Source organism: Mycolicibacterium vulneris (assembly GCF_002104765.1).
Lineage (GTDB): Bacteria > Actinomycetota > Actinomycetes > Mycobacteriales > Mycobacteriaceae > Mycobacterium > Mycobacterium vulneris.
The window spans coordinates 1-42,682 of sequence record NZ_NCXM01000041.1 but is presented as its reverse complement, the minus strand read 5'-3'; the positions used below and the strand labels follow the sequence as shown (position 1 = coordinate 42,682).

39 protein-coding genes and 3 pseudogenes are annotated in these 42,682 nt (G+C 69.1%); 31 read left to right on the top strand and 11 right to left on the bottom strand.

The window, feature by feature from the left end; all coding sequences use genetic code 11:
• The 3 genes and pseudogenes from infB to B8W69_RS26880 form a co-directional block, all read left to right on the top strand.
• On the top strand, positions 1 to 2,482 hold a 2,482-nt coding region (infB, locus tag B8W69_RS26890), incomplete at its 5' end, for a translation initiation factor IF-2 (RefSeq protein ID WP_085292736.1).
• 102 nt (positions 2,483 to 2,584) lie between these two features.
• Positions 2,585 to 3,086, top strand: a pseudogene (gene rbfA, locus B8W69_RS26885) (30S ribosome-binding factor RbfA); the annotation flags it as partial.
• Positions 3,075 to 4,055, top strand: a complete 981-nt coding sequence (locus B8W69_RS26880; RefSeq protein ID WP_439330646.1) for a DHH family phosphoesterase — start codon at positions 3,075 to 3,077, stop codon at positions 4,053 to 4,055. The pseudogene rbfA and the gene B8W69_RS26880, both read left to right, overlap by 12 nt.
• 9 nt (positions 4,056 to 4,064) lie before the next feature.
• Here B8W69_RS26880 and B8W69_RS26875 read toward each other — a convergent pair whose 3' ends face one another.
• Positions 4,065 to 4,646, bottom strand: coding sequence for a hypothetical protein (locus tag B8W69_RS26875; protein WP_085292729.1), 582 nt, complete (start codon positions 4,644 to 4,646; stop codon positions 4,065 to 4,067).
• A 58-nt stretch (positions 4,647 to 4,704) separates the two neighbouring features.
• A complete protein-coding gene (locus B8W69_RS26870) occupies positions 4,705 to 5,454 on the bottom strand; it encodes an enoyl-CoA hydratase (protein WP_085292728.1) in 750 nt (249 codons plus the stop codon).
• Between the two features lie 101 nt (positions 5,455 to 5,555).
• Here B8W69_RS26870 and B8W69_RS26865 point away from each other — a divergent pair, with 101 nt between their 5' ends.
• Both B8W69_RS26865 and B8W69_RS26860 read left to right on the top strand, forming a co-directional pair.
• Positions 5,556 to 5,825 carry a DUF2277 domain-containing protein gene (locus B8W69_RS26865; protein ID WP_085292727.1) on the top strand — a complete coding sequence of 90 codons (270 nt, stop codon included), beginning with the start codon at positions 5,556 to 5,558 and terminating at the stop codon, positions 5,823 to 5,825.
• Complete coding sequence (locus tag B8W69_RS26860; protein WP_085292726.1) at positions 5,822 to 6,382, top strand: DUF1802 family protein; 561 nt, start codon at positions 5,822 to 5,824, stop codon at positions 6,380 to 6,382. The genes B8W69_RS26865 and B8W69_RS26860 overlap by 4 nt, the downstream gene beginning before the upstream one ends.
• Here the strand turns inward: B8W69_RS26860 and B8W69_RS26855 are convergent.
• The gene (locus B8W69_RS26855) at positions 6,341 to 8,071 is read right to left on the bottom strand and encodes a CocE/NonD family hydrolase (protein WP_085292725.1); all 1,731 of its coding nucleotides are present in this window, start codon (positions 8,069 to 8,071) and stop codon (positions 6,341 to 6,343) included. The two genes, B8W69_RS26860 and B8W69_RS26855, sit on opposite strands and share 42 nt — an antisense overlap.
• 53 nt (positions 8,072 to 8,124) lie before the next feature.
• Positions 8,125 to 8,712, bottom strand: coding sequence for a DUF3558 domain-containing protein (locus B8W69_RS26850; protein WP_085292724.1), 588 nt, complete (start codon positions 8,710 to 8,712; stop codon positions 8,125 to 8,127).
• Positions 8,713 to 8,872: 160 nt separating this feature from the next.
• On the opposite strand from B8W69_RS26850, the gene pptH reads away from it, so the two are divergent.
• The 6 genes and pseudogenes from pptH to B8W69_RS32365 all read left to right on the top strand — a co-directional run.
• Positions 8,873 to 9,850, top strand: coding sequence for an ACP phosphodiesterase PptH (gene pptH, locus B8W69_RS26845; protein WP_085292723.1), 978 nt, complete (start codon positions 8,873 to 8,875; stop codon positions 9,848 to 9,850).
• On the top strand, positions 9,847 to 10,527 hold the full coding sequence (pptT, locus tag B8W69_RS26840) for a 4'-phosphopantetheinyl transferase PptT (protein WP_085292722.1): 681 nt from the start codon (positions 9,847 to 9,849) through the stop codon (positions 10,525 to 10,527). The genes pptH and pptT overlap by 4 nt, the downstream gene beginning before the upstream one ends.
• Positions 10,524 to 11,426 (top strand): tRNA pseudouridine(55) synthase TruB, encoded by a 903-nt coding sequence (gene truB / locus B8W69_RS26835; RefSeq protein ID WP_085292721.1) that lies wholly within the window; start codon positions 10,524 to 10,526, stop codon positions 11,424 to 11,426. Before pptT ends, truB begins: the two co-directional genes overlap by 4 nt.
• 77 nt (positions 11,427 to 11,503) lie before the next feature.
• A complete protein-coding gene (locus B8W69_RS26830; RefSeq protein WP_085292720.1) occupies positions 11,504 to 12,694 on the top strand; it encodes a lipid-transfer protein in 1,191 nt (396 codons plus the stop codon).
• A 7-nt stretch (positions 12,695 to 12,701) separates the two neighbouring features.
• Positions 12,702 to 13,973, top strand: coding sequence for an acyl-CoA dehydrogenase family protein (locus B8W69_RS26825; protein WP_085292719.1), 1,272 nt, complete (start codon positions 12,702 to 12,704; stop codon positions 13,971 to 13,973).
• 40 nt (positions 13,974 to 14,013) lie between these two features.
• Positions 14,014 to 14,223 (top strand): annotated as a pseudogene (locus B8W69_RS32365) (gamma-glutamyl-gamma-aminobutyrate hydrolase family protein); the annotation flags it as partial.
• On the opposite strand, the gene mntR reads toward B8W69_RS32365, so the two are convergent.
• Positions 14,188 to 14,892 carry a manganese-binding transcriptional regulator MntR gene (gene mntR / locus B8W69_RS26820; RefSeq protein ID WP_085292718.1) on the bottom strand — a complete coding sequence of 235 codons (705 nt, stop codon included), beginning with the start codon at positions 14,890 to 14,892 and terminating at the stop codon, positions 14,188 to 14,190. The pseudogene B8W69_RS32365 and the gene mntR overlap by 36 nt on opposite strands.
• Before the next feature lie 112 nt (positions 14,893 to 15,004).
• Here mntR and B8W69_RS26815 point away from each other — a divergent pair, with 112 nt between their 5' ends.
• The 5 genes from B8W69_RS26815 to B8W69_RS26795 all read left to right on the top strand — a co-directional run bounded on the left by B8W69_RS26815 (position 15,005) and on the right by B8W69_RS26795 (position 21,413).
• Entirely contained in the window at positions 15,005 to 15,976 is a 972-nt protein-coding gene (locus B8W69_RS26815; protein ID WP_085292717.1) for a bifunctional riboflavin kinase/FAD synthetase, read from the top strand.
• Between the two features lie 144 nt (positions 15,977 to 16,120).
• Positions 16,121 to 16,390 (top strand): 30S ribosomal protein S15, encoded by a 270-nt coding sequence (gene rpsO / locus B8W69_RS26810; protein WP_007775081.1) that lies wholly within the window; start codon positions 16,121 to 16,123, stop codon positions 16,388 to 16,390.
• Positions 16,391 to 16,755: 365 nt separating this feature from the next.
• A complete protein-coding gene (locus tag B8W69_RS26805) occupies positions 16,756 to 19,023 on the top strand; it encodes a polyribonucleotide nucleotidyltransferase (protein ID WP_165762705.1) in 2,268 nt (755 codons plus the stop codon).
• Entirely contained in the window at positions 19,001 to 20,383 is a 1,383-nt protein-coding gene (locus B8W69_RS26800; RefSeq protein WP_085292735.1) for a M16 family metallopeptidase, read from the top strand. Before B8W69_RS26805 ends, B8W69_RS26800 begins: the two co-directional genes overlap by 23 nt.
• Before the next feature lie 4 nt (positions 20,384 to 20,387).
• On the top strand, positions 20,388 to 21,413 hold the full coding sequence (locus B8W69_RS26795) for a nitronate monooxygenase (protein ID WP_085292715.1): 1,026 nt from the start codon (positions 20,388 to 20,390) through the stop codon (positions 21,411 to 21,413).
• 8 nt (positions 21,414 to 21,421) lie between these two features.
• Here the strand turns inward: B8W69_RS26795 and ald are convergent, their stop codons facing one another.
• Positions 21,422 to 22,537 carry an alanine dehydrogenase gene (ald, locus tag B8W69_RS26790; protein ID WP_085292714.1) on the bottom strand — a complete coding sequence of 372 codons (1,116 nt, stop codon included), beginning with the start codon at positions 22,535 to 22,537 and terminating at the stop codon, positions 21,422 to 21,424.
• Positions 22,538 to 22,627: 90 nt separating this feature from the next.
• Between ald and B8W69_RS26785 the strand changes: the two genes are divergently transcribed.
• From B8W69_RS26785 to B8W69_RS26775, 3 genes and pseudogenes are all read left to right on the top strand, one after another.
• On the top strand, positions 22,628 to 23,089 hold the full coding sequence (locus tag B8W69_RS26785) for an SRPBCC family protein (protein WP_085292713.1): 462 nt from the start codon (positions 22,628 to 22,630) through the stop codon (positions 23,087 to 23,089).
• A gap of 21 nt (positions 23,090 to 23,110) precedes the next feature.
• Positions 23,111 to 24,574 (top strand): flavin-containing monooxygenase, encoded by a 1,464-nt coding sequence (locus B8W69_RS26780; RefSeq protein ID WP_085292712.1) that lies wholly within the window; start codon positions 23,111 to 23,113, stop codon positions 24,572 to 24,574.
• A 119-nt stretch (positions 24,575 to 24,693) separates the two neighbouring features.
• Positions 24,694 to 25,242: pseudogene (locus B8W69_RS26775) on the top strand (iron-sulfur cluster-binding domain-containing protein); the annotation flags it as partial.
• On the opposite strand, the gene B8W69_RS26770 reads toward B8W69_RS26775, so the two are convergent.
• Positions 25,229 to 25,735 carry a GNAT family N-acetyltransferase gene (locus B8W69_RS26770; RefSeq protein WP_085292710.1) on the bottom strand — a complete coding sequence of 169 codons (507 nt, stop codon included), beginning with the start codon at positions 25,733 to 25,735 and terminating at the stop codon, positions 25,229 to 25,231. The pseudogene B8W69_RS26775 and the gene B8W69_RS26770 overlap by 14 nt on opposite strands.
• Positions 25,735 to 26,385 carry a TetR/AcrR family transcriptional regulator gene (locus B8W69_RS26765; protein ID WP_085292709.1) on the bottom strand — a complete coding sequence of 217 codons (651 nt, stop codon included), beginning with the start codon at positions 26,383 to 26,385 and terminating at the stop codon, positions 25,735 to 25,737. The genes B8W69_RS26770 and B8W69_RS26765 overlap by 1 nt, the downstream gene beginning before the upstream one ends.
• Positions 26,386 to 26,506: 121 nt before the next feature.
• Between B8W69_RS26765 and B8W69_RS26760 the strand changes: the two genes are divergently transcribed.
• The 6 genes from B8W69_RS26760 to B8W69_RS26735 all read left to right on the top strand — a co-directional run bounded on the left by B8W69_RS26760 (position 26,507) and on the right by B8W69_RS26735 (position 30,952).
• Positions 26,507 to 27,526 carry an aromatic ring-hydroxylating dioxygenase subunit alpha gene (locus tag B8W69_RS26760; protein WP_085292708.1) on the top strand — a complete coding sequence of 340 codons (1,020 nt, stop codon included), beginning with the start codon at positions 26,507 to 26,509 and terminating at the stop codon, positions 27,524 to 27,526.
• On the top strand, positions 27,523 to 28,605 hold the full coding sequence (locus B8W69_RS26755; protein ID WP_085292707.1) for an NAD(P)H-dependent amine dehydrogenase family protein: 1,083 nt from the start codon (positions 27,523 to 27,525) through the stop codon (positions 28,603 to 28,605). Before B8W69_RS26760 ends, B8W69_RS26755 begins: the two co-directional genes overlap by 4 nt.
• Before the next feature lie 68 nt (positions 28,606 to 28,673).
• A complete protein-coding gene (locus B8W69_RS26750) occupies positions 28,674 to 29,213 on the top strand; it encodes a hypothetical protein (protein WP_085292734.1) in 540 nt (179 codons plus the stop codon).
• An 88-nt stretch (positions 29,214 to 29,301) separates the two neighbouring features.
• Entirely contained in the window at positions 29,302 to 30,039 is a 738-nt protein-coding gene (gene dapB / locus B8W69_RS26745; RefSeq protein ID WP_085292733.1) for a 4-hydroxy-tetrahydrodipicolinate reductase, read from the top strand.
• Positions 30,036 to 30,500 (top strand): hypothetical protein, encoded by a 465-nt coding sequence (locus B8W69_RS26740; protein ID WP_085292706.1) that lies wholly within the window; start codon positions 30,036 to 30,038, stop codon positions 30,498 to 30,500. The genes dapB and B8W69_RS26740 overlap by 4 nt, the downstream gene beginning before the upstream one ends.
• Positions 30,497 to 30,952 (top strand): flavodoxin family protein, encoded by a 456-nt coding sequence (locus B8W69_RS26735; protein ID WP_085292705.1) that lies wholly within the window; start codon positions 30,497 to 30,499, stop codon positions 30,950 to 30,952. The genes B8W69_RS26740 and B8W69_RS26735 overlap by 4 nt, the downstream gene beginning before the upstream one ends.
• A 283-nt stretch (positions 30,953 to 31,235) precedes the next feature.
• Here B8W69_RS26735 and B8W69_RS26730 read toward each other — a convergent pair whose 3' ends face one another.
• Positions 31,236 to 32,063 (bottom strand): thioesterase family protein, encoded by an 828-nt coding sequence (locus B8W69_RS26730; RefSeq protein WP_181447494.1) that lies wholly within the window; start codon positions 32,061 to 32,063, stop codon positions 31,236 to 31,238.
• Between the two features lie 36 nt (positions 32,064 to 32,099).
• Here B8W69_RS26730 and B8W69_RS26725 point away from each other — a divergent pair, with 36 nt between their 5' ends.
• Together B8W69_RS26725 and B8W69_RS26720 are read left to right on the top strand one after the other, a co-directional pair.
• Positions 32,100 to 33,632 carry a class I adenylate-forming enzyme family protein gene (locus B8W69_RS26725; RefSeq protein WP_181447493.1) on the top strand — a complete coding sequence of 511 codons (1,533 nt, stop codon included), beginning with the start codon at positions 32,100 to 32,102 and terminating at the stop codon, positions 33,630 to 33,632.
• On the top strand, positions 33,629 to 36,865 hold the full coding sequence (locus B8W69_RS26720) for a carboxyl transferase domain-containing protein (RefSeq protein WP_085292703.1): 3,237 nt from the start codon (positions 33,629 to 33,631) through the stop codon (positions 36,863 to 36,865). Before B8W69_RS26725 ends, B8W69_RS26720 begins: the two co-directional genes overlap by 4 nt.
• A gap of 13 nt (positions 36,866 to 36,878) precedes the next feature.
• Here the strand turns inward: B8W69_RS26720 and B8W69_RS26715 are convergent, their stop codons facing one another.
• Positions 36,879 to 37,208, bottom strand: a complete 330-nt coding sequence (locus B8W69_RS26715) for a PE-PGRS family protein (RefSeq protein WP_085292702.1) — start codon at positions 37,206 to 37,208, stop codon at positions 36,879 to 36,881.
• Between the two features lie 134 nt (positions 37,209 to 37,342).
• Between B8W69_RS26715 and B8W69_RS26710 the strand changes: the two genes are divergently transcribed.
• From B8W69_RS26710 to B8W69_RS26695, 4 genes are all read left to right on the top strand, one after another.
• Positions 37,343 to 38,125, top strand: coding sequence for an SDR family oxidoreductase (locus tag B8W69_RS26710; RefSeq protein WP_085292701.1), 783 nt, complete (start codon positions 37,343 to 37,345; stop codon positions 38,123 to 38,125).
• The gene (locus tag B8W69_RS26705) at positions 38,122 to 39,312 is read left to right on the top strand and encodes an acyl-CoA dehydrogenase family protein (RefSeq protein WP_085292700.1); all 1,191 of its coding nucleotides are present in this window, start codon (positions 38,122 to 38,124) and stop codon (positions 39,310 to 39,312) included. The genes B8W69_RS26710 and B8W69_RS26705 overlap by 4 nt, the downstream gene beginning before the upstream one ends.
• Positions 39,309 to 40,406, top strand: coding sequence for an acyl-CoA dehydrogenase family protein (locus tag B8W69_RS26700; RefSeq protein WP_085292699.1), 1,098 nt, complete (start codon positions 39,309 to 39,311; stop codon positions 40,404 to 40,406). Before B8W69_RS26705 ends, B8W69_RS26700 begins: the two co-directional genes overlap by 4 nt.
• Positions 40,407 to 40,558: 152 nt before the next feature.
• Entirely contained in the window at positions 40,559 to 41,773 is a 1,215-nt protein-coding gene (locus B8W69_RS26695) for a glycosyltransferase (protein ID WP_085292698.1), read from the top strand.
• Here B8W69_RS26695 and B8W69_RS26690 read toward each other — a convergent pair.
• On the bottom strand, positions 41,762 to 42,511 hold the full coding sequence (locus tag B8W69_RS26690) for a dienelactone hydrolase family protein (RefSeq protein WP_085292697.1): 750 nt from the start codon (positions 42,509 to 42,511) through the stop codon (positions 41,762 to 41,764). The two genes, B8W69_RS26695 and B8W69_RS26690, sit on opposite strands and share 12 nt — an antisense overlap.
• Positions 42,512 to 42,682: the final 171 nt, after the last annotated feature.

Below are 42,682 nucleotides of genomic sequence, written 5' to 3'. Positions count from 1 at the left end.
GTCGTCTCGGTCGGACCGTAGACGTTCACCATCCCCCGCCGGGGCGCCCACCGCGGCCCCGGCACGACCCGGCCCGGCGCCCGACCGGCCGTCCGCGCCGTCCCCCGGCGAGCCGAAACCGCCCGCAACCGGGCAGCCGCCCGGCCAGGCGCCGCGCCCCGGTATGACACCGGGCCCGCGTCCAGGCCCGATGCCCAAGCCGCGCGCGCCGCGCGTCGGCAACAACCCGTTCTCGTCGGCGCAGCCCGTCGACCGGCCGATCCCGCGTCCGCAGGCGCCGCGTCCCGGAGCGCCCCGCCCGGGCGCCCCGCGTCCCGGCGGCGCCTCGCCGGGCAACATGCCGCCCCGGCCCGCCGGTGCCGGTGGGCCCGGTCGCCCGGCCCGGCCCGGCGCCCCGCGTCCCGGCGGCGGCCGTCCCGGCGGTCCCGGCGGCCGTGACGGAGGCGGCGGCAACTACCGCGGCGGCGGTGGCGGTGGAGTTGGCGCCCCGCCCGGAGGTGGCGGCGGCGGTTTCCGTGGCCGTCCCGGTGGCGGTGGCGGTGGCCGTCCCGGCCAGCGCGGCGGTGCGGCCGGCGCGTTCGGCCGTCCCGGCGGTGCGCCGCGACGCGGCCGCAAGTCGAAGCGGGCGAAGCGCGCCGAATACGAGAACATGCAGGCGCCCGTCGTCGGCGGCGTGCGGTTGCCGCACGGCAACGGCGAGACGATCCGGCTGGCCCGCGGCGCGTCGCTGAGCGACTTCGCCGACAAGATCAACGCCAACCCGGCCTCGCTGGTGCAGGCGCTGTTCAACCTCGGCGAGATGGTCACCGCCACCCAGTCGGTCGGCGACGAGACGCTCGAGCTGCTGGGCAGCGAGATGAACTACGTCGTCCAGGTCGTCAGCCCAGAGGACGAGGACCGCGAGCTGCTGGAGTCCTTCGACCTGAGCTACGGCGAGGACGAGGGCGGCGAGGAAGACCTGCAGACCCGGCCGCCGGTGGTGACCGTGATGGGTCACGTCGACCACGGTAAGACCCGACTGCTGGACACCATCCGGAACGCCAGCGTCCGCGAGGCCGAGGCGGGCGGCATCACCCAGCACATCGGTGCCTACCAGGTGACCGTCGAACACGACGGACAAGAACGGCCGATCACCTTCATCGACACCCCGGGTCACGAGGCGTTCACCGCCATGCGTGCCCGCGGTGCGAAGGCCACCGACATCGCGATCCTGGTGGTCGCCGCCGACGACGGTGTCATGCCGCAGACGGTGGAGGCCATCAACCACGCGCAGGCGGCCGACGTGCCGATTGTGGTGGCAGTCAACAAGATTGACGTCGAGGGTGCCGACCCGGCCAAGATCCGCGGCCAGCTCACCGAATACGGTTTGGTGGCAGAGGATTTCGGTGGCGACACCATGTTCGTCGACATCTCCGCCAAGCAGGGCACCAACATCGAGCAGCTGCTCGAGGCGGTGCTGCTGACCGCCGACGCGGCCCTGGACCTGCGGGCCAACCCCGACATGGAGGCCCAGGGTGTGGCGATCGAGGCGCACCTGGACCGCGGTCGCGGGCCGGTCGCAACGGTCCTGGTGCAGCGCGGCACGCTGCGCGTCGGCGACTCGGTAGTGGCCGGCGACGCCTATGGCCGCGTCCGCCGCATGGTCGACGAGCACGGCGAGGACGTCGAAGAGGCGCTGCCGTCGCGGCCGGTGCAGGTCATCGGTTTCACCTCGGTGCCCGGTGCCGGCGACAACCTGCTGGTCGTCGACGAGGACCGCATCGCCCGCCAGATCGCCGACAAGCGCAGCGCGCGCAAGCGCAACGCGCTGGCGGCGCGTTCCCGCAAGCGGATCAGCCTGGAGGACCTGGACTCGGCGCTGAAGGAAACCAGCCAGCTGAACCTGATCCTCAAGGGCGACAACGCCGGTACGGTCGAGGCGCTCGAAGAGGCCCTGATGGGCATCCAGATCGACGACGAGGTCGCGCTGCGCGTCATCGACCGCGGTGTGGGTGGCATCACCGAGACCAACGTCAACCTGGCATCGGCCTCGGATGCGGTGATCATCGGCTTCAACGTGCGCGCCGAGGGCAAGGCCACCGAGCTGGCCAACCGCGAGGGTGTGGAGATCCGCTACTACTCGGTGATCTACCAGGCGATCGACGAGATCGAGAAGGCCCTGCGCGGCATGCTCAAGCCGATCTACGAGGAGAACCAGCTGGGTCGCGCCGAGATCCGGGCGATCTTCCGGTCCTCCAAGGTCGGCATCATCGCCGGCTGCATGATCAGCAGCGGCACTGTGCGCCGCAACGCCAAGGCGCGGTTGCTGCGGGACAACATCGTGGTCACCGACAACCTCGCGATCACCTCGCTGCGACGCGAGAAGGACGACGTGACCGAGGTCCGCGAGGGCTTCGAGTGCGGCATGACGCTGGGGTACTCCGACCTCAAAGAAGGCGACATCATCGAGTCCTACGAGTTGGTGCAGAAGGAACGGACCTGACCACCGCCGACGATGCAAAACGAAGTGATGAGGAGAAGGCGGTGAATCCGACCACCGCCGACGATGCAGAACGAAGTGATGAGGAGGAGGCGGTGAATCGAAATGCCTGACCCGGCCCGGGCGCGCCGTTTGGCCAAGCGGATCAACACCATCGTCGCCTCGGCGATCGAGTTCGAGATCAAGGATCCCGGGCTGGAGGGGGTTACCATCGTCGACGCGAAGGTGACCGCCGACCTGCACGATGCGACGGTGTTCTACACGGTGATGGGACGCACGCTGGACGACGAGCCGGATTACGGGGCCGCCGCGGCCGCCCTGGAACGGGCCAAGGGCGCGCTGCGCACCATGGTCGGGGCCGGCACCGGCGTGCGTTTCACGCCCACGCTGACGTTCACCCGCGACACCACGTTGGACAACGTGCAGCGGATGGACGAGTTGCTGGCGCGGGCGCGCGCCGCGGACGCTGATCTGGCGCGGGTTCGTTCGGGCGCCAAGCCGGCTGGGGAGGCCGATCCATACCGGGATAGCGGATCGGGCGCGGAGCCCGGCCTCGACGGGAGCGTCGGTGACGACGACCAACACGAATACTGACCTGGACAGCCCCAGGGTGGGGGCACGCGTCGACGCCGTGGGTGCGGTCGATTTGCTGTCGGACGCCGACACCGTTGCGGTGATCGCGCACGTGCACCCCGACGCCGACACCATCGGCGCCGGGCTGGCGCTGGGGCTGGTGCTGGACAAGTGCGGCAAGCGGGTCGAGGTCAGTTTCGCCGAGCCGGCGCGGCTGCCCGAGTCGCTGGCGTCGCTGCCCGGCTGTCGGCTGCTGGTCAGCCCGGATGCGATGCGCCGCGACGTCGATTTGGTTGTCACCGTTGACGTTCCGAGCGTCAAGCGGCTTGGCGCGTTGAGCGATCTGGCCGTTGCGGCCGACGAGGTGCTTGTCATCGACCACCACGCCTCCAACGACGTATTCGGCACCGCCAATTTCGTTGACGTGCAGGCCGATTCGACCACGATGATGATCGCCGACATCCTCGACGCGTGGGACAAGCCCATCGAGTCCGACGTCGCGCACTGCATCTACGCGGGCCTGACGACCGACACGGGGTCGTTCCGCTGGGCCAGCGCGCGGGCCCTGCGACTGGCGGCCCGGCTGGTCGACGGCGGCGTGGACAACGCCGCGATCAGCCGGACCCTGCTGGACAGCCACCCGTTCGGATGGCTGCCGCTGCTGTCGCGGGTGTTGGCCTCGGCCCGGCTGCTGCCGGACGCCGCTGGCGGTCGGGGACTGGTGTATGCCGTTGTCGACAACCTGGATTGGACCAGTTCACGGCCGGAGGAAGTCGAGAGCATCGTCGACATCGTGCGCACCACGCAGCAGGCCGAGGTGGCCGCGGTGTTCAAGGAGATCGCGCCGCAGCAGTGGTCCGTGTCGATGCGGGCCAAGGCCGCGGTGGATCTGGCGTCAGTCGCGTCCGGGTTTGGCGGCGGTGGCCACCGGCTGGCGGCCGGCTACTCGACCACCGGAACGATCGACGACGTCGTGGCGTCGCTGCGCACCGCCCTGGACTAGAACACCCGGCTAGAACGCCCAGCTTCCCGAGCGCTGCAACACGAATCCGTGTTCGCCGCTGGTGGTGTCCAGGCAGGCGACCAGGTTGTCGGCTCCCACCGCGCAGGTGACGTTGAGATAGGTCAGCTTCTGACCCGATCCCAGCGCTTTGCCGCCGGCCGGCAGCTGGGGCGCGTTGCCGTCGCAGCCGCCGTAGGACATCCGGCTCAACTGATACCCCGGGCCCTTGAAGTCCACCGAACCCACCACGCAGTCGCCGGGCCGCGGTCGGCCGCCGGGGAAGGGCACGTCGTCCATCCCGAGCATGTCGCCCTTGCATTTGATGTCCTGCGACGGTTGCGGCACGGGGGGCGGCCCGCCGTAGAAGTCGCAGACCAGGGTGGAACCGGCGGAAAAACCGACCCGCGGCGGGCTACCCGGCGGGCCCGCGCCCTGGTAGCCGTCGGCCGGGACGGCGGTGAAGGCGTCCAGGTTCGGAAACCCCGGCGGCGGCAGCGCGCCCGCGTGCGGCGCGGACACCGCGATCGTCGACGTGGCCGCCAGCGTCAGGCCGCCGAGCATCCGCACGATGACTCCGGCGGCCGCGTTCATCTGCTGATCGTATGGGGTGGGCCGGATCGGGGGGAACGGACCGGCGCAGATCGCGACGTCAGCGCACTTGCGAGCGGCCGCGTTGCAGCACGGCCTCCCGGTTGGCGGCGATGTCGTCGCCGCTGGTCCGGAACTGCCGGGCCGCCGTGGCCTCCTGCCACAGCCCCGCGCTGGTCTGCGCGTCGTCGATGCGGTGATAGGACGCCAGCAGCGCCCGGACCGCGTCCTGGTTGTTCCCGACGATCGAGGCCGCCACCGCCCGTGCGGCGCCCAGCAGCTCGTCGTGCGCCACCACCTCGGTCACCAGGCCGGCGCGCAGCGCGTCGGCGGCGGACAGGTAATCCCCGGTCATGCTCATCCGCCGGGCCAGCCCTACCCCCACCTTCTGCGGCAACCGCACGCTCAGGCCCCAGGTGGGCAGCAGCCCCACCCGGGCGTGCGTGTCGGCGAACCGGGCGTTCTCCGAGGCGATCAGGATGTCGCAGTACAGCGCCAGCTCCAGCCCGCCGGTCACCGCGGCGCCGTTGATCGCGCCGATCACCGGCTTGGTCAGCGCCGGCCACCGCGGCGAGATGTCCGGCAGCGCCGTCGAGCCGCCCAGCTCCTTGAGGTCCAGCCCCGCGCAGAACACCGGGTCGGCGCCCGTGACGATGACGACGTCGACGTCGTCGTCGGTTTCGGCGTCGGCCAGCGCGCCGAAGAAGCGGTCCCGCAGCGCCGACGACAGCGCGTTGCGCGACTGGGGTCGGTTGAGGGTCAGGGTGCGCACGCGCTCGTCGGTGTCGATCAGCAGGATCTCGTCGCTCATGCGTTCACCGTAGCCAGTCGCCCGGCGCGGCCGGTTGGCCGCCTTGCCGCCGGCCGATCCGTCGGAAGCGGCGGCGCCGAGCAGCGCTTATCGTGGGAAAGATGTGCCGAAACATCACCGAACTGCGCGGCCTGCAGCCCGCGGCCACCGCCGAGGAGATCGCCGCGGCCGCCCGGCAGTACGTGCGCAAGGTCAGCGGCATCACCCACCCCTCGGCGGCCAATGTCGACGCGTTCGACGCGGCGGTTGCCGAGGTCACCGAGACGACGACGCGGTTGCTGGGCCAGCTGTCGCCGCGGCGCAAGCCACCCAAGACGGTCCCGCCGCTGCGGCGGCCCGAGGTGATCGCGCGGATGGCGGGCGCGCAATGACCGTCACCACAACGATGCCCGCGCTCAAGGAGTGGAGCGCGGCGGTGCACGCCCTGCTGGCAGGCCGCCAGCGGGTGCTGCTGCGCAAGGGCGGCATCGGGGAGAAGCGATTCGAACTGGCCGCCCGCGAATTCCTGTTGTTCCCGACGGTCGCGCACAGCCATGCCGAGCGGGTGCGCCTTGAGCATCGAGACCTGCTGGCACCCGCGGCCGCCGACAGCACCGACGACGAGCTGGTGATTCGGGCCGCCGCGAAAGTCGTTGCGGCGGTGCCGGTCGAGCGCCCGGACGGCCTTTCGGCCATCGAGGACCTGCACATCTGGACGCCGGAGTCGGTGCGCGCCGACCGGCTCGACTTTCGTCCCAAACACAAGCTGGCTGTGCTGGTGGTGTCGGTGATCCCGCTGGTCGAGCCGGTGCGCCTGGACCGGACTGCAGAGTATGGCGGCTGCAAGAGCTGGGTGGAGCTGCCCGTGCAGGCGCCGTTTGCGGCGCCGGTGCACGACGACGAGGCGCTAGCCGCGGTCGCCGCCCGGGTCCGCGCCGCCGTTGGCTGACAGCTCGGCCGGCCCGACCGGCAACAGCAGCCGGGAGCGTCCGTAGCGCACGGTGTGGGTGACCGGTGTCGGCTGCCGGCCGGTCAGCACCGGTTCGCCGGAGCCGAGGTTGTGCGCGTAGCGCGGGGACCAGCTGCCGGCGACCAGCACCCGGATGCGTGAGCCGGCCCGGAAGCGGTGGGCCATGCCGTCGAGGTCGAGGCGAACAATCTTCTCCGATTTGGGTTTCGCCGCTGCTTGCAGCCGCCGGTACGCCTCGCTGACGTTGCGCGACCGGCCTTTGGCGTCGACCTCGCTCACCCGCACGAAGAGGTCGGCGTGCGGGCTGTTTGCGCCGTGGGCGAGCTCGACGACCGGGCTGCCGTAGACGTACGCGTCCTCGGTGAGGGTCGCACTGGTGAACGCCAGCACGTCATCGCGCGACGCCAACCGGCTGTCGTCGCGGTAGCCGCCGTTGGCGGACAGCAACGGGCCGCCGGTCGTGGGCGTCGGATTGGCCGGATCGTGACGAAAGGTGGCCGGGGCCAACCCTTTCAGGGCCGGCGCGGTCTCGCCCAGGTAGCCGCCGGGCCGCAGGTACAGGGCGCGTTCGGCGGTGGCCGGCGGCCAGTCGGGCAGGCTGCGCCAGCCCCCGCCCGCGCCGCCGCCGGTGACGTAGATCCGGACCCGGCTGGTCCGGCGCGACGTGGTCGCATCGCCCAGATGGGTGCCCAGCCAATCCAGTGCCTCCCGGGCGCAGGTGGAGAACCCGCTGGTGAGCAGCTGGGTGTGCGTCCAGGGGCCGACGGTGAGCGCGACGTCGACGCCGCGGCCGCGCAGGTGCGCGTACTGCTGCAGCGTCTGCCTGATGAAGATGTCTTGCCACCCGCCCACCAACAACACCGGCACCTGCACGCGGTCCAGCGCGTCGTTGCACCGCAACGCATTCCAGAACGGATCGTTGGGATCGCTGTGCTCGACCCAGGATTCGAACCAGGGGGCGCCCGTGCCGAGCAGGCTCCGTGCGGCGTCGCCCAGCGGCACCGCGGCCGCCGCCCGCGCCACCCTACGGCGGGTCTGCAGCTGGCGCAGCGCGGCGCGAACGCGCAGCGGGTCCTCTTGGTGCGCCACCATGTCGCTCCAGCCGAGAAAGTCGTTGACCGCGAATGTGCCGGTGCCCCAAGTCGATTCGTTGAAATCGTGCGGGCCCACCATGATGACGGCGGTGGCCAGTTCCGGTGGGGGATCCTGCAGCAGCGCCCACTGGGTGAACCCCAGGTACGACATGCCGATGGTGGCGAAGCGGCCGGTGAACCATGGCTGCTCGCGCAACCAGGCGACGGTGTCGGCGCCGTCGTCGACCTCGTTGGCCATCGGCTCGAACACCCCGCCCGATCCGAACGTTCCGCGCACGCTCTGCAGCACCACGTGGTAGCCGCGCGACGCGTACAGCGCGCTGAAGATCAGTGTGAACGGGAATCCGCGCCCATAGGGCCCACGGACCAGCAAGGTGCCCCGGGCCGACGCGGCGGACGGCGCGTAGTGGTCGGCCACCAGCTGTACCCCGTCACGCATCGGCACAGCGACACGCTCCACCGTGTAGTCGGTAGTCGTCGGCGGCAGGCCGAGTAGGCGGCCTGCGGCCTTGCCGCCCAGGTGTCGCAGGGTGTGCAGCGCCGGCTGCGCGGATTGGATCGCGGTCGTACTCACGGTCCTCACATTAAGACCCGGTCAACCGGCGGCGACTCAACCCCGCTGAGAAATCAGAACTTGTAATACGGCGCGAGGTCGTTGGCGCGCTGGAGATTGGTCTGCATGCAATCGACCTCGGGGTTGGAGTAGACGGTCGAGTAGTACAGGGCCTGCTGCAGCACGCCGTAGCTGGTCTTGAACACGACCATGCAGGAGTAGAACCAGTAGCTGTTGTGGTACGTCGGCTTGAGCACCCAGTACTGCGCGGCGCGGTGACCCGCGATCGTCGTCTCGACGGCGTCGGCGGGCAGCGACTGCTCGTAGCTGCGCCAGACGATCGGCTCGACGGCCACCTGATAGTTCCCGGCGTCGAAGTGGCAGCGCAGCCCGTCTTCGTGTTCCGGTGGTGAGAAGCCCAGCCCGAGGCCCTGGATGACGTCGAACGGGATGTCCTCGCACGCGTCGAAGGGGCGCGGATCGGTGGTCGCCACGATCGGACTCTTCATGGTGGTTTCCATCGGCTGGGCGGTCGACCTCAGCTCGACGGATCGGTCGCCGCCGCCCGGCGCGGCCGGGGCGGTCAACAAGCCCACCGTGCCGCCGATGGCCGCTGTGAGCAGCGCACCCAGCGCCCCCATCAGACGAACATTGGCGAACACGACACCCCCCCTGACGCCTCAGCGGTCCTTTGGGGGAGTGTACAAGTCGCGCGCGCGGCGTCACAGGCAAACCTGAACTTGTTCTAACTCACCCGCTCGCGGGCCGGAATGACGCCCGCGGAAGGGGCTTGCCCGGTTCGGGTCGTTAGGGTGGTTAATCGTGGCTGGGCATTCAGCGGGGCAAGAATCGACCAACGGTGGGCAACCGACGCTGTGGGCGGTGTCCGACCTGCACACCGGTCACTTAGGCAACAAGCCGGTCACCGAATCGCTGCACCCGTCCTCGCCGGATGACTGGCTGATCGTGGCCGGCGACGTCGCCGAACGCACCGACGAGATCCGTTGGGCTCTTGACCTGCTGCGACGGCGCTTCGCCAAGGTGATCTGGGTGCCGGGCAACCACGAGCTGTGGACCACCACCCGCGATCCGGTGCAGATCTTCGGCAAGGCGCGCTACGAGTACCTGGTCAACATGTGCGACGAGATGGGCGTGGTCACGCCCGAGCATCCGTTCCCGGTGTGGACCGAGCGCGGCGGCCCGGCCACGATCGTCCCGATGTTCCTGCTCTACGACTACAGCTTCTTGCCCGAGGGGGCCACGAGCAAAGCCGAAGGCCTGACCATCGCACGCGAGCGCAACGTGGTGGCCACCGACGAGTTCCTGCTCTCCCCGGAGCCCTACGCCACCCGTGAGGCGTGGTGCCGTGAGCGCCTGCAGATCACCCGTGCCCGCCTCGAAGAGCTGGACTGGATGAACCCGACCGTCCTGGTGAATCACTTCCCGCTGGTCCGCGACCCCTGCGACGCGCTGTTCTACCCGGAGTTCTCGATGTGGTGCGGAACCACCAAGACGGCCGACTGGCATACCCGCTACAACGCCGTGTGCTCGGTCTACGGCCATCTGCACATCCCGCGGACCACCTGGTACGACGACGTGCGCTTCGAGGAAGTGTCGGTGGGCTATCCGCGGGAGTGGCGCCGCCGCAAACCGCCCAGCTGGCTGCGCCAGGTGCTGCCGGATCCGCAGTACGCGCCGGGCGACCTCAACGACTTCGGCGGCCACTTCAAGATCACTCCCGAGATGAAGGCTCAGGCCGCGCAGTTCCGGGAACGGTTGCGGCAGCGGCAATCACGATGACGGGGGACATGCTGGTTTCCTCGGTGCTGCCGGTGGCCGACGGCCTGGCCTACTCGGAGGTGTATACCGATCCGCCCGATCTCGCGCCGCTGCCCGAAGAGGAACCGCTGATCGCCCGTTCGGTGGCCAAGCGGCGCAACGAGTTCATCACCGTCCGGCACTGCGCTCGGATCGCGCTGGGCGAACTCGGCCTGCCGCCGGTGCCGATCCTCAAGGGCGAGAAGGGTGAACCCTGCTGGCCCGACGGCGTGGTGGGCAGCCTCACCCACTGCACGGGCTACCGGGGCGCGGTGGTGGGCCGCACCGACGCGGTGCGCTCGCTGGGCATCGACGCCGAACCGCACGACGTGCTGCCCGACGGCGTGCTCAACGCGATCAGCCTGCCGGCCGAGCGCAGCGAGATCCCCGCCAGCCTGACCGGGGACCTGCATTGGGACCGGATCTTGTTCTGCGCCAAGGAGGCAACGTACAAGGCCTGGTACCCGCTGACCAAACGGTGGCTGGGCTTCGAGGACGCGCACATCGCGTTCGAGGCCGACGGCCCCGGGGCGGCGGCGGGCGGTTTCGTGTCGCGGATCCTGATCGATCCGGACGCGCTGTCCGGGCCGCCGCTGACCGAGCTGCGCGGCCGGTGGTCGGTCGAGCGCGGGCTGGTGCTGACCGCGATCGTGCTATGAGCCAAAGCCCCACCGGGCCAGGGATAGTCGTGGTCGACAAGCCGGCCGGAATGACCAGTCACGACGTGGTCGGTCGTTGCCGCCGGATCTTTTCCACCCGCAGGGTCGGGCACGCGGGGACGCTGGACCCGATGGCCACCGGCGTGCTGGTGATCGGCGTCGAGCGCGCCACCAAGATCCTCGGCCTGCTGACCGCGACCGCCAAGTCCTACGCCGCCACCATCCGTCTGGGCCAGAGCACGTCCACCGACGACGCCGAGGGCGAACTCGTGTACAGCGCCTCGGCGCGGCACCTGACCGGAGACGCGATCGAATCCGCCGTCGGCGGCCTGCGCGGCGACATCGACCAGGTGCCGTCGACGGTCAGCGCCATCAAGGTCGACGGCAAGCGCGCATACCGGCTGGCGCGCGAGGGCCAGACCGTGGAGCTGAAGGCGCGCCCGGTGCGCATTAACCGGTTCGAGGTACGCGACGTCCGGCCCGGACCCGGCGGCCACGACGTCGTCGACCTGGACGTTGAGGTGGACTGCTCGTCGGGAACCTACATCCGCGCCCTGGCCCGCGACCTCGGCGCCGCCCTCGGGGTGGGCGGGCACCTGACGGCGTTGCGGCGCACCAGCGTCGGGCGCTTCGGGCTCGATCAGGCCTACCCGCTCGACGAGCTGGCGGAGCGACCGCGGCTCAGCTACAGCCTGGACGAGGCCTGCCTGCTGATCTTCCCGCGCCGCGACCTGTCCGCCGAGGAGTCCGAGGCGACCGGCAACGGCCGGTCGCTGGAGCCGGCGGGCATCGACGGCATCTACGCCGCCTGCGACCCGGGCGGCAGGGTGATGGCGCTGCTGCGCGACGAGGGCTCGCGGACCAAGCCGGTGGTGGTGATCCGCCCGGCGACGCTGTAAGGCCCCGGCCGAACGGTTGGTTGGGCTACGTTGCACACTGAATGCCTAGACCGCCCACGGTTCGGAAGGGGACAACGATGTCCAGCAAGGTTTATGTCGTCGGCGTCGGGATGACGAAATTCGAGAAGCCGGGCCGCCGTGAGGGCTGGGACTATCCGGACATGGCCCGGGAATCGGGAACCAACGCGCTGGCGGACGCCGGCATCGACTACCGCGAGGTCCAGCAGGGCTACGTCGGCTACGTCGCCGGTGATTCGACGTCGGGGCAGCGGGCGCTCTACGAGCTGGGCATGACCGGCATTCCGGTCGTCAACGTCAACAACAACTGCTCCACCGGCTCGACGGCGCTGTTCCTGGCCGCGCAGGCCATCCGCGGCGGCATCGTCGACTGCGCCATCGCGCTCGGCTTCGAGAAGATGCAGCCCGGTTCGCTGGGCGGCGGCGCCCAGGACCGCGAATCGCCGATGGCCAAGCACGTCAAGGCGATGGCCGATATCGATGAGTTCGCGATGCCCGTCGCGCCGTGGATGTTCGGCGCCGCCGGACGCGAGCACATGAAGCAATACGGCAGCACCGCAGAGCATTTCGCCAAGATCGGCTACAAGAACCACAAGCACTCGGTCAACAACCCGTTCGCCCAGTTCCAGGAGTCCTACACGCTCGACGACATCCTGGCGGCGCGGATGATCTCCGACCCGCTGACCAAGCTGCAGTGTTCGCCCACCTCGGACGGCTCGGGTGCGGCCATCCTGGCCTCGGAGAGCTTCGTCGACAGCCACGGTCTGGCCGGCCAGGCGGTGGAGATCGTCGGGCAGGCCATGACCACCGACTTCGCGTCGACGTTCGACGGGAGCGCGAAGAATCTCATCGGCTACGACATGAATGTCCAAGCCGCGCAACAGGTCTATGACCAGTCCGGGCTGGGACCGCAGGACTTCCAGGTGATCGAGCTGCACGACTGCTTCTCGGCCAACGAGCTGCTGCTGTATGAGGCCCTCGGACTGTGCGGTCCGGGTGAGGCGCCGAAGCTGATCGACAACAACGACACCACCTACGGCGGCCGCTGGGTGGTCAACCCGTCCGGCGGCCTGATCTCCAAAGGGCACCCGCTGGGCGCGACCGGCCTGGCGCAGTGCGCCGAACTGACCTGGCAGCTGCGCGGCACCGCCGACAAGCGTCAGGTCGACAACGTCAGCGCCGCACTGCAACACAACATCGGACTGGGCGGCGCGGCCGTCGTCACCGCCTACCAGCGCGCCGAGCGTTAAGGATGCCATGATCGAGTGGTCCGACACCGACCTGATGGTCCGGGATGCGGTTCGCCAGTTCGTCGACAAAGAGATTCGCCCGCACGTGGACGAACTCGAAACCGGCCAAATGTCGCCGTATCCGATCGCGCGCAAGCTGTTCAGCCAGTTCGGCCTCGACGTTATGGCCGCCGAGTCGGTCAAGAAGATGCTGGACCGCGAGCGGGCCAAGCTCGACGGCGCGGCCGCTCCCGAGGAGCGTGACGAAAAGCCCGACAATTCAGGCGGTTTCGGTGGTGGCGCGCAGGGGTCGATGATCGCGGTGCTGGTGTCCGAAATCGCCAGGGTCAGCATCGGGTTGCTCAGCACCGCGTCGGTGAGTCTCGGCCTGGGCGCGGCGACCATCATGAGCCGCGGGACGCTGGCGCAGAAGGAACGCTGGCTTCCCGAGCTGATGACGCTGGAAAAGATTGCGGCATGGGCGATCACCGAGCCCGACTCGGGCTCGGACGCATTCGGCGGCATGAAGACCTACGTCAAGCGCGACGGCCAGGACTACATCCTCAACGGGCAGAAGACCTTCATCACCAACGGGCCCTGCGCCGACGTCCTGGTCGTGTACGCCAAACTCGACGAGGGCGAGGCGAGCCCGGACAAGCAAGACAAGCGCAACCGGCCGGTGCTGGTTTTCGTGCTCGACGCGGGCATTCCGGGCCTCACGCAGGGCAAGCCGTTCAAGAAGATGGGCATGATGTCCTCGCCGACCGGCGAGCTGTTCTTCGACAACGTGCGGCTGAGCCCGGACCGGCTGCTCGGCGAGAGCGAACAGCACACCGACGGCGACGGCCGCGACAGCGCCCGCGCAAATTTCGCCGCCGAGCGGATCGGGATCGCGATGATGGCGTTGGGCATCATCGACGAATGCCACCGGCTGTGCGTGGATTACGCCAAGAGCCGGACGTTGTGGGGCAAGAACATCGGGCAATTCCAGCTGATCCAGCTCAAGCTGGCCAAGATGGAGATCGCCCGAATGAACGTGCAGAACATGGTCTTTCACACCATCGAGCGCCAGCAGGCCGGTAAGCCGCTGACGCTGGCCGAGGCGTCGGCGATCAAGCTGTACTCGTCGGAGGCGGCCACCGACGTGGCGATGGAGGCCGTACAGCTGTTCGGCGGCAACGGATACATGGCCGAATACCGGGTGGAGCAGCTGGCCCGCGACGCCAAGTCACTGATGATCTACGCGGGCAGCAACGAGGTTCAGGTCACCCACATCGCCAAGGGCCTGCTGGCCGACTGAGCCGGATGGCGGCGACCCGCTGCGCCCGGCTGCGCCGCGCTTGCGATCGCCGCAGCCGGATGGCGGCGACCCGCTGCGCCCGGCTGCGCCGCGCTTGCGATCGCCGCAGCCGGATGGCGGCGACCCGCTGCGCCCGGCTGCGCCGCGCTTGCGATCGCCGCAGCCGGATGGCGGCGACCCGCTGCGCCCGGCTGCGCCGCGCTTGCGATCGCCGCTAGGCGGTCACCCAGATGGCGCGGGCTGCCGGGCTGCCGAGGTCGACCGTCGTTTCGGCGCCGTCGCCGGAGTCGATCGCGACCGAGATCATGCCGGCGAATTCGCGTCGGGTCAGGACCCGCAGCCGGGAGTCGAGGTTGATGCCGACGTCGGTGAAGTAGCGCAGCATCTCGGGGTCGGCGTCGGAGATGCGCGCCACCGTCCCGGTGTCCCCGTCGCCGCACGCCCATAGCTGGCGGGCCGGCGGGGTGGGCACCTGCCCGTCCGAGGCCGGGATCGGGTCACCGTGCGGGTCGCGCTGCGGGAACCCCAGCTTGGCGTCGATGCGGGCCACCAGCCGATCGGACACCGCGTGCTCGAGCACCTCGGCCTCGTCGTGCACCTCGTCCCAGGCGTAGCCGAGCTCGTTGACCAGGAAGGTCTCCAGCAGCCGGTGCCGGCGCACCATCTCCAGCGCCGCCCGCCGGCCCGCCTCGGTCAGCGTCACCGCACCGTACTTCTCGTGGTCGACCAGCCCCTGCTCGGCGAGCTTGCGGATGGACTCTGAGGCCGTGCTGGCCGACACCCCGATCTTCTCGGCCAGCATCTTGGTGCTGACCTTCTGCGGCGCGTCTTTGGGGGACCACTCCTGGGCATTCCAGATGACCTTGAGGTAGTCCTGGCCGACCGCGGTGATGCCGCCACGCTCTTCGTCAGCCTTCACAACGAGAAAGTTTAGGCAACCCACGCCTAATCCGGCGTGTTCCCCGGCACCATGGCGGGGTTTGCCCCTCTGCATCTCCCGGCGGACCACTCGGCGCCGTAGGCTTGCGGGCGTGCAGCGGTGGCGCGGCCAAGACGAGATTCCCACGGACTGGGGCAGGTGTGTGCTCACCATCGGTGTATTCGACGGTGTGCATCGCGGCCACGCCGAGCTGATCGCGCATGCGGTCAAGGCGGCGCGGGCCCGCAACGTCCCGACGGTGCTGATGACGTTCGACCCGCATCCGATGGAGGTGGTCTACCCGGGCAGCCATCCCGCCCAGCTGACGACGCTGACCCGGCGCGCCGAGCTGGTCGAGGAGCTGGGCATCGACGTCTTCCTGGTAATGCCGTTCACCACCGACTTCATGAAGCTCACCCCGGAGCGCTATGTGCACGAACTGCTGGTGGAGAACCTGCACGTCGTCGAAGTCGTGGTGGGGGAGAACTTCACCTTCGGCAAGAAGGCGGCCGGCACAGTCGACACCCTGCGCAAGGCGGGGGACCGGTTCGGGTTCTCGGTCGAGTCGATGTCGCTGTTGTCCGAGCATCACAGCAACGAGACCGTGACGTTCTCGTCGACGTACATCCGGTCCTGCGTGGACGCCGGCGACATGGTGGCGGCCACCGAGGCGCTGGGCCGCCCGCACCGCGTCGAAGGTGTGGTGGTCCGCGGCCACGGGCGCGGCATCGAGCTGGGTTACCCGACCGCCAACGTGGCGCCGCCGATGTACTCGGCCATCCCGGCCGACGGCGTGTACGCCGCGTGGTTCACTGTGCTCGGGCACGGACCGGCCACCGGCACCGTCATCCCCGGTGAGCGCTACCAGGCGGCGGTGTCCGTCGGCACCAACCCGACCTTCTCCGGGCGCACCCGCACCGTCGAGGCGTTCGTCCTCGACACCACCGCCGACCTCTACGGCCAGCACGTCGCCCTCGATTTCGTCGCCCGCATCCGCGGTCAGCACAAGTTCGACTCCGTCAAGGAACTCGTCGTCGCGATGGGCAAGGACACCGAGTTGGCGCGCCGGCTGCTCACCGAGTGAGCGCCCGCCTGATCGGCCCGCGACGATTCGAGCCGGGCACCTTATGGCTGCTAAACTGCCGGACGACATCGGCGCGTGCTGCGGTTCGCGGTGGCCGCGCCTTGAACATTCACCTTTCGCGGACCGATTGATGGAGATAGTTTCGTGGCGCTGACAGCCGAGCAGAAAAAAGAAATCCTGGGCAACTACGGCCTGCATGGCACCGACACCGGTTCCCCCGAGGCGCAGGTCGCGCTGCTGACCAAGCGGATCGCCGACCTGACCGAGCACCTGAAGGTGCACAAGCACGACCACCACTCGCGGCGCGGGCTGCTGCTGCTGGTCGGACGCCGTCGCCGGCTGCTCAAGTACGTCGCGCAGATCGATGTCGAGCGGTACCGCTCGCTGGTCGAGCGGCTGGGCCTGCGTCGCTGACGCGAGCCTCACCGGGGCGGTAGCGCCCCGCAAATTCCGAGCAATATGGCGGGCAGAGGTCGCCCGTGTAGAGTGAGGACGTTCTGGGCCGGTTCGGCCGGAGCAAACGGTGCGGTCACGCAGATCCGCGTGTGCCGTTCCAGCGTGTCACTACGCACGTTCGAGGGAGCAGCCAGTCTGCATCGGGCGGTCTTCGGTAGTGGCTGCCGGGCTCTCCGGATCTGGGGCAGGTCGGCCGCTTCGATCGATGGCCGTAGCCGTATTCAGACTCAGCGCCTCCCGCGGGTGACCCGAGGCCGTCAGGCCTGCGGTTCGCGCGTGACCACGCGAAAAAGCTGAATACAAGAGAGGCCGTACGGACGTCCATGTCTGTCGCTGAAATTGAAGAGGGCGTGTTCGAGGCGACCGCCACCATCGACAACGGGAGCTTCGGCACCCGCACCATCCGTTTCGAGACCGGCCGGTTGGCCCAGCAGGCAGCTGGCGCCGTGGTCGCGTACCTCGACGACGAAAACATGCTGTTGTCGGCGACCACCGCCAGCAAGAGCCCCAAGGAGCACTTCGACTTCTTCCCGCTGACCGTCGATGTCGAGGAGCGGATGTATGCCGCCGGTCGCATCCCCGGTTCGTTCTTCCGTCGCGAGGGCCGTCCCTCCACCGACGCGATCCTGACCTGCCGGCTCATCGACCGGCCGCTGCGCCCGTCGTTCGTCTCCGGGCTGCGCAACGAGATCCAGGTCGTGGTCACGGTCATGAGCCTGGACCCCAACGACCTGTACGACGTGCTGGCGATCAACGCCGCGTCGGCCTCCACCCAGCTGAGCGGACTGCCGTTCTCGGGTCCGATCGGGGGCGTGCGGGTCGCGCTCATCGACGGCCAGTGGGTGGCGTTCCCGACCGTCGAGCAGCTCGAGCGCGCAGTGTTCGACATGGTCGTCGCCGGCCGCAAGGTCGACGGCTCGGATGGTCCCGATGTCGCCATCATGATGGTCGAGGCCGAGGCCACCGAGAAAGTCATCGAGCTCGTCGAGGGCGGCGCCCAGGCGCCGACGGAAACCGTGGTGGCCGAAGGACTCGAGGCCGCCAAGCCGTTCATCGCCGCGCTGTGTACCGCGCAGGAGGAGCTTGCCGGGGCCGCCGCCAAGCCGGTCGGCGAGTTCCCGACCTTCCCGGACTATCAGGAAGACGTCTACTACGCGGTCGCCTCGCTGGCCACCGATGAGCTGGCGAAAGCGCTGACCATCGGCGGCAAGGCCGAGCGCGACGCGCGCATCGACGAGCTGAAGGCCGAGGTGGCCCAGCGGCTCGCCGAGACTTACGAGGGCCGCGAGAAGGAGGTCAGCGCCGCGTTCCGGTCGCTGACCAAGAAGCTGGTGCGCCAGCGCATCCTGACCGATCACTTCCGCATCGACGGCCGCGGCATCACCGACATCCGGGCGTTGTCGGCCGAGGTCGCCGTGGTGCCGCGGGCGCACGGCAGCGCGCTGTTCCAGCGCGGCGAGACCCAGATCCTGGGTGTCACAACGCTCGACATGGTCAAGATGGCTCAGCAGATCGACTCGCTGGGACCCGAGACCTCCAAGCGCTACATGCACCACTACAACTTCCCGCCGTTCTCCACCGGCGAGACCGGCCGCGTGGGCTCGCCCAAGCGGCGCGAGATCGGGCACGGCGCGCTCGCCGAGCGCGCGCTGATCCCGGTGCTGCCGGGCGTCGAGGAGTTCCCATACGCCATCCGTCAGGTCTCCGAGGCGCTGGGCTCCAACGGCTCGACGTCGATGGGTTCGGTCTGTGCGTCCACCCTGTCGCTGCTGAATGCCGGTGTGCCGCTGAAGGCGCCGGTGGCCGGCATCGCGATGGGCCTGGTCTCCGATGACGTCGAGGTCGACGGTAAGACCGAGCGCCGCTTCGTCACCCTGACCGACATCCTGGGCGCCGAGGACGCGTTCGGCGACATGGACTTCAAGTGCGCCGGCACCAAGGACTTCGTCACCGCGCTGCAGCTGGACACCAAGCTCGACGGCATTCCGTCGCAGGTGCTGGCGGGCGCGCTGGGGCAGGCCAAGGACGCGCGGCTGACCATCCTGGAGGTCATGGCCGAGGCGATCGACGCGCCCGACGAGATGAGCCCGTATGCGCCTCGGGTCACCACCATCAAGGTTCCGGTGGACAAGATCGGTGAGGTGATCGGGCCCAAGGGCAAGGTCATCAACGCGATCACCGAGGAGACCGGCGCGCAGATCTCCATCGAGGACGACGGCACCGTGTTCGTCGGCGCCACCGACGGGCCCTCGGCGCAGGCCGCGATCGACCGGATCAACGCCATCGCCAACCCGCAGCTGCCGACCGTCGGCGAGCGGTTCCTCGGAACCGTGGTCAAGACAACGGATTTCGGTGCATTCGTGTCGCTGCTGCCCGGCCGTGACGGCCTGGTCCACATCTCCAAGCTCGGCAAGGGCAAGCGGATCGCGAAGGTCGAGGACGTGGTGAACGTCGGCGACAAGCTGCGCGTCGAGATCGCCGACATCGACAAGCGGGGCAAGATCTCACTGGTTCTGGTGGAGGAAGACAACTCGGCTCCTGCCGATGCTCCGGCGGCCGCTCCTGCCGATGCCGCGACGGCGACCAGCTGACTCATCGACCGGGAAGCGTCCCGGTCGGGCCGGCGCGCTGCGCCGGAGCAAGGTCGCTGAGGCGGAATCGACACCTCAAGCCACGCTGCGGCGCACCACGCTGCCGGGCGGCTTGCGGGTGGTCACCGAGTACCTGCCCGCGGTGCGTTCCGCCTCGGTCGGGGTCTGGGTCGGGGTCGGCTCGCGCGACGAGGGTGCCACCGTGGCCGGCGCCGCGCACTTCCTCGAGCATCTGCTGTTCAAGTCCACACCCAGCCGCACGGCGGTGGACATCGCGCAGGCGATGGACGCCGTCGGGGGAGAGCTGAACGCGTTCACCGCGAAGGAGCACACCTGCTACTACGCGCACGTGCTCGACAGCGATCTGGCGCTGGCCGTCGACCTGGTCGCCGACGTGGTGCTCAACGGGTGCTGCGCGGCCGACGACGTCGAGCTGGAGCGCGACGTGGTCCTCGAAGAGATCGCGATGCGCGACGACGACCCCGAGGACGCACTCGGCGACATGTTCCTGAGCGCGCTGTTCGGTGACCACCCGGTCGGCCGCCCCGTCATCGGAACCGCGCGGTCGGTGACGTCGATGACGCGCAACCAGCTGCACTCGTTTCATGTCCGGCGCTACACGCCCGAGCGGATGGTGGTGGCGGTGGCCGGCAATGTCGACCACGACGAGGTGGTTGCGTTGGTGCGCCAGCACTTCGGCCCGCATCTGGTCCGCGGCCGCGAACCGATCGCGCCGCGCAAGGGCGCCGGACGAGTCACCGGCCGCCCCGGTCTGCTGTTGGGCACCCGGGACGCCGAGCAGGCGCACGTGTCGTTGGGTGTCCGCACGCCCGGGCGCGGCTGGGAGCATCGCTGGGCGCTGTCGGTGCTCAACACCGCGCTGGGCGGCGGCCTGAGCTCCCGGTTGTTCCAGCAGGTTCGGGAACTGCGCGGGCTGGCCTACTCGGTGTACTCGACGGTGGACGTCTTCGCCGACAGCGGCGCGCTGTCCGTGTATGCCGCCTGCCAGCCCGAACGCTTCGCCGAGGTGATGGCGGTGACCAGCGATGTGCTCGAGTCGGTGGCGCGCGACGGCATCACCGAGTCGGAATGCCGCATCGCGAAGGGATCGTTGCGCGGCGGTCTGGTGCTCGGGCTGGAGGATTCCAGCTCGCGGATGAGCCGGCTGGGTCGCAACGAGCTCAACTACGGCATGCACCGCAGCATCGAGCACACTTTGCAGCAGATCGACGAGGTGACCGTCGACGAGGTCAACGCCGTCGCGCACCGGCTGCTCGGGCAGCGGTACGGCGCCGCGGTTCTGGGCCCCTATGCCGCCAAACGGTCACTGCCCCAACAACTTCGGGCGATGGTAAATTAGCCGAATGGTACTGGGCTTTTGGGACATCATGGTGCCCATCGTGGGCGCACCCATGGCCGGCGGCCCCGGAACTCCCGCGTTGGCCGCGGCGGTGTCTAATGCGGGTGGGCTCGGTTTCGTCCCCGGCGGGCACCGCAGCGCCGAGCAGTTCGCCGACGACATCGCCGCGGCGCGCAGGGCCACCACCGGCCCGCTCGGGGTGAACTTGTTTGTGCCCCAACCCAGCGTCGCCGACTGGGTGGCCCTGCACTACTACGCTGCCGAACTCGAAGAAATCGCCGAGCATTACCAGGTCGAGGTCGGCCACCCGCAGCACGGCGACGACGACGAGTGGGAGCAGAAGCTCGAGGTGGTGGCCGACGTCCGGCCCGAGCTGGTGTCCTTCACCTTCGGCGTGCCGCCGCCCGACGTGATCCGGCGGCTGGGCGCCCTGGGTCTGCTGGTGATGGTCACCGTCACCTCGGCCTACGAGGCGGGGATCGCCGTCGCGGCCGGCGCCGACAGCCTAGTGGTCCAGGGGCCCGCCGCCGGCGGGCACCGCGGCACCTTCGCGCCGGACATGGAACCCGCCAACGAGTCGCTGCACCAGCTCATCGACCGCATCCGCAACGCCCACAACGTCCCGATCATCGCGGCGGGCGGGCTGGGCACCGCCGACGAGGTCGGGGCCGTGCTGCGCAGGGGAGCGGTGGCGGCCCAGGTCGGCACCGCGCTGCTACTGGCCGACGAGGCGGGCACCAACTCCGCGCACCGCGTCGCGCTGAAGAACCCATTGTTCGCCACCACCGTTGTGACGCGGGCGTTCTCGGGCCGCTACGCGCGCGGTCTGGAGAACGAATTCACCCGCATGCTCGACCACGTCGCGCCGCTGGGCTACCCCGAGGTCAACCAGATGACCTCGCCGATCCGGGAAGCCGCCGCCGCCATCGAGGATCCCAACGGCATGCCGCTGTGGGCCGGGACATCGTTCAAGAACGCGTGCGCCGGCCCCGCGGCCGACATCATCGCCAGCCTCGCGGCCACCGCTTAGCGCACCCGTCAGCCCAGAACCCGGGCCGGGTCGGTGAACGGCAAACCGAGGTCGGTGGCCACCTGTTCGGACAGCAGCCCGCCGTCGTGTGTCGAAAGGCCTTTGGCCAGAGCATGATCCGAGCGGCATGCCGCCTGCCAGCCGCGGTCGGCGAGCGCGAGCACGTACGGCATGGTCGCGTTGGTCAGCGCCACCGTCGAAGTCTTGGGCACCGCGCTGGGCATGTTCGCCACGCAGTAGAACACGGTGTCGTGCACCGCGAAGGTGGGGTCGTCATGTGTGGTGGGGCGTGAGTCCTCGAAGCAACCGCCCTGGTCGATGGAGATGTCCACCAGAACGGCGCCCGATTTCATCTGCGAGACAAGGGAATTCGAGATCAAGTTGGGTGCCTTCGCGCCGGGCAGCAGCACCGCGCCGATAACCAGGTCGGCGCGCTTGATGGTGCCCTCCAGCTCGTAGGCCGACGAGTAGCGGGTGCGGATCTGGCCGCCGAACTCGGCGTCGAGCAGCCGAAGCTTGTTGATGTTGACGTCGAGCACCGTGACCGAGGCGCCCATGCCGCCGGCGACCCGGGCCGCGTTGTAGCCGGCCGTCCCCGCACCCACCACCACGACGTCGGCGGGTTTGACGCCCGGCACCCCGCCCATCAACACACCGCGCCCACCGTGCGTGCGCATCAGGTGGTAGGCCCCCACCTGAGCGGACAGCCGGCCGGCGACCTCACTCATCGGGGCCAGCAACGGCAGTGTGCCGTCGGCGCTCTGGACCGTCTCGTAGGCGATCGACGTCGTTCCGGACGCCAGCAGCGCCTCGGTGCACGCGCGCGATGCGGCCAGATGAAGATAGGTGAACAGGATCTGGTTGCGCCGCAACAGGTCGTATTCGGCCGGCACCGGTTCTTTGACCTTGAGCAGCAGGTCCGCGTCGGCCCAGACCTGGTCGGCGGTATCGGCCAGCTGGGCGCCCGCCGCCTTGAACTCCGCGTCGGTGATCGCCGACCCTTCCCCGGCGCCGGCCTGCACGAACACGTCATGGCCGCGGCGGGTCAGCTCGGCGACGCCTGCCGGGGTGATGGCGACCCGGAACTCGTTGGTCTTGGTCTCGGTCGGTACGCCGACTCGCATGATCGCCCCTTGGTTGCCGGTTCGCCTTCAAGTGTGAAGAAAGTTCGCGGGGGCCGCAAAAGCTCGGTGTTTGCTGGCTATGATCGGCGGATGACCGACCCGTGCGTGCAGTCCACCGTGCAGATCGACGCCCGGCCCGACGTGGTGTACCGGCTCATCACCGACCTGCCCACGCTGGCCGAACTGGCCGAGGAGGCGGTCGCGATGGAGTGGCGCAAGGGCGACGGGGTGAGGCCGGGCGCGGTGTTCACGGGCCACAACCGGAACGGCAGCCGGCGCTGGAGCACCAAGTGCACGGTCACCGACGCCGAACCGGGCCGTCGCTTCGCGTTCGACGTGAGCCACACCATGATTGCGGTCGCCCGCTGGCAATACGACATCGCCGCGGCCGACGGAGGGTGCGAGGTCACCGAGAGCACCTGGGACCGCAGGCCGGGCTGGTTCCGCAAGGTCGCCGGCAGGGCCACCGGCGTCAGCGACCGGGCGACCGCCAACACCGAGCACATCCGGCTCACCCTGCAGCGCCTCAAGCAGCGCGCCGAGACCGGGTAGCCGAAGAACCGGGGAGTTCCGATGACGCGACGCGATCCTGCCGTAGCGGTCATTGGAGCCGGCATGTCGGGGCTCTGCGTCGCAATTGCCTTGCTGCGCAGCGGTATCAGTGATGTGACCGTGTACGAGAAAGCCGACGAGGTGGGCGGCACCTGGCGGGACAACACGTATCCCGGCCTGGTCTGCGACATCCCGTCGCGCATCTACCAGTACAGCTTCGCCAGGAACCCCGACTGGTCGCACCTGTTCTCGCCCGGCGGCGAAATCCAGGCCTATTTCCGGGACATCGCCGACCGCTACGCGCTGCGCGACCGGATCTGCTTCGGCACCGAAATCTCTCACGCGCGTTTCGAGGACGGCCGCTGGGTGCTGCGTACCGCTGCCGGGGAGGAATCGACGGTTGACTTCTTGATCTCGGCCACCGGTGTGCTGCATCACCCGCGACTGCCATCGATCCCGGGCCTGGATGACTTCGGCGGCAACGTTTTTCACTCGGCGCGCTGGGATCACGGCGTCGACGTGCGCGGGCGGCGCGTCGCCGTCGTCGGCAACGGGTCGACGGGCGTGCAGCTGGTGTGCGGTCTGGCCGGGGTGGCCGGCCACGTCGCGCTGTTCCAGCGCACCGCGCAATGGGTGCTGCGCCTGGCGAATCCGCGCTACAGCGGCTTCACCGGGATCACCCGGCGCAAGATGCCGTGGCTGGACGGGTTGGCGTATCGCATCTACAGCCTCGGATACGACTATTTCGCGGTCGGCCTGACCAAGCCGGGCCTGCGCCGGAAGATCATGGCGGCGCTGTGCCGGGCCAGCCTCTGGGAGATCCGTGATCCCGAGTTGCGGCGGTCCCTGACTCCCGACTACACGCCGGCCTGCAAACGCCTGGTGATGTCGAACGGTTTCTACCGGGCGCTGCAGCGCGACGACGTCGACCTGGTGACGGCGAGCATCGACCATGTGGAACGGCGCGGCATCGTCACAGACGACGGCGCCCTGCACGACGTGGACATCATCGTGCTCGCCACCGGATTCGACACGCACGCGTTCTTCCGGCCGATGGAGCTGATCGGCCGCGACGGCATCTGCGCCAACGACGTCTGGCGCGACGGGCCCCGGGCCTACCAAACCGTCGCGCTGTCCGGCTTCCCCAACTTCTTCATGATGCTGGGGCCGCACAGCCCGGTGGGGAACCTGGCGCTCACGACGGTGGCCGAATCGCAGGCCGACCACATCGTGGGCTGGATCGAGCGTTGGCGCCGCCGCGAGTTCGACACGATCGAGCCGACGGCCGCGGCGACCGAGCGGTTCAACGCGAAGCTGCGCGCCGCGATGCCGGACACCGTGTGGACGACCGGCTGTAACAGCTGGTACCTCAACAAGGACGGCGTGCCCGAGGTGTGGCCGCTCACGCCGGCCGAACACCGTCGGATGCTGGCGAACCCCGACCCCGGCCAGTACGACCTGCGGCGACACGTTACCGCCGGCTGACGGCAATCGCAGAAGAACCCAGTACCGGCGGTTTCGCAAATCTGACTGACGTACCTATACGTGGGACGCGCGACGCCCACCGCGACGCCGTGACCGAGGGTTGAACGCAGAGGTAGGGGCGCGGAATCGATTGGCGCGCAATCTATACCGGTCGCAGCCGCGAATACATGCCGCTGCTCGACGAGGTCGTGTCGCTGGGTGCGGACCGGGTGACGGTGTGGGCCGACGACGAGCGCGGCCGTTTCGCCACCGTGGCGGAACTGCTGGACGGAGCGGGACCGTCGACCGCCGTCTACGTATGTGGACCGAGCTCGATGCTTGAGGCCGTCTGCATTGCCCGCAACGAGCATGCCGGTGCGCCACTGCATTACGAGCGATTCAGCCCGGCGCCCGTCGTCGACGGGGTGCCGTTCGAGTTGGAGCTCGCGCGATCACGGCAAGTGCTCGCGGTGCCGGCGAATCGGACCGCACTCGAGGTCATGCTCGATCGGGACCCCACCACCCCCTACTCGTGCCGGCAGGGATTCTGCGGGACGTGCCGGGTCAAAGTGCTTGCCGGACAAGTGGATCACCGCGGCCGCGCCGCGCCGGGCTCGAACGATATGCAGGACGGCATGCCGGTGTGTGTCTCGCGCGCCGAGGGCGAGCGGGTCGTCATCGACGCCTGAGGCGGTAGCCCAGGTGGGGCACCTTGACGCCGGGCAGCGGCTCCCAGTCCCGGGTGCGCCCGTCGAGGTGAAAGTCGTTCTTCTCATAGAAGTGTCGCGCCATGCGATTGGCCTCCGCGCACCACAACACGACGTCAACGCGCGGGTCGGAGTTCAGGGCCTTCGCGAGCAGCATGCCGCCGACGCCGTGCCGCTGGCTCGCCTGCGAGATGTAGAGCGCATCGAGTTCGAGTTGCCCGGGGTCGTCGGGGTCCGGCCCGAAGGTCGTCATGCCGAGCAGCTGCCCGCCGGCCTCGGCGACCCACATCCGCCAGCCGGGCCGGCTGAGGTCTCGGGGATAGAGCAGCACGGCCCAGCGCTTCGGCGACGTGAGCGTGTCGAGCACCGCATCCGGCAGCACGCCGGACCAGGACTGCCGCCAGACCGGATAGTGCATCGCGGCCACATCGGCGAAATCGATTGGCGTGGCCTCGCGGATCGTGATGTCGGCCATTACGGCCGGGACTGCTCGAGATAGACGGCCAGAGCGTTGGTCAGCCCGCGGCGTGCCATGTCCAGGTCGGCGTAGGAACCCAGCTGTCGCTCCGACACCAGGCCGCGCATCGCGCCCGGGATCAGGGCCGCGACCTCGCGCACCCGGTCCGGGTCGACGGCCAGACCGGCGAACGCGTGCTGGCAGGTCTCCAGCCAGCTTTTGCCCCAGGAGAACAGCTCGGCCGCCGTGCGCGGGTAGAGCCGCTCGAGCTCGTCGGGATCGCGCGGCAGTGCGGCACGCAGGTTTTCGATCGCCCGCGAATCCGGGGACGCCAGGCCGCGGTAGAGGGTATCGATGATCGCGCCGACCCGCTCGCGCAGCGGCGCGTCCGGCGAGATGGGCGTCGACAGCGTGGAGAACGTCGCGGCGCGCCGCTCGGCGGTACGGTGCAGCACCGCTGCCCAGAACCCATCGGTGTCACCGAACTGGTACTGCACCGCGCCCCACGTGGCGCCGATGTCCTTGGCGATGCGGTTGGCCGATACCGAGCCCGGCTCGCCGGAGGCCAGCGAGCGCAACGCCGCCTCGAGCATGCTTTCGCGAGTCGCGTTGCCCCGCCGATTCGGGCGCCGGCCCGCGACGCCGGCGGCGCTGCTCTGAGGGGTCATTCGCCGATCTTATCCACCGGCGCGGGTCCGAACGAAAGTTTTCATAGAGGGTACTTTGATTTTATCGCGGCGCGGCCTATCATTCGTACGCGAGGGGAGGCAGCTCACATGGCAGGGCTCGATGGCTAAGCCACCGTTGTCGATGAAACCGACCGGCTGGTTCCAGGTCGCCTGGTCCGACGAGATCGGCGTCGGCGACGTGCACAAGATGAAGTACTTCGGCCAGGAACTGGTCGCCTGGCGCGCGGAATCCGGCGAGCTGACGGTGATGAATGCCTATTGCGAGCACCTGGGCGCGCACCTGGGTTATGGCGGCAAGGTCGTCGGCGAGGTGCTGCAGTGCCCGTTCCACGGGTGGCAGTGGAGCCGGGAAGGCCGCAACGTCTGCATCCCGTACCAGGATCGACCCAACCGCGGCCGTCGCATTCGCACCTACCCGGTGGTCGAGCGCAACGCGTCGGTGTACATCTGGCACGACCTGGACGGCCGCGAACCCTACTTCGACGCGCCGGACGTGTTCGCGGCGTTCGAGGACGGCAGCAGCGCCGACGACTATTACCCGCAGCAGCGGCTGTATCGCGAGACCTTGGAGCTGCACCCGCAATACGTGCTGGAAAACGGGGTGGACTTCGCGCACTTCAAATTCGTGCACAACACCCCGATCGTGCCGGTGTTCACCCGCCACGACTTCGCCGAGCCGGTGTCCTACGTCGACTTCACCATCACCTTCGAAGGCGACGACGGGCAGAAGATCGAGGACGTCAACAGCGGTGTGCAGGCCATCAACGGCGGCTTGGGCATCGCGGTCACCAAGAGCTGGGGCATGATCGACAACCGCACCATCTCGGCGATCACGCCGATCGACGAGTCCACCTCCGATGTGCGCTTCATGGTCTACATCGGCCGGACGCCGCATAAAAATTCCGTAGTGGGCCCCGAAAAAGCTCGAGCCAAGGCGGACGAATTCGGGCGCGAAGTCATCCGCCAGTTCGAGCAGGACATCGAGATCTGGCAGCACCAGCGCTATTCGGATCTGCCGGCCCTGGCCCCCGACGAGTACGAAGGCTTCACCGCAATTCGCAAGTGGGCCAAGCAGTTCTATCGCGAGGCGTTCGCATCGCAGGAAGGCTCAACGCAATGAGCGCAGCACCGGTTCGCGTCTTTCAGGTCGGAAGCGGAAACGTCGGCACCGAGATGATCAAGCGGATCGCCACCCAGCCCGACATCGAACTCGTTGGCGTGCACTGTTATTCGCCGGAGAAGGTCGGCAAGGACACCGGAGAGTTCGCCGGCCTGGCGCCCAACGGGGTGGCCTTCACCGGGACGATCGAGGAGATCATCGCCGCCAAGCCGGACGTGCTGACGTTCCACGGGGTGTTCCCCGACGAGGACCTCTACGTCAAAGTGCTCGAGGCGGGCATCAACATCGTCACCACCGCGGACTGGATCACCGGCTGGCACCGCGACAAGAACCACCCACACCCGTCGGGTAAGCCCGTCAGCCAGCTGTTGGCCGAGGCCGCCGAGTTGGGCGGCGCGACGTTCTACGGCACCGGGATGAACCCCGGGTTGAACCAGATCCTGGGCGTGGTGTGCTCGGCCGACGTCGCCGACATCGAGAACGTCACCACCATCGAATCGGTCGACGTGTCGTGCCACCACTCCAAGGACACCTGGATCGAGGTGGGGTACGGCCAGCCCGTCGACGACCCCGAAATCCCTTCGAAGCTAGAGAAATACACCCGCGTCTTCGCCGACAGCGTGTACATGATGGCCGACTGCTTCGACCTGCGCCTCGACGAGGTCAAGTTCAGCTACGAGCTGGGCGCGTGCACCAAGGATGTCGACCTGGGCTGGTACACCCTGCCCAAGGGTTCGCTGGGCGGTAACTACATCAAGTACCAGGGCATGGTCGACGGCGTGCCGCGCGTCGAGACGCACCTGGAATGGCAGATGACCCCACACACCGACCCCAGCTGGAACATCAAGGGCTGTTACATCACGCAGATCCAGGGCGACCCCTGTATCTACAACAAGCACATGATCTTCCCCAAGCCCGGTGTGGATTTGTCCAACCCGGACAACTTCGCCTCCATCGGCATGACCGTCACCGGCATGCCCGCGCTCGCCTCCATCAAGTCGGTGGTCGCGGCGCCGCCGGGACTTATCACGAGCGCCGACCTACCCCTGCGCGGTTTCGCCGGGCGGTTCAAGAAGTAGGCCGGTCACGGCGCCGTACCGCCGACAGTCCGCGTTTCTCGTGGTAGCGCCGCGGGTAACCTCCCGTGGTGCGCGCGGGATCTCTAAGTGCCGCAGCCGCGGTCGCCGTGGTCATTGCCGCATGCTCGTGTCCCTCCAGTTCGGCCGACCCCGCGTCTGAGAGTCCACCGTTCCCGATCGGTCAGATGGGCGTGCCCGTGCATGCGCGGGCGGCCGGCGGCGCGACCGCCGACATCACTGTCAACAGTGCAACGTGGTTACCGCCGGGGTGCGCCTCTCATTTTGCAACTCCGACGTATGACTCCGCGTGCAACGTGGTGGAACTGACCATCACCGCGACGTCCCACCAGTTCTTCCATTTCAACCAGCGTTATATGTTCGCCGGATACGGCAGCGGCGACGACGCACCCCAACCGGCAACGATGGCGGTCGACTACCAGAGGCTGAACAAGATGCCCCCGCTGCAAACGGGCGGCCTTCACGACGGCCAGACCGCGCATGGATTCGTCGGGTTCGCTATGCCGACGGGAGGCGACCTGTACATCACGATCAACGATCCCGACCAACCCGCTCCGTACACCGAAGCGGGCTGGATCGTCCACACCTGACCGGCGCGAGAAATTCACGTTCGAGTTCTCATTGAGATAACTCGACGTACGCCACGGCGCAGAATTGTCCCGGTCTAGGGTGAAGGCCATGCGGGTAGGAGTGTTGGGAGCCAAGGGCAAGGTCGGATCTGCGATGGTGGCGGGGGTGCAGGCCGCCGAGGATCTGAGCCTGTCGGCCGAAGTGGACGCCGGCGACCCGATGAGCCTGCTGACCGAGGGCAACACCGAGGTCGTCATCGACTTCACCCATCCCGACGTGGTGATGGACAACCTGAAGTTCGTGATCGACAACGGGATTCACGCCGTCGTGGGGACAACGGGCTTCACCGCCGAACGGCTGCAACAGGTGCAGGACTGGCTCGCCGGCAGCGGAGACACGTCGGTGCTGATTGCGCCGAACTTCGCCATCGGGGCGGTGCTGTCGATGCACTTCGCCAAGCAGGCCGCGCCCTTCTTCGACTCGGCGGAGGTGATCGAGCTGCACCATCCGCACAAGGCCGACGCCCCGTCGGGCACCGCGACGCGCACCGCGAAGCTGATCGCTGAGTCGCGAAAAGGCTTGCCGCCCAACCCCGATGCCACCAGTACCAGCCTGCCGGGCGCGCGCGGCGCCGACGTCGACGGCATCCCCGTGCACTCGGTGCGGCTGGCCGGGCTGGTCGCCCATCAGGAGATCCTGTTCGGCACCGAGGGGGAGACGCTGACCATCCGTCACGACAGCATCGACCGGACCTCGTTCGTCCCCGGCGTGCTGCTGGCCGTGCGGCGGATCAAGGAACACCCCGGCCTGACGGTGGGTCTCGAGGCCCTGCTCAATCTGCAATGAGCGACACCGCGCGGGTGGTGCGCACCCAGTTGCTCGTCGCCTTCATGTGCGTCGCGCTGCTGGTGTACTTCGTGCTGCTGGGGCGCGTTGCCGTCGCGATGATCGGCTCCGGCCGCGCGGCCGCCGTCGGCCTCGGGCTGGCCGTGCTGATCCTGCCCGTGATCGGGCTGTGGGCGATGATCGCCACCTTGCGCGCCGGTTTCGCGCACCAGAAGCTGGCCCGGCTTATCGCGGCCGATGGAATGGAACTGGACACCAGCGCGCTGCCGCGCAGGCCGTCGGGCCGCATCGAGCGCGACGCGGCCGACGAACTGTTCGCCTCGGTGCGCACCGAGGTGGAGGACCACCCCGACGACTGGCGGTGCTGGTACCGGCTGGCCCGCGCCTATGACTACGCGGGCGATCGCCGCCGCGCCCGCGAGGCCATGAAGACGGCGGTCACCTTGCAGGCCCGCCCATGAGCAAGACGCTGCTGATCGTGCACCACACGCCGTCGCCGCACACCCACGAGATGTTCGAGGCCGTGGTCTCCGGCGCCACCGACCCCGACATCGAGGGCGTGGAGGTGCTGCGGCGCCCGGCGTTGACGGTCTCACCGGCCGAGATGCTGGCCGCCGACGGCTATCTGCTGGGCACCCCGGCGAACCTCGGCTACATCTCGGGGGCTCTCAAGCACGCGTTCGACTGCGCCTACTACCAGCTGCTCGACTCCACTCGCGGGCGACCGTTCGGGCTGTACCTGCACGGCAACGAGGGCACCGAGGGCGCCGAGCGTGCCGTCGACACCATCACGACGGGCCTGGGCTGGACGAAAGTCGCAGAGACCGTGGTGGTTTCGGGCAAGCCGAGCAAGGACGACGTCGAGGCATGCTGGAACCTCGGCGCGACGGTCGCCGCCCAGCTGATGGACTAGCCGACGACCGGGTCGCGAACGCTCCGTGGCGGCGTAACCCAAAGTCCCCACGAGGACCGCGAACTTGATCAGTGCGGCGACCCGTGCGCGCCGCGCATGCACGCCGATACGTGTCCCGCGCAACACCCTCAGCTGTGAAACTCCCTCCGCCGCATCACCGGGTCATGATGTCTTCGGCCCGAGATGCGCTGCCGGCCGCCGCAAGGCGATTGTCCGGTGCGCGCTGGCTCACCACTCAAGACTCCCGTGAAACGGCTCGTGAGTCCACGGCACCCGCCTAGGCTTAGGTCGGTTTGAAGGCGTCGGCCGGTTGAGCCAGGGCCAGCGCCGAGCTAGTGCCGATCGGGCCGTGCTGGTCGAATAGGGTCGCGGCCCCGGTGGCGACCCCGGCCGTGCCGTAGTGGCTCTGGGCGGCCAGGCCGAGGAATTCGCCGTGGGGCAATCGGCTCGCGGTGACCGTGTAGTCGGCGTTGATGTAGCGCAATCCACCGGTGCCCCAATGGGTGAGCGAACTCGTGATGTCACCGACGAAGGCCAGACGGGTGAATGGCGTGAGCGGGTGCCCGTGCACCATCGGGCGAAACAGCCGCGCCCAGGCGAACTTCTGGGAGTGGGTCTGCTCCCATTCGCCCGCGGCAATTCCCGGACTGCCCTGCAGCGTCGCTCCATACCCCCAGATGAGAAACGGCATCTCCTCTCCGAAGCCATCCGAGGATCTCGGGAGCGGCGGCATCTGCGCCGGGGACGACCACACCTGCCCGTCGGGATGATCGCCGCGGCGCAGGAACAGTGCGCTGGCCCGGGCGACGACGGTGCCGTTCTGGACCAGGCTGCCGTCGACCAGCTTGATGCGCCGGCCCTCGCGCTGGACAGAGGTCTGGATCTGCACCGGCTCCATCAGGGCCGGGCGCAACAGGTCAACGGTGAACCGGGCGGGCTGCAGGTCCGTGTCGATGCCGGATTGTTCTATGCCCCAACCCAACAGGCCCCCGACGATCTGGCCGCCCATCGCCGCGCCCCATGGGCCTTGCGTCATCTGGCCCGGAACATAGGAGTCGCCGTCTACAGTGAAGAACGCTTCGGGCATGATGGCGGAATCGTCGATCGTCACCGCTATCACGATAGGACACCGGATTAAGGACCGGGCATGCCTCCAGTGATCGAAATTCCGCGCGACCGCAACCCGTTCCCGCTGACGGGCGTGTCGCGCGACCCCGACGGCATTCCGCGCTTTGACGAGCTGCCCGCCACCCTGCTGGACATGCTGGCCGAACAGGTCGACGCCCGTCCCGACGCCGAAGCCCTGGTCGAGCTTGGCTCCGGGCGGCTGACATACCGGCAGCTCTGGGATCGGGCAGCGCGGGTGGCCGGTGGGCTGCGCGCCTGCGGCCTGAAGCCGGGCGAGCGCGTCGCGGTGCGTTACCCCGCCGGAATCGACTGGGCGCTGGCGTTCTGGGGCACCGTGATGGCCGGTGGCGTTGTGGTGGCGGTTAATACCCGATCGGCGCAACCCGAGGTCGAGTTCGTCCTGTCCGACTCCGGTGCGCAGGTGGATCTGGCGCCGGACGCCGCGCTGCCCGACGGGCGCCCCTACGTCACCGAGCAACTCGGCCGCGCCGACACGGCCGCCTTGTTCTACACCTCGGGCACCACCGGCCACCCCAAGGGTGTGCCGACCACGCACGAGGCGTTCCTGACCAACACCGAGAACGCGATCCGCTGCCTGCAGCAGCCGCGGGATCTGGGCGAGGCGATGCGCACGCTCATCTCGGTGCCGCTTTTCCATGTGACGGGCTGCAACACGCAGCTGCTGGCCGCCGCCCGGCTCGGGGGAGCCTCGGTCATCATGCCCGCGCTCAACCTGGACGCGTTGCTCACCGCGCTGACCGTCGAGCGCGTGTCGGTCATGGTCACCGTCCCGGCCATCTACTCGTTGTTGTTGCGGCACAGCAGTTTTGCGAAGATCGATGTGTCGAACGTGCGATGGGTGGGCTACGGCGGTGCTCCGATCGCCCCGTCACTGGTGCGCTCGGTGAAGGATGCGTTCTCGCACGCCACGGTGTTCAACGGCTATGGCATGACCGAGACGGCGTCACTGATGACCGTGCTGCCCGACAGGGAGGCCGTCGAGCACGCCGACTCCGTCGGTTACGCGGTCCCGTCGGTGGACCTCGCGGTGATCCCGTTCGGGGACGACCCCCGCGTGGGGGAGTTGGTGGCGCGGGGTGCCAACGTGACCACTGGCTACTGGAATCGGCCGGAGGCCACCGCCACGACGTTCGCTGACGGCTGGCTGCACACCGGCGACGTGGTGCGCGTCGACGACGCGGGCCGGGTGCACATCGTCGACCGGCTCAAGGACATCATCAACCGCGGGGGCGAGAACGTCTCCAGCGTCGAGGTGGAGGCCGTGCTGTTGGCGGCGCCCCACGTGGCCGACGCCTGCGTGCTCGGAGTTTCCGACGACGTCATGGGGGAGAAGGTGGGAGCGGTGTTGTTCGGCGGTGACGACGAGATCTACGTGCCGGCGGTGCTCGACCACTGTCGCAGCCAGCTGGCCGATTTCAAAGTGCCGCAATATGTCACGGTGGTCTCCGACGCGCTGCCGCGTAACGCGGGCGGCAAACTGCTCAAGGCCAGGCTGCGCGAGCAGGTCCAGTGGGGCGAGCCGCTGCGATGAACGCGAGCCTGCTGGTCGCCAACCGCGGCGAGATCGCACTTCGAATCATCCGCACCGCAATCGAATTGGGCATGCGGACGGTCGCGGTGTACGCCGAGGACGATGCGGACAGTCCGCATGTGCACGCGGCCGACGAGGCAATCGGCCTGGCGGGCAGCGGCCCGCGCGCCTACCTGGACCAGACCGCCATGCTGGCGGCGGCGAAAAGCTCCGGCGCCACCCTGATCCACCCCGGTTACGGGTTCCTCAGCGAGAACGCCGAATTCGCTAACGCGTGCGAGGCGGGCGGTTATACGTTCGTGGGTCCCGACGCCCGGGTGCTCGAGCTGCTCGGCAACAAGACGTCCGCCCGCGGCGCCGCGATGGCCGCCGGCGTGCCGGTGCTGCCCGCGACCGAGGGGCCGAGCGGCGTCGAGGACATCAAGGCATTCTTCGCCGCGCAGGATGGCGGCATCATGATCAAGGCCCTCGCTGGCGGCGGAGGGCGCGGGATGCGCAAGGTGCACAGCGCCGATCAGGTCGACGACGCCTACCAGCGCTGCGCCGCCGAAGCGCAGTTGGGCTTCGGCGACCCCGCGCTGTTCGCCGAGGCGCTGCTCACCGACGCCCGCCACATCGAGGTGCAGGTCGTTGCCGCGCCAGCCGGGCACCAGACACACGCACGCGCCGTCGGCGACCGCGACTGCAGCATCCAGCGGCGCTACCAGAAGCTGGTCGAAATCGCCCCTGCCCAAGGCCTTTCGGACGAATTGCGCCGGGCCCTGCACCAGGCGGCGGTGCGGCTGTGCGCCCGCGTGGGCCTGCGTGGGCTGGCCACCGTCGAATTCCTGGTCACTGGCCAGGAATTCGTTTTCCTCGAGGTCAACCCGCGCATCCAGGTCGAGCACACCGTCACCGAGGAAACTACCGGGCTCGACCTGGTGGCGGTCCAACTGGCCATCGCCGGCGGCGCGTCCTTCTACCAGCTGGGGCTGGCCTCCGGAATCGCCTCCGACGGAATGGAAGTCATCGGCGAGCCGGCCGCTCACCGCGGCATCGCCATTCAGGTCAGGGTCAATGCGGAGACCTTCGGGCCCGACTTCTCCGTCGTGCCATCGGCCGGCACGCTCACGGCCTTCTCCCCGCCCAGCGGCCCCGGCGTGCGCGTCGACACGTACGGCCGGGCGGGGCTGGTGATAAGCCCCCAGTACGATTCGCTGCTCGCCAAACTCATCGTGGACGTGCACGGATCGTCATGGCCGGCCGCGGTGCGCAAGGCGCGCACCGCGCTGGCCGAATTCGGCATCGAGGGCGTCCACACAAACATCGGATTCCTGCGCGAGCTGCTGACCGATGACCGGATCGAATCCGGTTGGGTAAGCACCGGTTTCCTCGACGAGAAGCTGCCCGAACTGGCCCGGGCCGCACAGTCTCACGAGCAAGCACCGCGGGTGGCGGCGGTCGAGCTCTATCCCGGCGAGGACGCGCTGCGCGCGCAGCTGGCCGGCACCGTGGTCGAGGTAGCGCCCGAGGGAGCCGAATACGCCGCGGGCGGCCAGCTGGTCGTCCTGGAAGCGATGAAGATGCAGCACGTGCTCGTCGCGCCGGACGCGCTGCGAACCGTCCGGGTTCTGGTCAGGCCCGGGCAGGTGGTCGGGACCGGAGACCCGCTGCTGGTCTTCACCCGGACGCAGGCGGCGGGAGACGGCGAGTCGATCTCGGCTGCAATGGATCTCGACCGGCCGCGCGCCGATCTGGACGAGGTCTTACATCGGCATTCCCTGACCCTGGACGAGGGCCGCCCGGCTGCGGTCGCCAAGCGGCACAGCCGAGGCCGGCGCACCGCGCGGGAGAACATCGCCGATCTCATCGATCCCGACAGCTTCGTCGAATACGGTGCGCTGGCCATTGCGGCGCAGCGCAGTCGCCGCTCCGAAGAGGACCTGATCGCCAACACCCCGGCCGACGGACTGGTCGCCGGCCTGGCCACCATCGGCGCGGACCGGTTCGGGCAGGCCGCGGCGCAGGCCGTCGTGGTGTCCTACGACTACACCGTGCTGGCCGGTACGCAAGGCATGCGCAACCACGCCAAGACCGACCGCGTGTTCGACCTCGCCGCGCGAAAACAGTTGCCGGTGGTGCTGTTCGCCGAGGGCGGCGGTGGCAGGCCGGGGGATACCGATGTCGGCGGTGCCGCCGGGCTGGACGTCCCGACCTTCCGGATGCTGGCGGCACTGAGTGGCAAAGTGCCGCTGGTTTCGGTCGTGTCGGGCCGGTGCTTCGCCGGCAACGCCGCGCTGGCCGGCGTGTGCGACGTGATCATCGCAACACCGGACGCGAATATCGGGATGGGCGGCCCGGCGATGATCGAGGGCGGCGGGCTGGGCGTGTATCCGCCGGAGGCGATCGGGCCGATCGGGGTGCAGCGGCGCAACGGCGTGATCAGCCTGGTCGCCCGGGACGAGTCGCACGCGGTCGCGCTGGCCAAGCAATACCTCTCGTATTTTCAGGGCACCCTGAGCGACTGGACGGCGCCGGACCCGCGGCTGGCCCGGCATGTGGTGCCGCAGAACCGGTTACGCGCCTACGACGTGCACCGGGCGATCGAGGCGATCGTCGACGTCGGTTCGGTGCTGGAGCTGCGGCCGGATTACGGCGTGGGCATCGTCACCGCGCTGGTGCGCGTCGAGGGAGTGCCGTACGGGTTGATCGCCAACAGCACCCACCACCTGGGTGGCGCGATCGATGCCGAGGCGGCCGACAAGACCGGCGACTTCCTGACCTTGTGCGAATCGTTTGGGCTGCCGGTGATCTCGCTGTGCGACACCCCGGGCTTCATGGTCGGGCCCGACGCGGAGATCCAAGCGGCGGTTCGCCGGTTCGGGCGGATGTTCGTCCTGGGTGCCCGGCTGACGGTGCCGCTGGGAATGATCATCTTGCGCAAGGGATATGGGCTCGGCGCCATGGCGATGGCCGGCGGTTCATTCCGCGCGCCGCACTTCACCGTCGCATGGCCGACGGGCGAAATTGGCGGCATGGGCCTGGAAGGCGCTGTGCGCCTTGGTTTCAGCAAAGAGCTGGCCGCCGCGGACGAGTCAGGCGATCCCGCCGAGCGGCAGAGCCTCTTCGATCGCCTGGTGGCCGCGGCCTACGAGCACGGTAAGGCGCTGCGGGCGGCCACCACATTCGAACTGGACGACGTCATAGACCCAGCAGCCTCCCGGGCCTGGATCACCAGGCTCTCGGGAGGCTGAAGGGTTCTAGCGATTAGGCGTGGCCGGAGCCGCAGCCGACGCCCGGCAGACAGCCGGTGCCGCCCGGGATGCCTCCCGGGCCCGCGTTCTGCCCGCCCGAGCCGCAGCCGACACCCGGCACGCAGCCCTGGCCGCCAGGACCGCCGCCGGGACCGTTGAACTGGCCACCGGAGCCGCAGTTTCCGTTGGCGTCGCAGCCGCCGCCGCCCGGGTCGTCCTTGAAGGTGACGTGGGTGGGCGCGGAGGAATTGGCGGCTGGTCCGGCGACGTAGACGTCAGCAGCGGCCGCAGGCGCGGCGGCGATGGCCGCCGCGACAGCCCCGGCAACAACCAGCGGTTTCATGAGTGTCAATTTCGATAGCATGCGCGTGGCATACCACCTCAACACACGTTCAAAACATCACGAATAAAATCCGACAGCAAACGAAATTCCCGCTGCTCAACGGCGGCTCTCACCGCGACGGAAGGCCCGACGCCATGACCACACAAGATCTGACCGGCCGTACCGCGATCATCACCGGCGCGTCGCGCGGAATCGGGCTGTCGATCGCCCAGCAGCTAGCGGCCGCGGGGGCCAACGTGGTGCTCACCGCGCGCAAGCAGGAGGCCGCCGACGAGGCCGCCGCCCAGGTGGGGAAGCAGGTCCTCGGGGTGGGTGCCCATGCGGTCGACGAGGACGCGGCGCGCCGCTGCGTCGAGCTCGCACTGGAGCGCTTCGGCAGCGTCGACATCCTGATCAACAACGCCGGAACCAACCCGGCATACGGTCCGCTGATCGACCAGGATCACGCCCGCTTCACCAAGATCTTCGACGTCAACCTGTGGGCACCGCTGCTGTGGACCTCACTCGTGGTCAAGTCGTGGATGGGTGAGCACGGCGGGGCGATCGTCAACACGGCCTCCATCGGCGGCATGCATCAATCGCCGGCGATGGGCCTGTACAACGCCACCAAGGCCGCGCTGATCCACGTCACCAAGCAACTGGCGCTGGAACTTTCGCCACGCATCAGGGTCAATGCGATATGCCCGGGTGTGGTCCGCACCCGGCTCGCCGAGGCGCTGTGGAAGGACCACGAGGACCCGCTGGCATCGTCGATCGCGCTCGGGCGCATCGGGGAGCCGATCGACGTGGCCGCGGCCGTCGCCTTCCTGGTCTCCGATGCGGCCAGCTGGATCACCGGCGAGACCATGGTGATCGACGGTGGCCTGCTGCTGGGCGCCGCACAGGGATTCCAGTCCGCCCCGGGCGGCGGGCAATGACCGCCGTCGACACGGCCGACCTGGACGCGCGGGTGCAGGCCCTGCTCGATGAACACGATCCGGCAACCAGCGATCCACGGGATTTCCTTGGTGCACAATACGATGCGGGGCTAGCCTGGGTGCATCTACCGCACGGCTTCGGCGGGCTGGATCTGCCGCGCACCGCTCAGGAGCGCGTCGATGCCCGGCTGGCCGCCGCCGGCGCGCCGGTGGGCGGTACCCGCAAGAATTACATCGGCATGGGCATGGCGGCGCCGACGATCGCGGCCTTCGGCACGGACGAGCAGAAGCGAAAGTTCCTGCGCCCGTTGTTCACCGGTGAGCAGATCTACTGCCAGTTGTTCAGCGAGCCAGGCGCCGGATCCGACCTGGCCGGGGTGGCCACCCGTGCGGTGCGCGACGGCGACGACTGGATTGTCAACGGGCAGAAGGTGTGGACCTCGCAGGCGCAACACGCGCAGATGGCCATCCTGGTCGCCCGGACCGATCCGGCCGTGCCGAAACACCACGGTCTGACCTACTTCCTCTGCGACCTGACGCAACCGGGGGTCGATATCCGGCCGTTGCGCCAGATCACCGGCGAGGCGGAATTCAACGAGGTGTTCCTCACCGACGTCCGGGTGCCAGATGCCAATCGCCTCGGCCCGGAGGGCGGCGGCTGGCGGGTCGCGACCACCACGCTCAACAACGAACGCGTCGCCATCGGGTCGCGTGCCGGCGTCCCACGGGAAGGCGGCCACATCGGCAAGGTCACCGCGGCCTGGCGCGACGAGCCCGCACTGCGCAACCCCGCGATGCACGACCAGCTGATGCGGCTGTGGGTCGAGGCGGAGGTCTTTCGGCTCGCCGGTGAACGGTTGCGGCAACAGGCGGCCACCGGTCAGCCCGGCCCCGAGGGCGCCGGCATGAAGGTGGCTTTCGCCAAACTGGCGCAAGCGATTTCGGGCTTCGAGATCGAACTGCACGGCGAATCCGGGCTGTACTACGACGACTGGACCATGCGCAGGCCCGAGACGGTCGACCTGGTCGGTCGCGGGCCCGGCTACCGCTACCTGCGGGCACGCGGCAACTCGATCGAGGGCGGCACGTCAGAAATCCTGCGCAACACCATCTCGGAGCGCATCCTCGGCCTGCCTGGTGAACATCGTGTCGACAAAGACGTCGCGTGGAAGGACCTGCCCCGATGAGCGCGCACACCGCCGACCTGCTGTACTCCGACACCGAAGAGGCGTTGCGGGCCGGCGTCCGTCAGCTGTTCGCCGAGCGGTGCCCGCCCGAAACGGTCACGCGCGTGTATGACCCGCAACCGCAAGACTTTTCGGGAGTCTGGCGCACGCTGGCCACCGAACTGGGTGTGGCCGGCCTGCTGGTTCCGGAGTCGCTGGGCGGCGCCGAAGCCAGCGCCCGCGAGGCGGCCGTGGTCATGGAGGAGATCGGCCGGGCTGTCGCGCCGGTGCCGTTCCTGTCCAGCGCGGTCCTCGCCACGATCGCGCTGCTGCGCGCCGGTGACACCGAGACCGTGTCGGGGCTGGCCCAGGGTGAGCTGACGGCGGCGTTGGTGGTGCCGCTGTCGAGCGCACCCGGCGACCCGATCACGGGCGTCAGCGGCGGCGCCGACGGGCTGGGCGGGTCGGTCACCAGCGTGGCCGGAGCCGACGCCGCCGATGTGCTGGTGGTCCCGGTCGCCGGGAACGACGGGCTCGAGCTGCACACCGTCGCCCGCGACGCGGCGGGCGTGCAGATCTCCCCGGCGCTCGCGCTGGACATGACCAGACCCCTTGCCGCCGTGTCGTTTTCGGGATCTCCGTCGTCCCGGGTCGGGGCGGGCGACGCGCCGATCACCGAAGCCATCCGGACCGGGGCGGCCCTGCTGGCGTCCGAGCAACTCGGGGTCGCCCAATGGTGCTTCGAGACCACGCTGGAGTACGCCAGGGAGCGCAGGCAATTCGGCCGCACGATCGGCTCCTACCAGGCGATCAAGCACCGGCTGGCCGACCTGTGGTTCGAAATCGGTGCGGCGACGGCCGCGGCCCGCTACGCGGCCGACACCTGCGCCGGCGCCGACGCGGACGCGGCCGCGGCCATCGCCCAGGCCTACTGCAGCGATGTCGCCGTGCACGCCGCCGAGGAGTGCGTGCAGCTGCACGGCGGCATCGGGATGACCTGGGAATATCCAGCCCACCTGTACCTCAAGCGGGCCAAGAGCGACCAGTTGGCATTCGGCACCGCCTACCGCCACCGCGCCCGCCTGGCCGAATTGGTGGACCTGCCGGCCTTCTGAGGTTCGGCGCCGCCGCCATGCATGAGCTCGCGGTGATTTTTCTGCGTGCGCCGGCGAAAGCCGGCCGAGGCGCCGGAATTTGCTGCGAGGCCGGCACCCCGGCGCCCGGCCGGCGATAGAGTTTGCCGACCAGGCAGGTGGGAGTGGCACGAATGCGGGTGTTGCTGTCGGCGTACGACTCGCGCGGAGGCGTCGAGCCGCTCGCCGCGCTCGCGGTGCACCTGCGGGCGCTCGGCGTCGACGCGCGGGTGAGCGCGCCGCCGGACGCCGAATTCGTTGAGCTGCTGGCCCGTGTCGATGTGCCGCTGTTGCCGTTTGGCGACTCACTGCGGGCGATGAAGACCGGAGCGATGCCGTCGGAGGCGGACCTGCGCCGGCACCTGGACGGGCTGATCGCCGTGCAATTCGACGCCGTGGCCGCCGCGGCCGAGGGCTGCGACGCGATGGTGGTGGCCGGCTTCCCGCCGGCCGCCGCGGCCGCCCGATCGGTGGCCGAAAGCCTGGGGATCCGCTACGTCTACGTCAGTTACCAGCCCACCATCCTGCCGTCGCCGCACCACCCCCCGCCGACGTACGCCAACGAGCCGTTCCCGCCCCGCACGGTCGACAACCCGCTGCTGTGGCAACTCGACGGCCAGCACATGCAGGAGCCGTTCGGCGCGACGCTCAACGGTCACCGGGGGGCAATCGGACTGCCGCCGCTGGACAACCTGCGCGACTACGCGCTGACCGACCGCCCGTGGCTGGCGACCGATCCGATCCTGGACCCGTGGCAGCCCGCCGACCTCGACGTGGTACAAACCGGCGCCTGGTTGTTGCGCGACGAACGCCCGCTGCCGGCCGAGTTGGTCGAATTCCTCGACGCGGGCGCACCGCCGGTCTATGTGGGCTTCGGCAGCATGCCGATGCGCGCCTCGCATGACGTCGCGCGGACGGCCATCGAGGCGGTCCGCGCGCAGGGCCGCCGGGTCGTGGTTTCGCGCGGCTGGGCCGACCTGTCCCCGATCGACGACCGGGACGACTGCGTGGCTGTCGGCGAGGTCAACCACCAGGCGCTCTTCGAGCGGGTCGCCGCCGTCGTGCATCACGGCGGGGCGGGCACCACGACGACGGCCGCCCGGGCCGGCGCGCCGCAGGTGGTGGTGCCCCAGGGGGCCGACCAGCCCTACTGGGCGACCCGGGTGCGCGACCTGGGCATCGGCGCCGCCCACGACGGCCCCGCCCCGACCGCCGAGTCGTTGTCGACCGCGCTCGAGGCGGTCCTAACCGACCAGACCTGCGCGCGGGCGAGATCGGTGGCCGCCACGATCCGCACCGACGGCACCGCGGTGGCCGCGACGGTGCTGATGACCGCGCTAACGCGGTAGCGCCGACGCGAACAGCTCAGTCATCGCGTCCCAATGCCGCTCGGCCGCGGCGGCGTCGTACGGCGCGTTGTCCGGAACCGCGAACCCGTGGCCGGCCGAATACCACTCGATGGTGTGCTGGACGCCGGCCGCCGTCAGCGCCTTGTCGAGCTGCTCGGCGTGACCGGCGGTGAACGAGGCATCGTTCTCGGCGCCGCCCACGTACACCGTGGCGCTCATCCTGTCGGCCAGCAGGTGCGGGCTGTCCTCGGTGTCGGTCACCAGGCCGCCGCCGTGGAACGACGCCGCGGCGGCCACCCGGTCGGGCACCCGCCCGGCCACGATCAGCGACGTCCGGCCGCCCATGCAGTAGCCGCACACCCCGAAACGCTCGCCGAGCACCTCCGGGCGGGCGGCCAGATAGTCGAAGAACGCGCCGGCGTCGGCGGCCATCAGGTCGGGGGTGACGCTGCCGATCATCGAGAACAGGCGCCCGCGCTCCGTCTTGTCGCTGAACACGGTCGCCATGTCGAACGGCGCCCAGTCCGCGGTGCGGTAATAGACATCGGGAAGCAGCACGGTGTAGCCGAAGCCGGCCAGCTTGGCGGCCATCTGCTGGAACATGTCGCGCACGCCGCCGGCGTCGGGATACATGACCACACCGGGCCACGGGACTTGGGATTCCGGTCCGTCGGGGGTGAACAGGTGCACCGTGCAGGTGCCATCGGGGGTGGTGATGGTGTCGATGATGTTCGGCATGGCATTCGTTCTACTCCGCGGGCCCAGACCCGAATTCATCGGCGCCGACCCGCCGCGCCCGGCCACGCCGCGCTTGCGGTCGCCGCTGGACTAATGTACTGCCCAGGCAGGTTGGTTGAGTAAGTGTGACGACACGCTGTAGCGGTCGTTGATGGGTGAAGGTCTCCTGTC

Excerpts from the sequence above, each read along its gene's own strand:
- B8W69_RS26720 (WP_085292703.1), top strand. The coding sequence starts at position 33,629 with ATGAACGCGAGCCTGCTGGTCGCCAACCGCGGCGAGATCGCACTTCGA.
- B8W69_RS26705 (WP_085292700.1), top strand. The coding sequence starts at position 38,122 with ATGACCGCCGTCGACACGGCCGACCTGGACGCGCGGGTGCAGGCCCTG.
- B8W69_RS26735 (WP_085292705.1), top strand. The coding sequence starts at position 30,497 with ATGAGCAAGACGCTGCTGATCGTGCACCACACGCCGTCGCCGCACACC.
- B8W69_RS26830 (WP_085292720.1), top strand. The coding sequence starts at position 11,504 with ATGTCCAGCAAGGTTTATGTCGTCGGCGTCGGGATGACGAAATTCGAG.
- B8W69_RS26740 (WP_085292706.1), top strand. The coding sequence starts at position 30,036 with ATGAGCGACACCGCGCGGGTGGTGCGCACCCAGTTGCTCGTCGCCTTC.
- B8W69_RS26765 (WP_085292709.1), bottom strand. The coding sequence starts at position 26,385 with ATGACCCCTCAGAGCAGCGCCGCCGGCGTCGCGGGCCGGCGCCCGAAT.
- B8W69_RS26755 (WP_085292707.1), top strand. The coding sequence starts at position 27,523 with ATGAGCGCAGCACCGGTTCGCGTCTTTCAGGTCGGAAGCGGAAACGTC.
- B8W69_RS26715 (WP_085292702.1), bottom strand. The coding sequence starts at position 37,208 with ATGAAACCGCTGGTTGTTGCCGGGGCTGTCGCGGCGGCCATCGCCGCC.
- B8W69_RS26865 (WP_085292727.1), top strand. The coding sequence starts at position 5,556 with ATGTGCCGAAACATCACCGAACTGCGCGGCCTGCAGCCCGCGGCCACC.
- B8W69_RS26870 (WP_085292728.1), bottom strand. The coding sequence starts at position 5,454 with ATGAGCGACGAGATCCTGCTGATCGACACCGACGAGCGCGTGCGCACC.
- B8W69_RS26725 (WP_181447493.1), top strand. The coding sequence starts at position 32,100 with ATGCCTCCAGTGATCGAAATTCCGCGCGACCGCAACCCGTTCCCGCTG.
- B8W69_RS26785 (WP_085292713.1), top strand. The coding sequence starts at position 22,628 with ATGACCGACCCGTGCGTGCAGTCCACCGTGCAGATCGACGCCCGGCCC.
- B8W69_RS26875 (WP_085292729.1), bottom strand. The coding sequence starts at position 4,646 with ATGAACGCGGCCGCCGGAGTCATCGTGCGGATGCTCGGCGGCCTGACG.
- pptT (WP_085292722.1), top strand. The coding sequence starts at position 9,847 with ATGACGGGGGACATGCTGGTTTCCTCGGTGCTGCCGGTGGCCGACGGC.
- B8W69_RS26690 (WP_085292697.1), bottom strand. The coding sequence starts at position 42,511 with ATGCCGAACATCATCGACACCATCACCACCCCCGATGGCACCTGCACG.
- B8W69_RS26695 (WP_085292698.1), top strand. The coding sequence starts at position 40,559 with ATGCGGGTGTTGCTGTCGGCGTACGACTCGCGCGGAGGCGTCGAGCCG.
- B8W69_RS26770 (WP_085292710.1), bottom strand. The coding sequence starts at position 25,735 with ATGGCCGACATCACGATCCGCGAGGCCACGCCAATCGATTTCGCCGAT.
- B8W69_RS26780 (WP_085292712.1), top strand. The coding sequence starts at position 23,111 with ATGACGCGACGCGATCCTGCCGTAGCGGTCATTGGAGCCGGCATGTCG.
- truB (WP_085292721.1), top strand. The coding sequence starts at position 10,524 with ATGAGCCAAAGCCCCACCGGGCCAGGGATAGTCGTGGTCGACAAGCCG.
- B8W69_RS26760 (WP_085292708.1), top strand. The coding sequence starts at position 26,507 with ATGGCTAAGCCACCGTTGTCGATGAAACCGACCGGCTGGTTCCAGGTC.
- B8W69_RS26825 (WP_085292719.1), top strand. The coding sequence starts at position 12,702 with ATGATCGAGTGGTCCGACACCGACCTGATGGTCCGGGATGCGGTTCGC.
- dapB (WP_085292733.1), top strand. The coding sequence starts at position 29,302 with ATGCGGGTAGGAGTGTTGGGAGCCAAGGGCAAGGTCGGATCTGCGATG.
- B8W69_RS26800 (WP_085292735.1), top strand. The coding sequence starts at position 19,001 with ATGCCGCGACGGCGACCAGCTGACTCATCGACCGGGAAGCGTCCCGGT.
- B8W69_RS26710 (WP_085292701.1), top strand. The coding sequence starts at position 37,343 with ATGACCACACAAGATCTGACCGGCCGTACCGCGATCATCACCGGCGCG.
- ald (WP_085292714.1), bottom strand. The coding sequence starts at position 22,537 with ATGCGAGTCGGCGTACCGACCGAGACCAAGACCAACGAGTTCCGGGTC.
- B8W69_RS26860 (WP_085292726.1), top strand. The coding sequence starts at position 5,822 with ATGACCGTCACCACAACGATGCCCGCGCTCAAGGAGTGGAGCGCGGCG.
- B8W69_RS26700 (WP_085292699.1), top strand. The coding sequence starts at position 39,309 with ATGAGCGCGCACACCGCCGACCTGCTGTACTCCGACACCGAAGAGGCG.
- B8W69_RS26795 (WP_085292715.1), top strand. The coding sequence starts at position 20,388 with ATGGTACTGGGCTTTTGGGACATCATGGTGCCCATCGTGGGCGCACCC.
- B8W69_RS26805 (WP_165762705.1), top strand. The coding sequence starts at position 16,756 with ATGTCTGTCGCTGAAATTGAAGAGGGCGTGTTCGAGGCGACCGCCACC.